Genomic DNA, 57,195 nt, shown 5'->3' with positions numbered 1-57,195 from the left:
AAGAGAGAGATCATCGCGCATCGGCGCATTCTAGGGTGCCGCGCGATGACGGGCAAACCATGCTTTGCGTCGGGCAGCAAAAAACGAGCGGTGCAGACGACCGGTCATCGCCTGCGATGTGGATCTAAGGTGTGCAGGCTACCTTTACTCGACAGGCACAGGCTGCACGGGCTCGAGATGACCCCTGATGTAGGATTATTCCCACATTTTTTTCCGAATTGTCTTTTTAGAGCCTGTGAAATACGTCTCGGCGTCGTTTAACTGGGCGGCTTGCAGGTCATGTAGTATAACTACAAGAAAGCTACAGCCAGCCCACCATCCTCTTGCCGAGTCTGCCTCTTGAATCTGCTGCAACACATCGCCCAGTCACGTCATCTGCTTCGCAAATCGGAGCTCAAGGTAGCCGACCATGTGCTGCTTGACCCTGCGGCCGTGATGCACAGCTCTATGGCTGATCTGGCGCACAGCGTCGGGATCAGCGAGCCGACCATCGTGCGCTTTTGCCGCGCCATCGGTTGCACCGGGTTTCAAGACCTCAAGCTCAAGCTGGCGCAAAGCCTGGCGGCGGGCGCCAGTTTCGGGCAGTTCGCTATTCATGAAGACGATTCGGTCGCCGATTACAGCCTGAAGATTTTCGACACCACGCTGCACACACTCATGGAAGTGCGCGAGAACCTTGACCCGCATGCCTTGCAACTGGCGGTGACGGCGATGGCCGGCGCTAACCGGGTCGAGTTCTACGGGTTCGGTGCGTCGGGTGCGGTGGCTGCCGATGCGCAGCACAAGTTCTTCCGGCTGCTGCTGACGGCGGCGGCGTATTCTGATCCGCACATGCAGGCGATGTCGGCGGTCACCCTCAAGCCGACAGATGTCGCGGTGTGCATTTCCCAGTCCGGACGCTCCAAGGATCTGCTGATCACGGCCAATCTGGTCCGCGAGAGCGGCGCTACCCTGATCACCCTGTGCCCGAGCCAGACGCCGCTGGCCGAGCTGTCATCGGTCAATCTGGCCATCGACGTGCATGAAGACACGGAAATCTACACGCCGCTGACCTCGCGCATCGCGCATCTGGTGGTCATCGATGTGCTGGCAATGGGCGTCGCGATGGCGCGCGGCCCGAGTCTGGTCAACCACCTCAAGAGCGTCAAACGCAGCCTGCGCGGCTTGCGCCTGTCGCCTAAGTCGATCAAGACCCACGAAGACTGAATCAAGTTACAGCAGCGAAGAAAGCCCTCTCCGGAAACCCTGAGGCGTCTGGAGAGAGCTGTCTCTGAATCTGTTGTGTGCCGATCAATGTATGACGGTTATGTCATCGATGCTGACCAGCAGCTTATCGTCCTGATAAATCCAGACAGAGGTAATGGTCGGGTCGCTTGGCTGGGTGTATATGACGGGTGCCTCGCTCAGGACTTGCAGACCGAAATCTTCTGTTTTGTAGGTCAGGTTCAGAACCAGTTGGCCGGCACCACCCAGTGTGTTGCTGACGGACAGGATGGGGAACGTGTTGCTGGCGGTTGTAGGTACGAGGCCTGCTACTGTCAGGGTGTTCACGTGCGCCGTTCTGTCATCGCGCACAGTCCAGTTTTTGTTTTTGCTAGTCATTGGTTAGCTCCTTGCTAATAAATTGTTGGATTCGTGAATTGCGTCCTGCAGGGCTAGTTTGCGTTTGGCGGACCGGCCAAAGGCAATACATATGTATTTTTTGAGATATTTTGACGAGTGCTCAGCGAAAGTTCATTGATCTGTCACCTGCGTGCCGCCGGGCTGTCATCGTTGCGCTCCATTCTGGTGCTCCCGTAAAACGTATTGGGAGACAGGACATGGCTCGGCACTACGATGATTTGCCCAACAGCACCGTGAAAACCCGCCGTCAGCAGGAAGATCAGCGTCGCATGGAGTTTCGTCGGGCGATTGAAAGCTACAGCGAGGCGCGTCAGCTCAACCAGGAGCTTTGCGACTACATGGACGGGGTCACGAATTCTGTCTGGCAGACTGTCACACCGCCCGCGGTCGACCGTCGAAGCGCTCGACAAGCTGGCTGATCTGCGCGCGTTCGGTGCGGATGAACGCCAGAAAGGCATGTGCCACGGGTGACAGGCGTTTGTCCCTGGCCTGAACCACGCACCAGCTTCGGTATAACGGCAGCTCCGCCACAGGCAGCTCGACGAGTGCGCCAGTGGCGAGTTCCTGACAGACCGCGTGCCGCGTCAGCAAGGCGAGGCCCAGCCCGGCAACCACGCATTCGCGTTGCGCCTCACTGGAAGACACCTCAAGCGTTTGCGCGAAATGCACGCGTTTTTCTTTGAAGTATTCCTCGCAGGCCCGACGGGTGCCTGAACCCGTTTCCCGGGTCAGCAGCGGCCAGGGCTCCAGATCCCTCAGGCTCAATGTTTCACGACTGCTCAATGGATGATCCGGCGGCGCTATGGCGACAATCGGATTATTGAGGAAGGGCAGAAACTCCAGCCCCATGTCCTGTGGCACTGCCGACATCACCACCAGATCGTCGCGGTTATCCGACAATCGCCTGATGATCTGCGCACGGTTGACCACCATCAGGCTCAGACTGACTTCCGGGTAACGGCGTTTGAACGCGGCGAACAGGTGCGGAATGAAATACTTGCAGCTCGACTCCACCGCCAGCTTCAACTGTCCCTGCAGCGAACCCTGCATGTCCGAGAGCTGCATATCCAGATTTTCCAGGCGCCCGAAAATATCCCGACTGGCCAATTGCAGCGCTTCGGCGGCCTCCGTCATGTAGAGCTTTTTGCCAACATACTCGAACAGCGGCTGGCCGATCAGCTCTTCAAGCTGCCGGATCTGCAGACTGACAGCGGGCTGGGTCAGGGACATTTCTTCCGCTGCGCGGCTGTATGAACGCAGATCACACACTTCATTGAAAATGCGCAACTGACGCAATGTCATGCGCATCAATGACTTACGCATTTATAAATACCTTTCGGACGTTGCCGGGAAATCGACTATAAGCTTTTGCTTATGCATCACCCAACTTTTACTCATTTTTGTTAATCCCTGATCCGGAATAGGGTGTGCCTGCGACATTGAGTCACATGCCCGGTTACAAAAAAGCGCAAGTGCAACGCTTACCAGGATGTGCTGACCGGTTTGGTCTTTAGGGTCGAGGAATCATCAGTGATAACAAAAATTCTGATCGCCAACCGCGGAGAGATTGCCGTCCGCATCGTGCGTGCATGTGCCGAAATGGGCATTCGCTCGGTGGCGATATTCTCCGACGCGGACCGGCATGCCTTGCACGTGAAACGTGCTGACGAAGCCTACAGTATTGGTGCCGAACCGCTGGCGGGTTACCTGAACCCGCGCAAGCTGGTGAATCTGGCGGTGGAAACCGGTTGCGATGCGCTGCACCCCGGTTACGGTTTTCTCTCGGAAAACGCCGAGCTTGCTGATATCTGCGCCGAACGTGGCATCAAGTTCATCGGCCCTTCGGCAGAAGTGATTCGCCGCATGGGCGACAAGACTGAAGCGCGGCGCAGCATGATCAAGGCCGGGGTGCCGGTGACTCCCGGTACGGAAGGCAATGTGGCCGATATCCAGGAGGCACTGGTCGAAGGCGAGCGCATTGGCTACCCGGTCATGCTCAAGGCCACTTCCGGTGGTGGCGGGCGCGGTATTCGGCGGTGCAACAGTCGTGAAGAACTGGAGCAGGCGTTCCCTCGGGTGATTTCCGAGGCGACCAAAGCCTTTGGTTCGGCGGAAGTCTTTCTGGAAAAGTGCATCGTCAATCCCAAGCACATCGAAGCGCAGATTCTCGGCGACAGCTTCGGCAATGTTGTGCATCTGTTCGAGCGCGACTGTTCGATTCAACGGCGTAACCAGAAGCTGATCGAGATCGCGCCCAGTCCGCAACTGACGCCTGAACAGCGCGCCTACATCGGCGATCTGTCAGTGCGTGCCGCCAAAGCGGTCGGTTACGAAAATGCGGGCACTGTGGAGTTTCTGCTCGCCGAGGGCGAGGTGTACTTCATGGAGATGAACACCCGGGTGCAGGTCGAGCACACCATCACCGAAGAAATCACCGGTATCGACATTGTTCGTGAGCAGATCCGCATCGCCTCCGGGCTGCCGCTGTCGGTCAAGCAGGAGGACATCATCCATCGCGGTTTTGCGCTGCAGTTCCGGATCAACGCCGAAGACCCGAAGAACAACTTCCTGCCCAGCTTCGGCAAGATCACTCGTTACTACGCACCCGGCGGGCCTGGCGTGCGTACCGACACGGCCATTTATACCGGCTACACGATTCCGCCGTTCTACGACTCGATGTGCCTGAAGCTGATCGTCTGGGCACTGACTTGGGAAGAAGCGATGGACCGTGGCCTGCGTGCGCTGGATGACATGCGCCTGCAAGGGGTGAAGACCACCGCTGCCTATTACCAGGAAATTCTGCGCAACCCGGAATTCCGCAGCGGTGAGTTCAACACCAGCTTTGTCGAAAGCCACCCTGAACTGACCAATTACTCGATCAAGCGCAAACCCGAAGAGCTGGCTTTGGCCATCGCTGCCGCCATCGCCGCACACGCCGGTCTGTAAGGAATATTGAGATGTCCAAAAAGATTTTCGTCACCGACACCATCCTGCGTGATGCTCACCAATCGCTTCTGGCGACCCGCATGCGTACCGAAGACATGCTGCCGATCTGCGGCAAGCTCGACAAGGTCGGCTACTGGTCGCTGGAAGTCTGGGGCGGGGCGACGTTCGACGCGTGTGTGCGTTTTCTCAAGGAAGACCCGTGGGAGCGTTTGCGTCAGTTGCGTGCGGCGTTGCCGAACACACGTCTGCAAATGCTCCTGCGCGGTCAGAACCTGCTGGGCTATCGGCATTACAGCGATGACGTGGTCAAAGCATTCGTGGCCAAGGCGGCAGTCAACGGCATCGACGTGTTCCGCATTTTCGATGCGATGAACGACGTGCGTAACCTGCGCGTTGCCATTGAAGCGGTGAAAGCCGCAGGCAAACATGCGCAGGGCACCATCGCGTACACCACCAGCCCGGTCCATACAATTGAAGCGTTCGTTGCGCAGGCCCGGCAAATGGAAGCGATGGGGTGCGATTCGGTGGCAATCAAGGACATGGCCGGCCTGCTGACGCCCTTTGCCACCGGTGAGCTGGTCAAGGCGCTGAAAGCCGAGCAATCGCTGCCGGTCTTCATTCACTCCCATGACACGGCCGGCCTGGCCGCGATGTGCCAGCTCAAGGCGATCGAGAGTGGCGCGGACCACATTGACACGGCGATCTCCAGCTTCGCTTGGGGCACGAGCCATCCGGGCACCGAATCGATGGTCGCGGCGCTCAAGGGCAGCGAGTTCGATACCCGGCTGGACCTGGAACTGCTGCAGGAAATCGGCCTGTATTTCTACGCGGTGCGTAAGAAATATCACCAGTTCGAGAGCGAATTCACTGCGGTCGATACCCGCGTGCAGGTCAATCAGGTGCCCGGTGGAATGATTTCCAACCTGGCCAACCAGCTCAAGGAGCAAGGCGCGCTCAACCGCATGGGCGAAGTGCTGGCGGAAATCCCTCGGGTGCGCAAAGACCTGGGTTATCCACCGCTGGTGACACCGACCTCTCAAATCGTCGGCACCCAGGCGTTCTTCAACGTGCTGGCGGGCGAGCGTTACAAGACCATCACCAATGAAGTGAAGCTCTATTTGCAAGGCGGCTACGGCAAGGCGCCGGGTCAGGTGGATGAGAAGCTGCGTCGTCAGGCGATTGGCAATGAGGAGCTGATCGATGTGCGTCCCGCCGACCTGCTTCGGCCGGAGATGACCAAACTGCGCGCCGACATTGGCGCACTGGCCGCGTCCGAAGAGGACGTGCTGACGTTCGCCATGTTCCCGGACATTGGCCGCAAGTTTCTTGAAGAGCGCGCAGCCGGGACGCTGACGCCGGAAGCGTTGTTGCCGATTCCCGAGGCGGGAAGCGTGGCCAGGGCGGGCGGTGAGGGCGTGCCGACCGAGTTCGTCATCGATGTACACGGCGAGACCTACCGGGTTGATATCACCGGTGTGGGCGTCAAGGCCGAGGGCAAGCGCCACTTCTATCTGTCCATCGACGGCATGCCGGAAGAGGTCGTGTTCGAACCGCTCAACGAGTTTGTCGGCGGCGGCGCCAGCAAGCGCAAGCAGGCCCACGCACCGGGCCACGTCAGCACCACCATGCCGGGCAACATCGTCGATGTGCTGGTCAAGGAAGGCGATGTGGTCAAAGCCGGTCAGGCCGTACTGATTACCGAAGCCATGAAGATGGAAACCGAAGTCCAGGCATCCGTCGCCGGCAAGGTGGTGGCGATCCACGTCGCCAAAGGCGACCGCGTCAATCCGGGCGAGATACTGGTCGAGATCGAAGGCTGATCACGCGCCTCACAGCATTCAACTGTTTACCTCAGGGAAGCACTCGTGGCTTCCCTTTTTTTATTCTGTGCATGTGCAGCCTGACCCAGCGTTTATCGTGCCAACGCGGAGCGTGGGAACGAGAATCGGTGGCGGCTGCGCAGTTCACTGCCGAAACGCTTCAAGCCCCTTGATCTGCTGTCCGCCCGTGAAGTTATCCACAGCCAGCCAGCGTTCGAACGCTTTTTGCCGTTCTGGCCATTCATGGTCGAGCATCGAATACCAATCCGTGTCTCTGCTCTGGCCCTTCACCACCATGTGCTGGCGGAAGGTGCCTTCGTAGCTGAAGCCGAATCGATCAGCCGCGCGTTTGGAGCGTGCGTTGTGGGCGTTGCATTTCCATTCCAGGCGTCGATTGCCCAGCGCAAAGGCTTCTTTGGCCAGCAGGTAAATGGCTTCGGTGCCTTTTGGGGTGCGTTGCATGGCCGCGCTGAAGGTCACGTGGCCTATTTCGATCCGGCCATGTGCGGCAATGATCGACATCAGGCTGATGACCCCTTCTGCCTTGTCGGTCTGTTGATCGATGATCGTATAAAACCACGGGTCGGAAGCGGTCTGGTGCCCGGTCAGCCACGCATCGAACGCATTGCGTTCGTTAAACGGGCCGTAAGGCAGATAGTCCCACAGCTTCGGGTCGGCATCCGGGCCTTGAAGCGCGGCCCACACGTCATCACCGTGACGCACGGCATCAAGCTTTTCCAGACGAACGAAGTGGCCTGTCAGGGTTCGGGTTGTCGGCAATGTGGCGGCTTGCCAGTCGAGCGGCGTGTCAGACATGAATCACTTCCTGTTTCAGAGCGCTTTGCGAAATTGAATAAGCCCGGGTCGTTCGGCAATCCGCTCGTACAGCTGAATGGCCGTGGCGTTGGTTTCATGGGTGAGCCAGTACACTTTGTCGCAGCCATCGGCCTGGGCGGTGGCGTAGACACATTCGATCAGTTGTCTGCCAATGCCTGTGCCACGCTGCTCGGGCGCCACAATGAGGTCTTGCAGGTAGCACACATTGTTGAGGCTCCAGTTGGAGCGATGGTAGATGAAGTTCACCATGCCCACCGCCTTGCCATCCCGCCACGCCAGCGCTGAATGAGTCGGTTCGTCTGGGTCGATCAGGCGCCGCCAGGTCTCTTGGCTCACGCTATCAGCCAGTTGTGTCTTGTAAAAGCTCAGGTAAGCCTGCCACAGCGGCAGCCAGGCGTGATGATCGTCAGCAGTGACGGGGCGGATGCGAACATCAGTCATGAGATTCTCCCTTTAACTCATCCAGCGAGCGATTTGCCGGTCGTTTGCGTCCGGGCTTGCGGCGAGGCCATCTCGCACGCCTGCGATGTCCCGGGCCGTGCGGTTCTGGCTGAGTTTGCGTTTGCCCTGCAGACGCTGCACGGGAATGGCAAAGCCGACAATCGCCCCCAGCATTTTTTCAATGTAGTCCGCAGGCGCATCATGGATTGACCACGGCTGTGCGCGTCCGGACTCGTGCCGATGGGTCAGGCTGCTCAGCAACTGATGCAGTTGCGCCGGGTCGGTGAAGCCGGTGGCCTGACCGTAGGCGTGTACGGCCAGATAATTCCAGGTGGGCACGACCTTGCCATGTTCGGCTTTGCTCGGGTAGAACGACGGGCTCACATAAGCATCGTCGCCCGGGAATATCACCATCACATCGGCACCGGCATTCAACTGCTGCGATTGCGGGTTGGCTTTGGCCAGGTGCCCGTAAAGCGTGCCATAAAGGCCCTCGTCCCGGCGTAACAGCAACGGCAGATGAGTCGCCTGCAAACCGTCCTCACCGTGAGTCACCAGAATCGCAAGGCGGGTCTGATCCATTTGCTCGTGCAGGTTGAGCGTGTCGTTTTCCTGGAACGCATCAGGTCTGTACATGGCAGTTTTCCTTGGCCGATGAAGAAATCCTAGGCAAGGCATTGGTTCATTGTAAGATCCATTTTCGACAGATTTCATGAGGCCAATCGAATGCCTGCAGACCGCGTTGCATTCCCGTCCACGCTGACCGGCATTGAGCTGGACCCGCGCCAAGGCTTGAGCAAGCAACTTTATGCGGTTATGCGTGAGCAGATTCTCGACGGGCGCTTGAGCAGCGGAACACGGTTACCGGCCAGCCGCGACCTGGCCAGGTCTTTGGCGATCTCCCGTAACAGCGTCATGCGCGCTTACGATCAACTCCACGCCGAGGGTTTTCTTGAGGGGCGGGTGGGCGATGGCACGTATGTAGCGCAGTTTTCCGAAGGTCGCGGTGCGCTTCACCGCAGCCCTCACAGAAAACTATCCACCAACTTGTCCACAGGTTTGCGCACAGGGTTATGCACAGCTTTGTCCACAGAATCGCCTGAAAATCTGCCTGAACCCGCTAATCAAGTTATCCACAGCAACGCGATCCATTTGATCGAAAACCATCATTTGAGCGAACCCTCAGGCGAGGTGCCCGGAGCGTTCAGGGTCGGCGTTCCAGCGTTCGATCTGTTCCCGTTCGCGTTGTGGGGCAAGCTCTATGCGGCTTTCTGGCGCAAACCTGATCTCGGCCAACTGGGTTACGGCGCTGCGGCGGGAGAGTGGCGTTTACGAGAGCTGATCGCCGTGTACCTGCGGTCTTCGCGAGGCCTGCAATGCACCGCTGAGCAAATTGTGATCACCAGCGGCGCGCAACACGCAATCAGCCTTTGTTCACAATTGCTGTTGGCACCGGGCGAGGGGGTTGCCGTGGAGAATCCGGGCTACCGCGCTGCCGGCCATGCATTTGCCGTGGCCGGTGCCCGGTTGCAAGGGGTGGCGGTTGATGGCGAGGGCATGCGTTGCGCCGATCTTGATCAGTCGGATTGCAGGTTGGCGTACGTCACGCCGTCGCATCAATACCCCACGGGCGTGGTCATGAGCCTGGCGCGACGTCTGGAACTGCTGGCCTGGGCCGAGAAGAACCAGAGCTGGATCATCGAAGATGATTACGACGGAGAGTACCGATACAGCGGCGCACCGCTGGCGCCCCTGGCAGCGCTCGATCAGGGCGGGCGGGTGCTGTATGTCGGGACGTTTGGCAAGATTGCCTTTCCGGCGTTGCGTCTGGGGTATCTGGTTCTCCCGCCAGCCTTGGTCAAGCCGTTCAGCCAGCGTAAAGCGGTCGACATGCGCCACACCGAAATCAGTGTGCAGGCGGTCATGGCGCAGTTCATCGCGGCAGGGCATTTTCAGCGACACATTCGCCGTATGCGCCGTGCGGCGCTGAGTCGTCGTGACGCGTTGCTGGCCGGTTGGCCGGAGGGTATATCTGGCTGCGCCGCGATGCCCAAAGTGGTGGCGGGCCTGCATGTGATGGTCAAAGTGGACAGCGTTGCCCGTGAGCAAGCGTTGATTGCCAAGGCCAGAAGCGTCGGCGTCGAAATGAACGCGTTGAGTGAGTACTGGTTGCCCGACTCCAGCGAACCTGTGGATAACCGCGCCGGGCTGGTGCTGGGCTTCGCCGCCGTGCCGGAGCCGGCGATTGAAGATGCGTTGAACAGGCTGCGCGCGGTCTGGTCGGAGTAGGCCGACAGTACCCGTATACTCTGCACTTTCTGCTACCTGTCTTTGAGATACCCATGAACAACTCTCTTTCTGCAACACCCGGACGCAAGTTCGGCGCGCCACTGGCTGCGCTGTTCCTGCTGCTGATGGGCGCCCAGTTCCTGCTACTCAGCGTGGGCACACGCCAGGTCATGCTGTGGATCGTAGGCGCCGCGCTGGGCGTCACGCTCTACCACGCCGCCTTCGGTTTCACGTCGGCATGGCGGGTTTTTATCCGTGAACGACGGGGCGCCGGCTTACGGGCGCAAATGGTGATGCTGGCTGTGGCGGTGGTGCTGTTTTTCCCGGCGCTGGGAGCAGGCACGCTCTTTGGTCAGCCGGTCACCGGGCTGGTCGCGCCGGTCGGCATTTCAGTCGTGGTCGGTGCATTCATTTTTGGCATCGGCATGCAGCTGGGAGGCGGTTGTGCGTCTGGCACGCTGTTCACCGCAGGCGGCGGTAATGCGCGGATGCTGGTGACGCTGCTGTTCTTCATCCTGGGCTCTCTGATCGCCACGCATCACGTGGACTGGTGGTTTGCCTTGCCTTCGTTGCCACCGATTTCAGTGGTCAAGACGTTCGGCGTAGTGCCTGCGCTGATCGTCAATCTGGCGCTGTTTGCGTTGATCGCCCTGGTAACCGTCACGCTGGAAAAGCGCCGTCATGGTCAGCTGGAAGCGCCTGTCAGCACTGAGCATCGCGGCTTTTCTCGTGTGCTTCGCGGGCCGTGGATTCTGGTCTGGGGCGCTGTAGCGCTGGCGATTCTGAATTACGCAACGCTGGCGCTGGCGGGTCGTCCGTGGGGCATCACCTCGGCGTTTGCACTGTGGGGGGCGAAAGTGGCCAGCGGTCTGGGAGTCGATGTCGGCAGTTGGGTGTTCTGGCAGAGCGCCGCGAATGCCAAGGCGCTGGCCGCGCCGGTCTGGGAAGACATCACCAGCGTGATGGACATCGGCATCATGCTGGGTGCCTTGCTGGCTGCCGGTCTGGCCGGTCGTTTTGCGCCCAGCCTGGATATCCCGACGCGTTCGCTGGTTGCGGCGGTCATCGGCGGTCTGCTGCTGGGTTACGGCTCGCGGCTGGCCTACGGCTGCAACATCGGCGCTTACTTCAGCGGCATTGCCTCAGGCAGTCTGCACGGCTGGCTGTGGCTGGTCGCGGCTTACGCCGGTAACGTAGTGGGCGTCAGGCTGCGGCCGGTTTTCTTCACTGGCGAACGGCAGCCAGTGGCATTGACTGGCTGCTGAGAACGCCAGAAACCCCGAGGTAAAGCGGCCGTTTGCGAACCATCTGCCGGATTGGCATTCAAAGCCAGTGCAGTAGCGTCCGCATGCGGTTTCGCTTATTCATCCGAGGGGTATTCTTTTGCAGCAGACGATCATTTCGAAAATCCGTTTTCTCGGCAAGACCATCGGGTATGTAGGGTGGTCGCTGTTCTGGCTGCTGATCTGGGACGTTATCGTCACGGTCGATTTCATGCTGTTTCTCGATCGCAAGATCAGCTTGCCGTCCTTACCGTTGACCCTGCTGGGCTCGGCACTGGTGGTGCTGACCAGCTTTCGTAATTCCAGTGCCTACAACCGCTGGTGGGAAGCCCGGACGCTGTGGGGCGCGATGGTCAACAGCTCGCGCAGCTTTGCTCGTCAGGTCCTGACGCTGGTCGAGGACGATGACGGCATCAACCCGGTCAAGGCCATCCTGCTGCGCCGTCACGTGGCCTACGTGAAGTGCCTGTCCGCGCATTTGAAAGGCGTTGAATGCGGTGACGAGATTCAGATGCTGATCCCTCGTGAAGAATTTGAACGCCGTCGCGATACCAACAACTTCCCCAATGATCTGCTCAACACATCGGCTGCGCTGCTGGCGAAGGAATATCAGAGCGGACGGCTGGACAGTATCCGGCTGGCGCGTCTGGAGTCGACGATGGTGGACATTTCCAATTGCCAGGGCGGCATGGAGCGTATCGCCAACACGCCGTTGCCTTATCCGTACGTGGCGTTTCCGAGGCTGTTCATCACGCTGTTCTGCCTGATCGTACCGATTGGTCTGGTGGAAACCCTGGGCTGGTTCACGCCGCTGGCGTCCACGGTGGTGGGCTTCATGCTGTTGGCCATCGAAAAAATCGGCACCGACCTGCAAAGCCCGTTTCGGGCCAGCGAACACGTGATTCAGATGAATGCGCTGTGCGAAAACATCGAGCGCAATCTGGATTCGATGCTCAGGGGCGCACAAGAAGAATGCAAGGCGTCGTAAAAAAAAGGGGGAGAGGCGTCCCGCGTGTGCGGAACGCCTCGGGTAGAGCAGAAAGTCAGATGGGCTTAACGCAGCTCGCCACACAGGTCCAGTTCGACCAACCGCCGAACTTCTTCGGTCGTCAGGCCAGCACCGAGCAGTGCATGCAACTTGCCGAGTGCCGCTTCACGGGTCATGCCACCGCCGGACAGCACACCCGCACCGCGCAGACGGCTGCCTGCTTCGTAGACGTCCAGTTCAACACCGCCTTCGTGGCATTGAGTGATCGCGACCACACAGACACCGCGCGCGCGGGCGTTTTCCAGGCTGGCGATGAATGGCGAATCGTCGCTGGGGCCGGTGCCGCTGCCGAAGCATTCGAGTACCAGACCCTGAATGCCGCTGTTGACCAGTCCGTCCAGCTGGGCAGCGCCTACACCTGGAAACAATGGCAATACGGCGACATTGGCCTGTGCCTTGGTTTGCCGATAATCCAGCGCATCAGGCAGCGAAACGACAGCATGACCGCCACGCGAGCGTTGCAGCGGCGCGAACGGTTGACGACCGAAGCTGCGAATTTTCGCGCAGCGAACAGGCGTCATCAGTTGCCCGTGGAAATACAGCTGCACACCCGACACCAGGCCTGAACCCAAGGCGAGCAACGCGCCGTTGACGTTCTCCCAGGCGTCGCTGTCCTGCACGCCGGCAGGCAGCATCGAGCCAGTGAACACCACCGGTGCGCTGAAACCCAGTAACTGGAAACACATGGCCGCCGCGCTGTACGCCAGGGTATCCGTGCCGTGCAGCACCAGCACCGCGTCGCAGCCATCGACATCGACCGCTTCGATGACCGCCTCGCGCAGGCGCAGCCAGTAGGCGGGCGTCATGTTGGCGCTGTCGATCAGCGGTGACATCTCGCGAAAACGCCACTCGGGCACCACCAGTTCAGGGTGCTCGGCCAGTTGCCCGGCCATTCGCGCCTCGAAACCCGATGCAGGTGCCAGGCCGTTGGCGCTGGCCTGCATGCCGATGGTGCCGCCGGTGTAAAGAACCATCACGCGTCGAGCAGGTTGATGTGCATCATGAGTCATGGTTCTTCTCCGGCGTAACGTCGCGTTTATCGTGCTTCTGCCGCATGCTTGGCGGCCAGTTCGGCGTCCTGCGTCGACTGACGGGACGGGTTGGCCGGCCATGCGTTGCGGTCCAGGTCCAGGTCAGGGAACTGGCTGGAATCGAACACTGGCGTCTTGATGCCGGCCCGACGCTGCGCATCGTAGTCGTTCAGAATGCGCTTCACTACTTTGAACAGCATGGCCAGTGCGATCAGGTTGACGAACGCCAGCATGGTCATGGTGATGTCTGCGAAGGCCAGCACGTCTTTCAGGTCGACCACGGCACCCCACAGGATCAGGGCCAGAACCGCGATGCGATAGAGCACGATGGCCTTGAGCTTCTCGCCAAACAGGAACCGCAGGCTGTTCTCGCCCAGGTAGTAGTTGTAGAGAATCGAAGTAAAGACGAACAGGGCCAGCGCCACGCTGATGAAGATGCGACCCCAGTCACCGACCACTGCCGCCAGCGAGTTCTGCGCCAGCACGATGCCGTTGCCGTCATACCCGATGTCGTAGATGCCGGACAGCAGGATCAGCAGGGCGGTGCAGGTGCAGATGACGAAAGTGTCGAGGAACACGCTGAATGCCTGAACCACGCCTTGTGCCACCGGGTGCTCTACATGAGCCACTGCAGCCACGTTTGGCGCACTGCCCAGGCCGGCTTCGTTGGCGAAGACGCCACGCTTGACGCCCATCACGATTGCGCTGCCGATCAGGCCGCCGAACACTGGATCGATGCCGAAGGCGCTTCTGACGATGGTCATCAGCATGCCTGGAACGTGGTCGATCTGCAGAACGATGACGTAGATGGTGACGGCGATGTAGATCAGGGTCTTGACCGGCACCAGCAGGTCGGAGATGGCCGCGATGCGCTTGATGCCGCCGATGAACGCCAGACCGAGCAGCACAACCAGGCAAAGGCCGGTGGTGGTGGTGTCGATGTTGAACGCGCTTTTCAGCGAGTCGGTCACGGCGTGGGATTGCAGGCCGTTGAAGGCAAAGCCGAAGGTCACCAGCAGCAATACGGCCATGACCATACCCAGCCAGCGTTTACCCAGACCGTGCTGGATGTAATACGCCGGACCGCCGCGGAACTGGCCTTCGGAGTCCTTGCGCTTGTAAAGCTGAGCGAGCGAACACTCGATGAAGCTGCTGGACATGCCGACCAGTGCGGTGACCCACATCCAGAACACGGCACCCGGGCCACCCAGCGTTACGGCAATGCCGACGCCTGCGATGTTGCCCGCACCGACGCGGCCTGCAAGGCTGAGCATCAGTGCCTGAAACGAACTCAGTTGACCGGCGCTGCTGCGCAAGCTGTCACGAAACACCGAGAACATGTGGAAAAAGTGTCGAAACTGAACGAAACGCGAGCGGATCGTGAAGTAACTGCCCAGGCCAACGATAAGTACGATCAGTACTTTACCGGAGAGAAAGTCGTTAATCATTTCCAGCATTTTTGTTATTCCTCGCTACTTTTGAGGGGGCGCACTATACCGGTGCAAAGTTTTTACGTCTGTAGTCGCGTTCTTGTGAGGCTGATTCTTCATTCGCGACACTGAATGAATACTCCTGCGGATTATGCCGCAGAAATGGGGGACCTGAGGCTTTGGATCCAGTGTCGGAGTCCTTTGCCGCGGGCAAAAAAAAGGGTCTGGAGAATCACTCCCAGACCCTCAAAAAATTGAGGGGTGTCTAGGCCCTCAATCTGGTGAGCAGGTTGCGCAGGTCATTCCTGTCAGGCCTTCAATGGGGCCAGACGTGGAGCGATCATGTTTTCCGGGCGCAGGATGTCGTCGAGCATGGCATCGTCGAGCAGACCTTCCTCACGCACCAGTTCCAGTACGCCACGACCGCTTTCCAGTGCGATCCGGGCAATACGGGTGGAGTTTTCGTAACCGATGTACGGGTTCAGCGCGGTGACCAGACCAATCGAGTGCTCGACCAGTTCGCGGCAACGCTGTTCGTTGGCGGTAATACCGACGATGCAATGCTCGCGCAGCATGTCCATCGCACGCTGCAACAGGCGGATCGAGTCGAAAATCTTGTAGGCGATCAGCGGCTCCATGACGTTGAGCTGCAACTGCCCGCCTTCGGCTGCCATGGTCAGCGACAGGTCGTTGCCGATGATTTCAAAGGCCACTTGATTGACCGCTTCCGGAATCACCGGGTTGACCTTGCCGGGCATGATCGAGCTGCCGGGCTGGCGCGCAGGCAAGTTGATTTCATTGATGCCGGTGCGCGGTCCGCTAGACAGCAAGCGCAGGTCGTTGCAGATTTTCGACAGCTTGACCGCAGTACGCTTGAGCATGCCGGAGAACAGCACGAACGCGCCCATGTCGGATGTCGCTTCGATCAGGTCGGCTGCCGGCACCAGCGGCTGACCGCTGATCAGCGCCAGACGGTCGACGGCGAGTTTCTGGTAGCCAGGGTCGGCGTTGATGCCGGTGCCGATGGCGGTGCCGCCCAGGTTCACTTCGGTCAGCAGTTCGGGTGCCAGGCTGCGCAGACGATTGAGGTCTTCAGTCAGGGTGGTCGCGAACGCACGGAATTCCTGACCCAGGGTCATCGGAACCGCGTCCTGCAACTGGGTGCGGCCCATTTTCAGGACATGATTGAATTCTTCGCCCTTGGCGGCGAATGCCTGGATAAGGCTGGAAAGGCTGGCAAGCAGCGCATCGTGGCCCAGCAGCAGACCCAGACGGATCGCGGTCGGGTAGGCGTCGTTGGTCGATTGCGCCATGTTCACGTCGTTGTTCGGGTGCAGGTGCTTGTATTCACCCTTCTCGAAGCCCATGGTTTCCAGCGCGATGTTGGCGATGACTTCATTGGCGTTCATGTTGGTGGACGTGCCCGCACCGCCTTGAATCATGTCGACCACGAACTGATCGTGGAAGTCGCCGCGAATCAAGCGTGCGCACGCCTCGCTGATGGCCGCATGCTTGGCCTCGTTGAGGTGCCCCAACTGGTGGTTTGCATCGGCCGCCGCCTGTTTGACCATGGCCAGTGCCACAACCAGTTTCGGGTAGTGCGAAAGCGGCACGCCCGACAGGTGAAAGTTATTCACGGCGCGCAGCGTCTGAATGCCGTAATAAGCGTTGGCAGGTACTTCGAGAACACCAAGCAGGTCTTTTTCGATGCGCGATGATGCAGGCGAGGACATGATAAAAAGAGTCTCAAAAAAGGCACGGACAATGCCGGAACGCCGCGAATAGTGGGCTTGCCGTCCCGTCTTGACCAATGCTGTTAAACGCTGGGCTATGCAATAACGGCATAACGGCGGTGTGACCTGGATTCCTCTCAGTGCGTAAAGAGGGCAAAATGTCGCACCCGGTTTGCTGCCTGGTCTGTTCGGGTGGCAGCCAGGTCATGTATCGGCGGCGCGTTGTCGGACGTCCCACGGGGGTCGCCTGAAACCGGTGCTTGCAGGGCATGCGCAGTCGCCAGTCGAGGCAGTTATCCATTGTCCGGGAGGACCTGATGAATCTGGAAAGCAAATGGCTGGAGGATTTCAGCGCCCTGGCGGCCACTCGCAGCTTTTCCCAGGCGGCCGATCGCCGCTTTGTGACCCAGCCGGCGTTCAGTCGGCGTATTCGCAGCCTTGAAGCTGCGTTGGGGCTCACCCTGGTCAATCGCACGCGCACGCCTATCGAACTGACGGCTGCCGGCCAGCTGTTTCTGGTCACGGCACGCACGGTGGTCGAGCAGTTGGGAGAAGTGGTGCGCCACCTGCACCATCTCGAGGGCGGTCAGGGTGAGGTCATGCAGGTGGCGGCAGCCCATTCCCTGGCTCTCGGGTTCTTTCCACGCTGGATCGCCCAGTTGCGCAATGAAGGCCTGAACATTGCGACCCGACTGGTCGCCACCAACGTTGGCGACGCCGTGCATGCCTTGCGCGAGGGCGGTTGCGACCTGATGCTGGCGTTCTACGACCCCGACGCGGCGTTACAGATGGACGCCGAAATATTCCCTTCTCTGCATCTGGGGCATACCGAAATGTTGCCGGTGTGTGCGGCGGATGCCGATGGCCGGCCTTTGTTTGATATGGAAGGCGAAGCAAGTGTGCCGTTGCTCGCGTACAGCGCAGGCGCCTTTCTGGGGCGCTCGGTGAACCTGCTGCTGCGCCAGCGCAATCTGCGTTTCACGACGGTGTACGAAACGGCGATGGCTGACAGCCTGAAAAGTATGGCGCTTGAAGGGTTGGGCATCGCCTGGGTGCCGCACCTGAGTGTGCGCGCCGAGTTGGCGCGCGGAGAGCTGGTGGTGTGCGGCGGGCCGCAATGGCACGTTCCGCTGGAGATTCGCCTGTACCGTTGCGCACTGGTGCGCAAGGCCAACGTTCGCCTGCTGTGGCGCAAGCTTGAAAGCGCTGCTTCGTCTGAGTCGTCATGACAAGGGCCGCCCTTGGCAATGCCGCAGAGAGGCCCTGGCCTGTTCAGGGAAATCTGCTCAGATGGTCGGCGATGATTTGCTTGTTCGCATCGCTGTAGACGTAGCAGTTGGAGCGCACGCTTTGGTGGACTTCGACGATATTCGTCTGACACCACCAACCGCCTTTGTAGATCACTTCGGCAGCTTCGTGAGTGCCACCGAGCATATGGCCCAGCTCGTGTGCGGGAATGGTGAATGTTTCCAGTGAGGCTATGCCGGTGTAGCTTTTGTCGGTGCTGGCGCCCAAGTCATTCGCGTTGATCTTGTTCTGAGTCAACAGCAGGTACTTGCTGGTCGCGCTGCGCTCCATGTCATTGGCGATCACGTACTGATCCATTTTGTTTTTCCAGGCGAAATAGGTCTCGTCCACATCGTCATTCTGGTAAGCGAAATCCGTGAGGTCCGGGACGTCGCGAATGAATATCAGCCGGACATAGCGATCGGTGAAGCTTTCGAGGTCCTTGATAAGCCAGGCGAAGTAATCCTGACGCAGTTCGTGGGTGTTGTGATGCGAAAGGTCGTCGTGGAGAACCAGGTACAGCGTCAACGGGCGCTTGGAGGCGGTCTGATCTGCCCATGCCCCGTGGCTTAGCGTCAGTGCGCAGAACAGCAGCAGGTGGTTTGCGTATTTTTTCAGCATTGTACTCATCCTTGAGTTGTTGGATTAATGGTCGGTCCGTCCGTGACCGGCCCCTGTTATCTAATAGCAGTCGGCTTCGGCAGGAAATCAGAATGGGCATCTGTGGATGTAGTCCTTACCTGTCCTGAAGTGCAGGACGGATGCCTGCTTTTCATTGGGGCCGGTCAGGCCTGTGCTCTTGCGATGCGCGCGCCCAACAGACGCGCGGTGAGTCGAGGGTGTGTGGCGGGCCGATGACTCAGTTGATGGAGGGTATGTTGTCAACGTAGTTGCGAATCAGGTCCCTGTTGGCTTCGCTGAAGTAATAGCAGGGGATGATCGATGTCGAGAAGTCCTCCCACATCGTCGTCTGGCACGGGAAGCCGGTTGCGGCCTCGTGTGTAGCGCCAAAAAGGTGGCCTATTTCGTGCGCCAGTGTGTTGTAGTTTTTGAGGGATGCGATAGCGACGTTGTAGTGTTTTGCCGCGAAGCCATGTGTGGTCGGGCGGATTTTATTAGAGGTCAGAAATACGTATTTATGTCGTGCTGACGGGCGCGGCAGGTTTTTCTCATCTGCATAATTTCTGCTTGCCAGAAACAATTTCAGTGACAGGCCATCCATGTCATCTCCGCGATAAGCGAAATCTGTCAAGCCAGGTACATCTTTGACACGTATGACGGTTGTCCTGCGCCCCGTGATTTCTTCCATTTGGGCGAGCAGGTGATTCAGGTAACCATCACCCAGCTCTGCTTCTTCCTGCGGTGTCAGTTGATCATGCATGATCAGGAACAATCCCAGATTGGGTCGATCTGCACTGGCAAAAGGCAGGTAAAAAAAGACGGCCAGACACAGCCATGTTTTCAGTAGGTTTTTCATAAGTACGTTCTCATCCTTGAGAGTCGATTCAATTGTTAAGCCAATGTTGCAGCGCCAGTTAATCAAATGCTGATCGGCTACAACAGTTGTACCTTGCGCTTCAATCGGTAGGGGCGCTGCTCTTGTGGTGTAGGAAGCCCTCGATGAGGGCGACGAAATCCCGACCGCTACCGGCGTAGCCATCCAGTTGCTTCGAGACTGCAATCACGGCCTGCAGGGATGCCCGGCACCGTCGATGACGGAAGGTGATCGCGGGTGCTTTAAACGCACAACTTTGCGGTATACTGCGCGGCCTTTGGCCGGTTAAATCGGTCATTATTCGTACAACAAGCCACGCCGGTCCTCCCGCGTGGCTTGTTGTTTTAAGCTGCGCCTGCGGGCGCCCGATGAGAGGCACGACGATGAGCGCACTGGTTGGCGTGATCATGGGCTCCAAGTCCGATTGGTCCACCCTTAGCCACACCGCCGACATGCTGGAAAAGCTCGGCATCCCTTTTGAAGTCAAAGTGGTGTCAGCCCACCGCACGCCGGACCTGCTGTTCCAGTACGCAGACGAAGCGGAAGGCCGAGGCATTGAAGTGATCATCGCCGGTGCCGGTGGTGCCGCTCACTTGCCGGGCATGTGCGCTGCCAAGACCCATCTGCCTGTGCTGGGTGTACCGGTGCAGTCCTCGATGCTGTCGGGTGTCGACTCGCTGCTGTCGATCGTGCAGATGCCCGCCGGTATCCCGGTGGCGACGCTGGCCATCGGCAAAGCCGGTGCGATCAACGCCGCGCTGCTGTCGGCCAGCATCCTTGGCGCCAAGCACCCGCAATTCCACGCAGCGCTGAAGAAATTCCGCACTGAGCAGACAGACAGCGTCCTGGACAATCCAGACCCACGCCACGCCTGAGGTTTTTCCATGAAGATCGGTGTAATCGGTGGCGGCCAGCTGGGCCGCATGTTGGCCCTGGCAGGTACGCCGCTGGGCATGAACTTCGCCTTTCTCGATCCTGCGCCGGATGCCTGTGCAGCCGCGCTGGGCGAGCATCTGCGTGCCGATTACGGCGATCTGGACCATCTGCGCCAACTGGCTGATGAAGTCGACCTGGTGACGTTCGAGTTTGAAAGCGTCCCGGCTGAAACCGTCGCGTTCCTGTCGCAGTTCGTCCCGGTCTACCCAAGTGCCGAAGCCTTGCGCATCGCGCGTGACCGCTGGTTCGAGAAAAGCATGTTCAAGGACCTGGGCATTCCGACGCCGGCATTCGCTGACATCCAGTCGCAGGCCGACCTGGACGCTGCCGTGGCCAGCATCGGGCTGCCTGCCGTTCTGAAAACACGCACCCTGGGTTATGACGGCAAAGGCCAGAAGGTTCTGCGCTCGGCGGCCGATGTGGTGGGTACGTTCGCCGAGCTGGGCAGCGTGCCTTGTCTGCTGGAAGGTTTCGTCCCTTTCACCGGCGAAGTCTCGTTGATTGCGGTGCGTGCGCGTGATGGTGAAACCCGCTTCTATCCGCTGGTTCACAACACGCATGACAGCGGCATTCTGCGGCTGTCCATTGCCAGTACCGATCACCCGTTGCAGGCGCTGGCTGAAGATTACGCCGGTCGCGTTTTGCAGCAACTGGATTACGTCGGTGTGCTGGCGTTCGAGTTCTTCGAAGTCGACGGCGGCCTGAAAGCCAACGAGATCGCCCCTCGCGTACACAACTCCGGGCACTGGACCACCGAAGGTGCAGAGTGCAGCCAGTTCGAAAACCACCTGCGGGCGGTTGCCGGCTTGCCGCTGGGGTCCACCGCCAAAGTGGGCGAAAGCGCCATGCTCAACTTCATTGGTGAAGTGCCACCGGTGGACAAGGTCGCTGCCATCGAAGACTGCCACCTGCATCACTATGGCAAGGCTTTCAAGGCTGGCCGCAAAGTGGGCCACGCCACTGTCCGCAGCGCTGACCGCGCCACGCTGGATCGTCAGGTGAAGCAGGTCGAAGCGCTGATAGGCTGACGCTGGCGGTTTTACTGACTGTCGTGCCGAGGCTCCGCGCTGGCATTCCGACGTTGAAGCGTTCGGAATGCCGTTTTTAAAGGCCGTGCCGATCTCCGACGTTCAGCTTCGGACCGGCTCAGCCCCGCCATTCATGAAGAATTTTCCACCTCGCCTCAAACTCGTTATTTCGCCGGAACCATTCCCTGTCACTGTTCTCAGATAGCAGTAGGTCAGGGCTGCTAGTGGCTCAGGCATATTCACTTAATACAGAGGGAAATGGCATGGGTATCATTGGAACCATCTTTATCGGTCTGATCGTCGGTCTGTTGGCTCGCTTCCTGAAGCCGGGCGATGACAGCATGGGCTGGATCATGACCATCGTGCTGGGTATCGCCGGTTCGCTTGCCGCTACCTACGGTGGCCAGGCGTTGGGCATCTACCATGCAGGCGAGGGTGCAGGTTTCCTGGGCGCACTGGTCGGCGCAATCATCCTGCTGGTCATCTACGGCATGATCAAAAAGAAATAACGTTTAATGTTCAGCCCTCTGTTCTGAACGGCGCAGAGGGCTAGAATGCGCGGCAACTCTTCTCCCCATTGCCGAGCTTTATCATGCGTCGCTATCTGTTGATGACTCTTCTGCTGGTGTCCGGGCTTGCTCACGCGCAATTGCCGGAAACCGACTGGCTTGAGCTGATGCCCAAGTCCGATCAAAAAGCCCTCGAAGCCATGCCCGAGATTGACCACAATTCCCCGGAAGCGATGGGCACGTTCGACAGCAAGGGTGGGTTGAAGCAGAGCAAGGGGTTGCCTGCGGTCATGTATTCGACCAAGACAGTCCCTGCAATGAATGGCAAGGCCATTCGTCTCGGCGGTTATCCCGTCCCCCTCGAAACCGATGCCAAAGGCCACAGCACGCTGTTCTTCCTCGTGCCGTACCCCGGCGCCTGCATCCACGTCCCGCCACCGCCCCCCAACCAATTGGTGCTGGTGCGTTACCCCAAGGGGCTGAAGCTGGATGACATCTACACACCGCTGTGGGTTGAAGGCACCCTGAAGATCGAAAAGGTCAACAACGACCTGGCCGACGCGGCGTACGCGATGGATGCGTCAAAGGTCCGCGTGGTGGTTGAGTCGGACCTTTGATCGACTGACGTTAAGCAACGCGCTATCAGAGCGCCTCGCTCCAGATACTCACGCCCAGTACATGCATCTGGTCCGGCGCCAGCGTAACCACGTCGTCCAGCACGTTGGCGGTTTCGACGCAGACCATGCGCTGCCAGCCGTCGGCTGCCATGTCGGTGAATTTGCCGGTTTTTTCGATCCACGGGTTCCACAGAATGGCCGATTTCGAACCGAGGCTGCGGATGTGGATGCGTCGTTGCCACTCCGGATCGACGATGCTGAGCACGCCCGGCGTGTCCTTGTAGATGCGGTCGGTTTCGCCGGCGAAGGTCAGGTCGCCTGCCTGTTCGCGCTCTTCCCAGTTTTCCAGGGTTTCAACGTAGGTCAGGCCGTCGAGCCCTTCGACGCTGACCTGGCGTGCATCGCTGACGGCGAAGTAGGTGTGCAGCGCCTGGCTTAGCGTGACGGGTGCTGTGCCGCAGTTATAGCTGACCAGGCTGACATTCAGAGCGTGGTCCAGGCGGATGCTCAGTTTGAGGGCAACGTTGTGAGGCCAGCCTGGCAAATGGCCTTCGGCTTCCGGAAGGACGAACTCGACCAGCAGAGCATCGCCGTCTTCGCCGATACCGAGCAATTGCCAGTCCAGCGCCCGCACCTCGCCGTGGGCCTTGGCCGGTTCGCTGCTGTTGCGCATGGCTTGCACGCTTTGCGGGTTGCGTTCCAGGTTGCCGAACCACGGCCAGCAGATCGGCATGCCCGCACGAATAGGTTTGCCTTTCTTGAAGACGGCTTCTTCATTCAGCCACACCAGCGGCTGCTGTCCGGCCACTTGATAGCTGAGAATGTGTGCGCCTTGCTGGGCGACCAGCAGTTCTGCCTCGCCGTGGCGGATACGCCAGCAATTCAGCTCGTCGTACTGGACGGATTCAACAGTGGGTTCAACCGGGGATGTTGGCATGCAAAGTTCTCACTCAAGGACCGTGACGAAAATAGACCGCTTCACGCTCGGCGAGTTTACCCGTGCAGCCAATCTGTAGCCGAGCGACAATTTACCGCCGCGCGGGAACCGAGCGTGTCCGGCCGCTGGAATCGATGGCCACGAACACGAATGCGGCCTCTGTTACCTTGCGCCACTCACTGGTGACCGGGTCGTCGCTCCACACTTCGACCATCATCTTGATTGAGGTGCGTCCCACTTCCAGGGTGCGGGTGTAAAAGGACAACTGCTCGCCGACAGCCACCGGCACCAGAAACGCCATGCGATCAATCGCCACGGTCGCCACACGGCCACCTGCCACTTTGCTGGCCATTGCCGTGCCGGCCAGGTCCATCTGAGAGACCAGCCAGCCGCCGAAGATATCGCCAAAGCCATTGGTTTCACGGGGAAGGGCGGTGATTTGCAGTGCAAGGTCGCCTTGCGGAGTTGGATCTTCTTGTTCGAGCTCGATCATGCCTAGGGTGCCTCTGACCCATGACTCTCATTATTGTGTGCTGCGGTTAACAGGGGCCATTCAAAACCATGCGCATGAACATTGTGTGTTCAGCTCCGGTGTGGCCTTAAGGGAAACTCTGCGAAACCCGCTGATTCAGACGTTTTCGCACAATTTCCCAAAACTGTTGACGACCCGGGAGTATATCGGGCGTTGCGTCACAGAACGACCGTCGGGTTTTCATTTTGTATTGATGCGGTTCTTGACATGTGTTTTTTGAAAGCAATTTGCTATCTTGCTGGACCTCTACAGGTAACAAGACTGCCTGTACACGCAATTTTGGTGCCTATCTGCACAATTGCCCCGGACAATCGCTTCTGCACGCCACCCCGCAGCAGCCAGCGTAGCTGTCGCTCGCCCTATTCAAAGAACAAGCAAAGAGAAGCCTTGTCATGTCATCTGTTCCTTCCGGTTCCACGCAGCCTGCGCGGCCTTTGACCCGCAGCGATTACAAAACCCTGTCGCTGTCTGCTCTGGGTGGCGCGCTGGAGTTTTACGACTTCATCATTTTCGTGTTTTTCGCGGCGGTGGTCGGGAAGCTGTTTTTCCCGGTGGACATGCCCGACTGGCTGCGCATGATGCAGACGTTCGGTATTTTTGCCGCCGGTTATCTGGCAAGGCCGCTGGGCGGCATTATCATGGCGCACTTCGGCGATCTGCTGGGGCGCAAGAAGATGTTCACCCTGAGCATTTTCATGATGGCCGTGCCGACCCTGATCATGGGCCTGCTGCCGACGTACGCGCAGATCGGCATGTGGGCACCGATCCTGCTGCTGTTGATGCGCGTCATTCAAGGGGCTGCCATCGGCGGTGAAGTGCCGGGCGCCTGGGTGTTTGTGTCGGAGCACGTACCTGCACGTCGCGTCGGTTATGCCTGCGGTACGCTGACCGCCGGCCTGACAGCAGGCATCTTGCTGGGCTCGCTGGTGGCCACGGCAATCAATAGCATTTACACCCCGGTCGAAGTGTCCGACTACGCCTGGCGTATTCCTTTCCTGTTGGGCGGTGTGTTCGGCCTGATGTCGGTATACCTGCGTCGCCTGCTACACGAGACTCCGGTGTTTGCCGAGCTTCAACTGCGCAAGGCGCTGGCTGAAGAGGTGCCGCTCAAGGCGGTGCTGCGTGATCATCGCGGTGCCGTTGCGCTGTCGATGTTGATGACCTGGCTGCTGTCGGCCGGCATCATCGTTGTGATCCTGATGACGCCGACCATTCTGCAAACCATTTACGGCTTCCCTGCAGCCACGGCCTTGAAAGCCAACAGCCTGGCCATCGTCTTCCTCAGTGCCGGCTGTATCGCGGCGGGTGCGCTGGCGGATCGTTTTGGGGCGGGCTGGGTGTTTCTGCTGGGCAGTGCAGGTCTGCTGGTCAGTTCCTGGACGTTTTATCACGTCCTCGGCAGCCACCCGGACGTGCTGTTTCCGTTGTACGCCGTAACAGGCCTGTTTGTCGGCACCATCGGTGCGGTGCCGTATGTCATGGTCAAGGCCTTCCCGCCGGTGGTGCGTTTTTCCGGACTGTCGTTCTCCTACAACCTGGCGTACGCCATTTTCGGTGGCCTGACACCGATGGTCGTCACGTTCATGCTCAAGAGCAGCCCGATGGGGCCTGCCTGGTATGTCGCGATTCTGTGTGGCCTGGGCATGGCCATCGGTGTGTTCCTGCTGACCAGAAAGCGTTGATCTTCGCTGCCTGAAATAACGGCTTACGTGTCGACACTGCAAAAGGCTGTCCCCCGGCTCCGGGGGGCGGCCTTTTCATCTTATTGTCATAATCAGTTCATAGAGTGTTCACACGCTGGCCGACCAGGCTCGTGAACACCGACACACCCTGCCAGGAGCGCAAGGCATGACACTCAAGCGTTTGATGACCGCACTGACATTTGTTGCCGCCGGAGTCGCGGCCGCCAATACGCTCGCTGCCGTCGACCCCGCCATCAAGGGCTATACCAAGACCTCTGGTGTGTCGGGCAATCTTTCCAGTGTCGGTTCCGATACCCTGGCCAACCTCATGACCTTGTGGGCCGAGGCTTACAAGAAAGAATACCCGAGCGTGAATATCCAGATTCAGGCAGCCGGCTCCTCCACCGCACCGCCTGCCCTGACCGAAGGCACCGCCAATCTGGGGCCGATGAGCCGCAAGATGAAAGACGGCGAGTTGTCGGCCTTCGAGCAGAAACACGGTTACAAACCGACGGCCATCCCGGTAGCGGTCGATGCACTGGCGGTGTTTGTCCACAAGGACAACCCGATCAAGGGCCTGACCCTGCAACAAGTGGACGCGATTTTCTCCGCAACACGCTTGTGCGGTGCCAAGGCTGATGCGAAAACCTGGGGCGATGTGGGTGTGACGGGTGATCTGGCGGGTAAGCCGATCCAGCTGTTTGGTCGCAACTCGGTGTCGGGCACTTACGGTTATTTCAAGGAAGAGGCCCTGTGCAAGGGCGACTTCAAAGCCAACGTCAACGAACAGCCCGGCTCGGCGTCGGTGGTCAGCTCCATCAGCAACTCGCTCAACAGCATTGGCTACTCGGGCATCGGCTACAAGACCTCCAACGTCAGAACCGTTCCGCTGGCCAGGAAAGAGGGCGGTGAGTTTGTCGAAGACAACGAAGCCAATACCCTGAACGGTACTTATCCACTGTCGCGCTTTCTGTATGTGTACGTGAACAAGGCACCCAATCAGCCACTGGCACCGCTGGAAGCCGAGTTCGTGAAGCTGGTGCTGTCGAGGCAGGGCCAGGAAGTGGTGATGAAAGACGGCTACATCCCGCTGCCCGCCCGCGTGGTGGAGAAGACCCTGACCGATCTTGGCCTGTTGCAAGGGGCAAATAGTGTAGTGGCGAAGTAATCCTGATTCAGCGAGGCTCAATGGATTGGCCTGCGCACCATTTGAACAGTCCGCTGCCGGTTTTCATGGCAGTGGGCTTTCTTGCGTCATCTTGCTGTAATGTTTTTGTCATACAAGGCGGTTACGGTGTGTGCGCATGAATGAGCTGGTCAAACCTTCGATGAATCAGAGTTCGCCTCCAGAGCGGATCGACTTCAACACGCCTGCGATGCTGCGCAAGCGTCGGGTTCGTGCATTCAAGGATCGCCTGACTCACTGGTACGTCGCCATCGGCGGCCTGGCCGTGCTCGCCGCCATCACCCTGATTTTTTTCTACCTGGCCTATGTCGTTGCGCCGCTGTTCAAGGGGGCGAGCCTGACCACCGCGCCTGCGCTGAGTGCCGGCTGGATGCAGGAAGCCGGCAAGCCGCTGCTGATCACGATCGAAGAGCAGAACCTGATCGGGATGCGCATCTCCGACAAGGGCGAGGTGATTTTCTTCAATATTCAGGACGGCACAGAACTGCACCGGGTTGCCTTGCCGCTGCCCCCCGGTGTGTCCGTGGCTTCCATCGGCAAAGACCAGCCCGGTGCGCCGCTGATCGCGTTGGGCCTGTCCAACGGGGAGGTGCTGATTTTCAGGCATTCCTACCTGACGACGTACCCGGACAATCAGAAAACCATCACCCCGAGCATTGCCTGGCCCTACGGCGAAGCGCCGCTGGTGCTGGATGAGGCAGGGCGTGCGGTCGAGCATGTGACCGTCAGCGCAGACGCCGACAGCGTGAAGGTGGCGGGTTCTACCGGCACTCAGTTGCACGTCATGTCGCTTGAGCAAAAAGAAAACCTGATGACTGGCGAAATGACCCGTGAGCAGACTCGCATCGAGTTGCCGCAGACGTCTGCGGCCGTCAAGGCGATCTACATCGATCCGCGCCAGCAATGGTTGTATGTCATCAATGGCCGGGCGCAGGCCGACGTCTTCAGCCTGCGGGACCACGCCCTTAATGGCCGCTATAAATTGCTGGAAGACGGCAATGCCGAGATCACGGCCAGCGCTCAGTTGGTCGGCGGCATTTCGCTGATCATCGGCGACTCCAGGGGCCGCATGGCTCAGTGGTTCATGGCCCGTGACACCGACGGCGAACAGCGCTTGATGCGCATCCGTGATTTCAAGATGGGCAGCGCCCCGATTGATCAGATCAAGGCCGAACAGCGTCGCAAGGGTTTCATCGCGCTGGACACCGCCGGAAAGCTGGGCGTTTTCCACAGCACGGCACACCGTACACTGCTGGTCGAGAAGGTCGCAGAAGGGCCGGGCATTCTGGCGTTGTCGCCCCGCGCGAATCACATTCTGATCGAAAGTGAGGGCCGGTTGCTGCCGCTGGTTCTGGACAATCCGCACCCGGAAGTCTCCTGGAGTTCGCTGTGGGGCAAGGTCTGGTACGAAAACTACGACGAGCCCAAATACGTCTGGCAGTCCACTGCGTCCAACTCCGATTTCGAGCCCAAGCTGAGCCTGGCGCCTTTGACTTACGGCACCCTGAAAGCCGCTTTCTATGCCATGTTGCTGGCCGCGCCGCTGGCGGTGGCCGCAGCGATCTACACCGCCTATTTCATGGCACCGGGCATGCGCCGCAAGGTCAAGCCGGTGATCGAATTGATGGAAGCGATGCCGACCGTGATTCTCGGCTTCTTCGCCGGGCTGTTTCTGGCGCCTTATCTGGAAGGGCACCTGCCGGGTATTTTCAGCCTGATGCTGCTCACGCCTATCGGTATTTTGCTGGCAGGTTTTTTCTGGACCCGTTTGCCTGATTCGATTCGCCTGCGAGTGCCCGACGGTTGGGAAGGCGCGATTCTGATCCCGGTGGTGCTGCTGGTGGGCTGGTTTTCACTGAGCATGAGCCCGCACCTGGAAAGCTGGTTCTTCGGTGGCAACATGAGCATGTGGATTCGCGAGGAGCTGGGCATTACCTATGATCAGCGCAATGCCCTGGTGGTGGGGATTGCGATGGGCTTTGCGGTGATCCCGAACATCTATTCGATTGCCGAAGACGCTGTGTTCAGTGTGCCGCGCAGCCTGACCCTCGGCTCTCTGGCGCTGGGCGCGACACCTTGGCAGACGCTCACGCGGGTTGTCATCCTGACCGCCAGCCCGGGTATTTTCTCGGCGTTGATGATCGGCATGGGCCGGGCGGTGGGCGAAACCATGATTGTGCTGATGGCCACCGGCAATACGCCGATCATGGACATGAACCTGTTTGAAGGCATGCGTACCCTGGCCGCCAACGTCGCCGTGGAGATGCCGGAGTCGGAAGTCGGCGGCAGTCATTATCGGGTGCTGTTTCTGGCGGCGTTGGTGCTGCTGATGTTCACCTTTGTGATGAACACCCTCGCGGAGCTGATTCGTCAGCGTCTGCGCAAGCAATACTCGTCGCTGTAAGGAAGGTAGAAGTTCGTGAAACGGAACTCCCTCAAGAGCTGGTTCAAAAGCGGCGCCCCTGGCGTCTGGATGAGTGCGGGTGCCGTATCCATTGCTGTCATCATGACCATCGGCCTGTTGGCGGTGATCGCCGTGCGCGGTCTGGGCCACTTCTGGCCCTCCGATCTGATTTCCGCGCAGTACGCGGTGCCCGATCAGGAAGCGCATGTTCTGGTCGGTGAGCGGGTCGAGCAGGAGCAAGTGCCCCGTGCGCGATTGAAAAGCGCAGGCTTGCCCGTGCCCGCTCAAGGACCGGAGTTCATGACCCGCCAGTTGTTCAAGGTGGGCAACCGTGACCTCAACCCCAGTGATTTCACCTGGGTCATCGGCGAGTGGCTGACCGGGCAAAGCCGCCCCGCAGCGTTGATGACGCTGGAGCGTCGTGAATGGGGCAACTTCTATGGCTACCTGGTCAACGTCAAGGAAAACGGCCGGGTCGTGGCCGAAGGCGAAGCGGCCTGGCCGGCTTTGCAAGAGCGGATCAAACGCGTCGAGAAGCTGGCAGACGAGCTGTACAGCCTGGAGAAAAAAGACATAGGCGCCATCAACCACGGCATCGAACGTCTGCGCTTGCGCGCCCGCAAACTGGAACTGGCCGGCAGCCTTGATGCCGCTGCCCAGGCTGACATGGCGACCGAGCGTGCCGAACTGGACGCGCGCTACAGCGTCATTGAAGAGCGTCTTGAGGGGCTGCATCGGGACTTTGATCGCGACAGCCTGACCGCGCGCGATGCCAACGGCAAAGAGATTGAAATCAGTCTGGGCAAAGTGGTGCATGCCTATCAGCCCAATGCGATGAGCACCGTGACCAAACTGGGTTTCTACTTCCAGAAACTCTGGGAATTCCTCAGCGACGACCCCCGGGAAGCCAATACCGAAGGCGGTATCTTCCCCGCGATTTTCGGCACGGTGATGATGACCCTGATCATGGCTGTGATCGTGACGCCCTTCGGCGTGCTGGCGGCGGTGTACCTGCGTGAGTACGCGCGGCAGGGTCCGGTCACCCGGCTGATCCGCATCGCGGTGAACAACCTCGCCGGGGTGCCTGCGATTGTGTATGGCGTGTTCGGTCTCGGTTTTTTTGTCTACGTGCTGGGCGGCTCGGTGGATCGTCTGTTCTTCCCCGAAGCACTGCCCGCGCCGACCTTTGGCACGCCGGGCCTGCTGTGGGCATCGCTGACCCTGGCGCTGCTTGCTGTGCCGGTGGTGATCGTCGCGACTGAAGAGGGGCTGGCGCGGATCCCGCTGTCACTGCGCGAAGGCTCGCTGGCGCTGGGCGCGACCAAGGCCGAAACGCTGTGGAAAATTGTGTTGCCGATGGCCAGCCCGGCGATGATGACCGGCCTGATACTGGCAGTGGCCCGTGCCGCTGGCGAAGTCGCGCCGTTGATGCTGGTCGGCGTGGTCAAACTGGCGCCGTCGCTGCCGATGGATGGCAACTACCCTTATCTGCACCTGGATCAGAAAATCATGCATCTGGGGTTTCATATTTACGACGTGGGCTTTCAAAGCCCCAATGTCGAGGCGGCGCGTCCGCTGGTTTATGCCACCGCATTGCTGCTGGTGCTGGTCATCGCCTTGCTCAACCTGTCGGCGGTCAGCATTCGCAATCACTTGCGGGAAAAGTACAAGGCGCTGGATAACTGATCCGTGTGCCGCCCCCTGAGCAAGGAGGGTGGCCCGATGAAACGAATGGTTCGCACAGGAGCAATCCATGCAACACGAAAGCCCGACCCGCGGCATGAGCATGTCGGCCCTGAGACGTCACAAGCAAGGCCTGGACCTGGCCGACGAAACCGTGGCCATCGAAGTGCCGGGTCTGAATCTGTTTTACGGCGACAAGCAGGCGCTGTTCGATATCGCCCTGAACATCCCGAAACAGAAAGTGACCTCGTTCATCGGCCCGTCTGGTTGCGGCAAATCGACGTTGCTGCGCAGCTTCAATCGCATGAACGATCTGGTCGACGGCTGCCGCGTTGAAGGGGCGATCAACCTGTACGGGCATAACATCTACACCAAGGGCGAGGAGGTCGCAGAATTGCGCCGCCGCGTCGGCATGGTGTTCCAGAAGCCGAACCCGTTCCCCAAGACGATTTACGAAAACGTGGTTTACGGGCTGCGTATTCAGGGGATCAACAAGAAGCGCGTACTCGACGAAGCTGTCGAGTGGGCGTTGAAGGCCGCTGCGTTGTGGGATGAAGTCAAAGACCGGCTGCATGAGTCGGCACTGGGCTTGTCCGGCGGTCAGCAACAGCGTCTGGTCATTGCCCGAACCATCGCCGTGGAGCCGGAAGTTCTGCTTCTCGACGAGCCTTGTTCGGCACTCGACCCGATTTCGACCCTGAAAGTCGAAGAACTGATCTACGAACTGAAATCCAAATACACCATTGTGATCGTTACCCACAACATGCAGCAGGCGGCTCGGGTGTCGGATTACACCGCATTTATGTACATGGGCAAGCTCGTCGAGTTCGGTGATACAGATACGCTGTTCACCAACCCGGCAAAAAAACAGACTGAAGACTACATCACCGGTCGTTACGGCTAGGACGTGCTTCGTCAGACCTGAACCACCGCTGCGTTTTCGCAATTAAACCGGACGTTCCAAGGACACCCAGCATGATCCACAAAGACAGCCATACGCATCACATATCCCAACAGTTCAACGCTGAACTCGAAGACGTTCGCAGCCATTTGCTCGAAATGGGTGGCCTGGTCGAGAAGCAGGTCAACGATTCGGTCACCGCGCTGATCGAGGCCGACTCCGGCCTGGCGCAGCGCGTTCGTGAGGTGGACGACCGCATCAATCAGATGGAGCGCAACATCGACGAAGAATGCCTGCGCATTCTGGCGCGTCGTCAGCCTGCCGCTTCCGACCTGCGTCTGATCATCAGCATTTCCAAGTCGGTGATCGACCTGGAACGCATCGGTGACGAGGCCACCAAGATTGCCCGACGTGCGATCCAGCTTTGCGAAGAGGGTGAAGCGCCACGCGGTTACGTCGAAGTGCGTCACATCGGCGATCAGGTGCGCAACATGGTGCGCGATGCGCTGGACTCGTTTGCACGCTTCGACGCCGAACTGGCCTTGTCGGTCGCTCAGTACGACAAGATCATCGACCGTGAATACAAAACGGCCCTGCGCGAGCTGGCGACCTACATGATGGAAGATCCACGCTCGATCTCCCGCGTGCTGAATGTGATCTGGGTGCTACGCTCTCTGGAGCGCATCGGTGATCACGCACGTAATATTTCCGAGCTGGTGATCTATCTGGTGCGCGGTACCGACGTGCGGCACATGGGCCTCAAACGCATGAAGGAAGAAGTGCAGGGTATCTCGAGCGAAACCGCTAATGTTCCGGGCGCCGCTGACGATAAGTAAGATTGCCTGCAAGAAAAACGCCCAGCATGCGCTGGGCGTTTTTCATTGTGCAGCGCAGTATTTCAGTCGCCTGCGGATTAAATGTCGCGGCGCAGTCAATCAATATGGCTGTTGGCTACTAGTCAACGCTATGCTTGCCGAAACAAAGGGCGTGTTGGCATATCGCAGTTCGCCTCCAGGTGAACACGTCCGCAGGAGCGTCGATGAGTAAGGTCAGTGTATTGGTGGTGGATGACGCGACTTTCATTCGCGACTTGGTCAAGAAAGGGCTGCGCAATTATTTCCCCGGGATTCATACCGAGGACGCAGTCAACGGCCGCAAGGCTCAGGTGTTGCTGAACAAAGAAGAGTTCGACCTGATTCTATGCGACTGGGAAATGCCTGAGATGTCCGGTCTTGAGCTGTTGGCATGGTGCCGTGAGCAAGACAATTACCTGAAGACGGTTCCGTTCATCATGGTGACCAGCCGTGGCGACAAGGAAAACGTCGTGCAGGCGATTCAGGCCGGCGTCACCGATTTTGTCGGCAAACCGTTCACCAACGAGCAGTTGCTGACCAAGGTCAAGAAAGCGCTGGCCAAGGTCGGCAAGCTGGATGCGGTCATGTCCACGGCGCCGGCGCGCATGAGTTCGCCACTTAATGACTCCCTGAGTGCATTGACCGGCGGCAAGGCCGAAGTGCTTCGCTCCGCGCCTGCTTCAGCGCCTGCGAGCATTCCCAAAGCTGCACCTGCGGCGCCGAAGTCAGCACCGCCTGCCGGTCGCGGACAAGGTCAGTTGCGCCTGCCCAATGGCACACAGCCCTGCGTGATCAAGGCGCTGACGCTCAAGGAAGCAACGCTGGTGGTGCGCCACAGCGAGAACCTGCCACAGGTTCTCGACAGCGCCGTGCTTGACCTCGAACAGGGCGAGAGCAATGAAGTTGCGCGCCTGAACGGCTACCTGCATTCAGTGGCCGCCTTCGAGCAAAAGCCTGACAGCGAGTGGCTGCAAGTGTCCTTCCGCTTTGTCGATCAGGATGCGCAGAAGCTCGACTACCTGTCGCGTCTGATCGCGCGCGGTACGGCTCAGAAGCACTTCATTCCCGGCGCCTGATAGCCAACGCCGGATACGCGTGCCTGTCGCTGCCTGCGCTCAACAGCGCGGCTGCTATGTGCGCAGGCCCCACTCCGTGGAGTGGAGCAGCCTACGGCTTGCAGTGGCGCTTCCTGCGTGACGCATACGTTTCTGCGTATTTCGCGCTGAAGCGGTTTTCTATTTAGTTTTTCCAGTCGCATGACTCATGCACACACCTACTGGAAAACACTTCAATGCCTTCACCTTCGCTTCAACCGCACACTGCCCATACGATCAGCCCCACGGCTCGCTCCGCGACGCTCGTCACGAAGCGTCCTGATCTTGACCTGTTCTGCCAGGCCCTGATCGGCCTGACGCCGGATGCCGAATACCACGACGACGCATTACTGAATTCGCTTAACCGGCAACTGACCGTTTTCGCGACAAAAACAGCGCTCGTCCTCAAGCTGGCCGCTTTGCCGAACGGCGGGTGGCCTGACGAAGCGTCGCAGGTCGAATGGTCTGCAGACATGTCATTTGAGGCGCTGGTAGACGCCTTGCCCAGGCTGGCCGCGCACGTCGTCAATCCTGATAACGAGCCCTGGCTGGACGCGGCCCTTCATGCCGCCATCGATACGCCGGGCATGCGCGCACTGTCGCTGGCAGACGGGATCAGGGTCGCATACCCGGCTCTTTCGCCGCAGTCGCTGATCGCACTGGCCACCGTGTTGCTCATGCCGTCGCTGCAGTCGAGCCGGAAGCTGAGCGAGTCGCTGCCCGGCACGCAGCGTCTCCAGGTGAACATCCCGCCTCTGGAAACCTGGAGTGCAGTCCGGAACGCTGACGAGCTGTTCACCCAATCGGGTATCGAGCTGCTCTGTGTTGCCAGCGGGCCAGACATCACATTGCGCTTCAAGCCTCGTGAGGTCTGGCATGCGCTGATACAGACTGCACAGTTTCAATCCGTATTTGCACCGATGCTCGCCAGCATGGGCTGGTACGGGGGCTGGCCTGGCGAGCGTGCCTCGCCGGCGATTACCCAGGCGTTGGCAGGGCGCGCAGTGATCGATCACTTTGTGGGCACGATGAAGGGTGCCAGCGAGTCTCTTGAAAGCGCCCTGCGACGTGGATGGGTTTGCGAACACAGCCATGTCGGTCTTCGTGACCGGATTCGTGAATTGATCCGGACCCACTGCAAGGAGTACAGAACAAGTACCGTTGACCTGCTGCATTACCTGTTTCTGCGCGAAACGATGCCAGAACTGTTGATCGAAGGTGTTCCGGACCACCTTCAATACGGGCGCTCACTGGAAAGTGTGGCCTTGCTGCATGGCGTCGCGCTGGTCGAAGCGCTGACACCCGGCCTCTCCGAGGCAACACCTTATGACGCGTTGATCAAGGTCAGTGCGGACCTGGCGCACTCCAGTGACCCCGGTGTCCATGCCTTATGGGCGCAGACGCTGATTATTCCTGCGCTGCGCTATGCCATCGCGCACGGCGCTATCGAATGGTCAGCGCATGACAACGTTCGTCAAGCCACCGCCGGCCAGATCACCCAGGCACTGACCTATCTGAAAGACCAGCAGGGCCTGCACGCTGATGAGTTGAACCGCCTGTTGAGTCTACAGCCTCCGGATCGACGACAGCTCGCGCAGCAGATGCTGAAAGACCGGGGTATTCCCCACTGGTTATGGGATCAGGGCATCCATGTCGACCGCTGGCCGGTATTGCAGAATGCGGGTTTTACCGTCGCCGCGTCCTACACGGTTGATCGACTGATGGCTGCGGGTCGACCTCACGCCTCGGTTGTGGAGCTGGTGATGATGGGCGAGGTGTACATCGACGGCTGGCCTACCGTTCCTGAAGCCTATGCGAGTGCGTTCGATCTGTTCCAGACGACATTGATGAGCGCACAGGCCAGTATCATCAGACGGCTGTTGTCCGAAATGTCGACGATTGACCGGCAGACGCTGCTCAACGCCACGTGTGAACTGAGTCGCGTACGATTCGACTCCCAGCAAGGGACGCAGGGGATTTTTATCCGCTGCCAGCCAGGCAACCACCTCGCTGACTTTCATGGTCACTCCGTCATCGAGCGTTTTTTCGAGCTGATTCCTGCATCAGGCGTCGTCAGGGAAATCCCTCAGGCGTTCACCTATGAAGTCGAGGATGTCACGTGGTCAGGCACTGTTTCGATCGCCGAGGCGTTTCACCGAAGGGATGAGCACCTGCGGCGTATCGAGCACGCCAGGGTCACGCCCTTGAGGCCGATGGACAGCGATGCTTATCTCACGGGGGCTGCCTCGCGCTCTTCGTCGGTTTACCACCAGCCGCAGCAGGGCACACTGATTCCTTCTGCCGAGTTGATCTATCTCGCCGAGGCTGACCCGTCGCGCCACCTGGACATTCTGGCGGCCAAGGCCGCGGCGCACGTGCTCGCCGACTTTCTTGAGCACAGCAAGACGTTGCATCGACACGACACCCAATGGGAAAAAATCTGGGCCAGAGAGCGCGAGTATGCCGATATCGCTGCGCGCCTGATCATTCCGTTCTACGGCTGCATCAAGGACCTGGCGTCCGGTGATCATTCAGCCGGCACGGTTGCCGGCTGTGCGATAGATACGGCGTTTGCGCTCATTCCCTTGGGGCAGTTCGCAGGGTCGACGGCCCGAATCGTCATGCGTGCGGGCGAAATGAGCGTCGAATCGCTTGCAACGCTGACGGGCGGGGCGTTGAGCACATTGGTGTCGGGCCTGGCGAAGCAGAGTGCTGTATTGGCGGTGCGTGACCTCGGCCGGTTTGCGCTCAAGACAGGTGTGTCTGGCTGGGCCGGGCTGTTGAATGAGGTGTCATCGCTGCGCACTGTTTTTTCGTCACCAAGCCTGCTTGAAAGCGGCGCTGGCCTCGACCGAGGCATGTATCGACTTGCCGGCAGCCTTGCAAGCCCGCTGGAGTCGAGTGGGGCGTCTCTGGACAGGCTGGCGAGGGTCGAGGGTCGAACGGATGTCTATGTGCGCAATGTCGGGACACCGGAACACCTGGATTTCAGGTTGCTTGATCCGCAATCCGACAGCGCATTCGGGAAAAGGCTGACGTCGGTTTCAGCCGGTCAAGCGATGGAGTTTTCGGTTTTATCGGTTGAAGAGCACGTCGGCCCCGAACACTACCCGCGCATTGCACCTGTAGCGTCGATAGAGAGCGGCATTCATGAAGTGCGTGTCGCTGAAAGCAGCCGTGTGCAGGCCATCGAAAGGGAGGAAGGCGTATTCGATATTCTGATCGATGATGACATTTACCACTTGGACGCCAATGCACCTGATGCAGCACTGCGCAAGCTGATGGTGGAAAAGCTGTCTTCACGTTCGGCGAGGTTGCAGGAGGTAGAAAATCGCTGCCGGATTCGCCGTGACCTGATACAGATCCCTTGCACCAGCGGCGTGAAACTGGCGACGCCAGCGCCCGAACCCTTTACCGAAGGCTCCGGCTCGCCCACCCGAACCGGCAAATACCCCAGTCGTGCAATGGCCGCCCGTGAGTTCGGCCTCTCCAGGCTGTCGTCCGGTAACGATGCCATCGACGTGTTTGTCGACGAGGGCAAGATCTGCAAGTGGGTAACGCCTTCCGAAGGCGCGTCTTCGAGCGTTGCCGCGCAGGTCGTGCCGCTCTCCGAGTCGGAGCGTGCGCTCTTTGCCCTGCCTGAAGCGCCGAATTACCTCACGGAGTTCCCGGGTGTGCTTTCTGCCGATGCACAGTTAGGCCTGCCGGAGCATTTTCCGCTGCAAGATGCCCAGTGGATTTATGAGCATGCCCCTGTGGTTCAACTGGGTGCCATTGCCTCTGGTGTACAAGACGCACGCGCCCTGCGCGGTATCCGGATGATTCTCGATGGCGGTGACTGGATTTTCATCGAGGCGGACACCGGGATGTTCTACAGGGCACGTACCCCGGCTGATGGCGCCCTGAGCCTGGCGTTTACTCGTGTCACGCATGCCGCCGACATAAATGAGTACATCAGGCTTTCCGAGCAATACCGCGTATTTCGTGAGCGTCCGGGGGCTTTGGCAGATCAGCAAAATATTGCACGGCTGCTGTTTGATTTGCTGGACGAAGAAGACAAGGTCGCGTGGGGTGTCAGGTGGAGCGAGGAAATCACGACGTATGACGAGTATGTGAGCGGGTGCCGTGCCCATCAGCAGAAAAACGAGCTTCTGGAATATGCCGCGAACATCCTGGCGGGCGAGGCCAGCCAGAAGAAATTCGTGGAACTGGCCAAGAACAGTATTGCTGATTTTCTTCGGATCACTGAGCGAACGGCAGAGGAAAAGGAAAGCGTCGTAGAAATCCTGAACACGCTGCTGCCGGTTCAGGAAAGCTCCGTGCCCGCACCTTCCGCAGCCTGGAACGCACTGACGGTCGAAAAGATAGGCACCTCAAAGGCTGCGAAATCGATTGCCAGGCAGATCAACGGAGCGAATCTTTCTTACATTGAAGTCGTGACCGAGGAGGAGCAGCGAATCGTCTACTACGCGCTGTCCGCCGGAGAGAAGGCTAGTGCTGTCAAACTACGTATTGATGTTGTCGGTGAGGCCGAGCAAGTGATCAATGGCGTGATCTATCGCGACGCGCGGGCGCTCATGAAGAACCTGCCACCTGATCCCGGGTTTACCAGTCTTCCGGTGATAAGGGACGCTGACACGGTCAGGATCAGAGAGTTTGGCCGCTATCATGACTCCGAGCGACTGATCGCGACCGTCATAAAACGCGACATGCAAGGGCGGTCGTTGCGGTCCATGAAGGTCTTCACCTTGATGGACACCTGCCGATCCTGTGGGGGCTTCGTGCTGCCCAGACTGAAGCTCGACTTTCCTGACGCCCGGTTCTCGGTCACGTTTCTGAGGAACTATGGGGCATCCTGAGCCTATTGTTTTGCGCAGTGTGACCGCCACACTGCGCAGTCTGACGACGGTGTGCTGACGCATTATCCATGTCTGATTGATACCGACCGGTCCTCTTCTACGTGCAACGCTGCTAGGCTTGGCACCCAGTGCCCTTGAACCCGATCCTTTCCGATGCTTGAACGCCTGCTCGTCCTGTTTGCCCTGACGTTGACCGTCCCGTCAGCGGGTGCCGTCACGATCTATAAATTCACCGATGCGGATGGCGTGGTGTCGTTCTCGGACCGGCCAACGCCCGGCGCGTCGGTCATGGTGTTCAGGGACCGCATGGTCGAGCGCATTGATCAGCAGGTTCACTTGAGTGTCAGGCGCGAACGAGGCGTACACAGCCTGTACGTACGCAATGATCTGTACGCCCCGGTCGAAGTCGAACTCAAGCTGTCCAGCGTGACCAACGTGCTGGGCGTGGCAGGTGCGTCAACCACGTTGCGCCGCACGATTCCGGCACGCAGCAACCAGCGGGTCGTGGTGTTGAGTCCCAAGGTTGCGAGCAAACCGATGAATTACGCATCGGTGCTGACGTCCACGCTGGGCGATCCGAAAGGCACCGTGCAGGCCTACAAGTATCCGTTGCCCTGGATCGGTGGCCCGTTTCGTCTCACTCAAGGGCCGAATGGCAAATACAGTCATTTCGGTATCAAAGGGCGTTACGCAATGGACATCGCCATGCCCGAGGGCACACCGATCATTGCGGCGCGTGGCGGTACGGTGGTGAAGATCGAAAACAACCAGTCGGGCCGTGGCTCGAATGCATCCGGCAACTTTGTGCGGATTCTGCATCAGGACGGCACGATGGGCGTTTATCTGCACCTGATGCAGGGTTCGGTGAGCGTCAGGGAAGGCCAGCGAGTCAATGTGGGCACTGCGTTGGCGCGCTCAGGCAATACCGGCAACAGCACCGGCCCGCATTTGCACTTCGTCGTGCAGCGCAACATTGGCAATGAACTGGTATCGATCCCCTACGAATTCGCCAGACCGGTACAGAGCCTGCCCAACTTTGCGGTGGGCGGGAATTAGCGCTGTTGATTGGCAGGCGGCGATTCTGAATGCCCTGCATCCGATCTTGAGTGTGCAGTGCTGCGCGGTGCGCGCGCGCAGCGTCACGGGGTGCATGCCAACGCAGAGCATTGGCACGATAACCCTCTAAGGCTCAATCCAGCTTCAGCACTTTGGCCAGGACGATTTTCGGGCCTTTCATCTTTTTGATGATGATGCGCAGGCCTTCGACTTCCATCTGCTCCTCTTCTTCCGGCACCCGTTTGAGGGTTTCGTAGATCAGGCCTGCCAGTGTCTCGGCTTCGATATGGTCCAGATCGATGCCCAACAGGCGCTCGATCTTGAACAGCGGTGTGTCACCACGCACTAGCAGCTTGCCCGGCTGATACGCCAGAATGCCGCGTTCTACCTTGCGGTGTTCGTCCTGGATATCGCCCACCAGCACTTCGAGCACGTCCTCCATTGTCAGGTAGCCGACGATCTTGCCATCAGCCTCTTCGACCACTGCGAAGTGTGCGCCGCCTTTGCGGAATTGCTCCAGCAACTGAGACAGCGGCATGTGCCGCGACACGCGTTCCAGCGGACGGGTCAGTTCGGCCAGGTTGAACGACTCTGGAATGTGATCCAGCGCCGCCAGCTCCAGCAGCAGGTCCTTGATGTGCAACAGCCCGACGAACTCGCCACGTTCGGCGTCGTACAGTGGATAACGGCTGAATTTGTGACGACGGAACAGGGCGAGGATTTCCTTGAGCGGCGCGTTGAAATCCAGAGAGACCATGTCTTCGCGGGAGTTGGCCCAGTCGACCACTTCCAGTTCGCCCATTTCGACCGCAGAGGCCAGCACACGCATGCCTTGATCGCTGGGATCCTGGCCACGGCTGGAGTGCAGAATCAGTTTCAGCTCGTCGCGGCTGTAGCTGTGTTCGTGGTGCGGACCGGGCTCACCCTGACCCGCGATGCGCAGAATGGCGTTGGCGCTGGCGTTGAGCAGGTAGATGGCCGGGTACATGAGCCAGTAGAAGAAGTACAACGGGGCGGCTGTCCACAGCGAGAGCAGCTCCGGTTTGCGGATGGCCCAGGATTTGGGGGCCAGTTCGCCGATGACGATGTGCAGATAGGAAATGATGAAGAAGGCGGTAAAGAACGACACGCCTTTGATCAGTTCTGGCGTGTCCACGCCCAATGCGGCGAGCAACGGCTCCAGCAGGTGCGCAAAGGCCGGTTCACCGACCCAGCCCAGTCCGAGCGAGGCGAGGGTGATACCCAGCTGGCAGGCTGACAGGTAGGCATCCAGCTGGCCGTGTACCTTGCGCAGAATGTGCCCGCGCCAGCCGTTCTTGTCGGCAATGGCCTCGACCTTGGTCGAGCGCAGTTTGACCATCGCGAATTCGGCCGCCACGAAAAAACCGTTGAGCAGAACCAGGAACAGCGCAAAAAGAATCATGCCGAAGTCGGCGAAGAGTGAAGACAGGTTGAAACTAGGGGAAGGGTCCATGATTGGGTTTTGCAGGGTCCGTATTGACAGGAAGAGGGTAATGTCGCGTCACAAGACGTCATGAACCCGGCAATGTAGCCGCTGAAAGCACGATTGCCTAGTCGTCGTTCGAGGGTTTGGACAATTGGCCGCTGGCAAAGTGGCAAGTAAATACGCTGCCCTTGCCCGGAACGCTGTTGATCTCGAGATTGCCGCGGTGGCGCAGCAGCACATGCTTGACGATTGCCAGGCCAAGCCCCGTACCGCCGGTATTGGATGCGCGACTGGTGTCGACCCGATAGAAACGCTCGGTGAGGCGCGGCAAATGCTTGGTTTCGATGCCGATCCCCGAATCCTGCACACTCAAGTGCGCGCCTCGTTCGTCAGCCCACCAGCGGACACGGATAACACCCTCGGCCGGCGTGTATTTGACGGCGTTGAAGATCAGGTTGGAGAACGCGCTGCGCAACTCGCTTTCGCTGCCTTTGAGGCGCATGTCGCTTTCGAGGCTGAGGTGGATCTGCTGGTTCTTGCTGCCTGACAAGGCATTGGCGTCCGCCGTGATGGTCTTGAGCAAGGTAGTGATGATGACCGGGTTGTTGTCTGAGGGGTAATCCGTGGCTTCCAGCTTGGCCAGCAACAGCAGGTCGTTGAGCAGCGTCTGCATGCGCCCGCCTTGCTGATGCATCTGTTGCAGGGCCCGGACCCAGCGCGGGTTCACGTCTTCCACGTTATCCAGGAGTGTTTCCAGGTAGCCGAAGATAACGGTCAGGGGCGTGCGCAACTCGTGGGAGACGTTGGCGACGAAATCTTTGCGCATCTGCTCCAGTTGATGGATACGGGTGACATCGCGTACCAGCATCAGATGTTCGTTATTGCCATAGCGGGTGACCAGCAACTGGATACGCAAGCGGTCGTTGGTCGGCGAGGGTATTTCCAGCGGTTCACTGTAATCGCCCAGCGCAAAATATTCCTTGAAACGCGGGTGCCGCACCAGATTGGTGACGGGTTGACCGCTGTCCTGCGGCGTCTTGAGGCCCAACAAGGTTTCGGCTGCGCGGTTCCACCATTCCAGGTTGCCCTCGCTGTCGAGCATGATGACTGCGTCGCGCAACGCTGCAGTGGATTCCTGAACCCGGTCGATGACTGCCTGCAGGCGACCGCGAACACGCTGGTCGCGGCGTTGCAGGTGATAGATGCTGTCGAAGACCTCACCCCACAGTCCATAGCCGTCCGGGGGCGGTTCGTCCGACTTGTGGCTGCTTAGCCAGTCATGCAGGCGCAGTAGCTGCTTCAGGGTCCAGGCCAGATACAGCCCCAGGCCGATGGCCAGGCTCCAGCCGTATTGTCCGCTGATCAGACCGACTATCAGGCAGGCAGTGACCAGCAACAACATGTGGCGTATCAGAGTGCCGTGCCAATTCTGATTCAATTAAAGGTAAATCCTTGTCTGATCCGCACTGCCCGCGTGTCTGCGCCGACGAAGCAGCTGTCAGCTTTTTGTGGAAAAGCGATAGCCTGTGCCGCGCACGGTTTGTACCAGATTTTCATACGCATCACCCAAGGCCTTGCGCAGGCGACGGATGTGAACGTCGACAGTACGTTCTTCGACATACACGTTGCCGCCCCAGACCTGATCCAGCAACTGGCCACGGGTGTAGGCGCGCTCCTGATGGGTCATGAAAAATTGCAGCAAGCGGTATTCGGTCGGCCCCATCTCTGCCGGCTTGCCGTCGATGGTCACACGGTGGCTGATCGGGTCCAGCAGCAGACCGCCAACTTCGATAGGGGCTTCGCCATCCGTCGGCCCGGCGCGGCGCAATACGGCCTTGAGGCGCGCGACCAGTTCGCGGGGCGAGAACGGCTTGGTGATGTAATCGTCAGCGCCCACTTCCAGGCCCTGGATCTTGTTGTCCTCTTCGCCCTTGGCGGTGAGCATGATGATCGGGATATCCCCGGTCAATTCGTCACGCTTGAGGCGGCGCGCCAGTTCGATGCCGGATGTGCCGGGCAGCATCCAGTCGAGCAGGATCAGGTCCGGCTTGCGGTCCACGATGATCGCATGGGCCTGCTGAGAGTTTTCGGCTTCAATACAGTCGTAGCCGGCCATTTCCAACGCAACGGCGATCATTTCGCGAATAGGCGCTTCGTCGTCAACGATCAGAATGCTCCTGCCAACCATGCTTGAACCTCTTGTCATTTAACTGTCTTGGGGCGCATTAGATAACGGAATTATTGCAGTCGTGTGACAGGTTTGAATGAGGCTAGCACGCTGGCCGTCTATTGAGGCCAGGATGGCTTTTTATTCAGGTTGGCAGAAGATGGCCCGCGCTGGCCTCAGCGCACGGCGTAGTCGGCCACAATACCGAGAAATATGGCCAGTCCGGCCCAGTGGTTGTGCAGAAAAGCCTTGAAGCAGGCGTCTCGATCACGTGAGCGGGTACTCCAGAACTCCCAGGCGAAGCATCCGGCGGCAACCAGCAAGCCCGCGTAAAAGCAGGCGCCCAGCTCGAAACGGGCACCGGCCAGTATCAGGCAGCCGAGCGCCAGGCCCTGTAGCGTCGCGATGATGACCCGGTCAGCGTCACCGAACAGCACGGCAGTGGATTTGACGCCGATCTTCACATCATCGTCGCGGTCCACCATCGCGTAGTAGGTGTCGTAGCCCACCGTCCACAGCACGTTGGCGATGTACAGCAGCCAGGCCGCGGCAGGCAGGTCGCCGGTCTCTGCCGTAAAGGCCATCGGCATCCCCCAGGAAAACGCGGCACCCAGTACCACCTGCGGGTAATAGGTGTAGCGCTTCATGAACGGGTAACTGGCCGCCAGGGCAAGGCCGCCGAACGACAGCCAGATCGTCGTCGAATTGGTGAACAGCACCAGCACGAAACTCAGGCCGACCAGCACCGCGAACAGCACCAGTGCCTCGCGTGAGCTGATTTTGCCGCTCACCAGAGGGCGTTGCTCCGTGCGTTTGACGTGGCCATCGACCTTGCGATCAGCGAAGTCATTGATCACGCAACCTGCTGCCCGCATCAGGAACGCGCCGATCACGAATATCAACACGGTCTTCAGTGAGGGCGAACCTTTGCCTGCAATCCAGACGGCCCACAGGGTGGGCCATAGCAACAGGTAAAAACCGATGGGCCTGTCGATCCGCGTCAGCTGAATGAAGTCCCAGGCCCGCGGGCTCAGACGGTTGAGCGATTTAAGCAGTGACAGGTACATCAGACGTGGTCCTTATGGTGAATCGCATTGCACAGGGCAGGCAGAAAGACTTCGGCGACCAGCACGCTCAAGGCGCCGCGGCTGAAACGCGAGCGGCGCGCCCAAAGAGGTGATGCCTGTGCTGACGACAGCGTCGAGGCAGCTTTGGCGTTGGGCAGCCAGCTTGTCGGGTAATGACACACCTGGAGTGTGCCGCGCGTGAAGGCGGGGTCGCTGAACAGCAATTCACCCAGCGAGCGCGTGCCCAGCCGGTCCATATGCAACCCGCCATCCTGCAAAGCGCTGCGGGCGGCTACGCTGCGAGCGAACACCCAGTGACAGCCGTTGCCCTGCAAGTACACTTCGCGAACCCAGCCCTCGCTGTCCGGTGGCAGTTCCAGCGCTACACATTCATCGAGTCGTAGCGGCTGCCAGCCTTCGAACAACGGGAGGACGCTGAAACCGCCGTCAGACAGACGGTCAAGCCGGCGCGTGAGCGATTCCTGATGGAACAGCCAGTCGAGAATCGCAGGCTCGGGCGCATCGATCAATTGCTCTCGCAGAAGCCAGATCGGACTAACGAATACGGGAGGATGCTGGGTCACGGTAAGTCATTTTCGACAGCCAACGAGGCCGCGAGCTTAACATGATTGAAGCCCCCCACCGACGGCCGGCAAAACAGCTCGTTATGGATTCAGGCTTGCATCCGGCACTGCCGATCAGTACAACGCCCCTTCAGACGGCAAACGACCGTTATACAACTTCAGCCTGATAGTCGAGAGAACCTGATATGAAGAAGTGGCAGTGCATAGTGTGTGGCTTGATCTATAACGAAGCTGACGGCTGGCCTGATGACGGGATCGCGCCCGGTACGCTCTGGCAGGATGTGCCGGAAGACTGGATGTGCCCGGATTGCGGTGTTGGCAAGATGGACTTTGAAATGATTGAAATCGGCTGATCGTGCCTGAAGGTCAGGCGTATCCATGAATAGGAAAGAACAATGAGCGCACCTGTCGTCATCATCGGCACCGGCCTTGCGGGCTATAACCTGGCTCGGGAGTTTCGCAAGCTGGACGGTGACACCCCGTTGTTATTGATCACCGCCGATGACGGCCGCTCCTATTCCAAGCCGATGCTGTCCACCGGCTTCGGCAAAAACAAGGAAGCCGACGCATTGAGCATGGCCGAACCTGGCGCTATGGCTGATCAGCTCAAGGCCGAAATCCGTACGCATACGCGGATCAGCGGCATTGATCCGGGTCACAAACGCCTGTGGATCGGTGAGGAAGCGGTGCATTACCGTGACCTGATACTGGCCTGGGGCGCCGAGGCCATTCGCGTGCCGGTGGAAGGTGACGCAGACGATGCGATTTTCCCCATCAACGACCTTCAGGATTACGCCCGTTTCCGAGCTGCTGCGGCCGGTAAACGTCGGGTTCTGATTCTGGGGGCGAGGCTGATCGGCTGCGAGTTCGCCAATGACTTGATGCTGGGCGGCTACGAAGTCGACCTGGTGGCGCCATGCGAGCAGGTCATGCCGACCTTGCTGCCTCTCGCCGCTGCGACCGCGGTCCAGAGCGGTCTTGAAAGCCTGGGCGCACGTTTCCATCTAGGCCCGGTGCTGACACGTCTGAATCGCGACAGCGAAGGTTTGCAAGCGCATTTGTCTGACGGACAGGTCATCGATTGCGATCTGGTGGTGTCCGCTATCGGTCTGCGTCCGCGCATCGATCTGGCGGCGGCTGCGGGTTTGCAGACGGGGCGCGGCATTCTGGTTGATCGTCAGTTGCAGACGTCTCACGCCAATATCCATGCGCTGGGCGATTGCGCCGAAGTCGACGGCCTCAACCTGTTGTACGTGATGCCGCTGATGAGCTGCGCCCGCGCGTTGGCCCAAACGCTGGCCGGCACTCCAACGGCGGTGAAATACGGGCCGATGCCTGTCACAGTAAAAACGCCAGCCTGCCCGCTGGTGGTTTCGACGCCACCGCGCGGGACTGCTGGCCAATGGCATATCGAAGGGCAGGGGAGTGACATCAAGGCGCTCTGCCGCGACGCCGATGGCAATCTGCTGGGCTATGCGTTGACAGGAGCGGCCGTTATGGAAAAACTCGCACTGAACAAGGTTTTACCTGCGTTATTGGCATGATTTCGACGCATTTTGTCGGATAGTCGCTATATTTCCGTTCAGAAACCTCGTTCATGTACTGGCGCGGGCCAGTCCGGCATGACATTCTCATTACTGTCTGCCGCGACGTAGAGCCGTCGCAGCGCCTTGTAGCCGTTTGTTATAGCGGCGCGGGACATAAAAACAAAAACCGTAAAAGAGGCTTCATATGCGTAAACCAGATCTTGCAGCCGCTATTGTTGAAAAAGCGGATCTCACCAAGGAACAGGCCAAGAAAGTCCTGGATGCCATTCTCGAAGAAATCACTGGCGCACTGCACCGTAAGGACAGTGTCACGCTTGTGGGCTTTGGAACGTTTCTGCAACGCCATCGCGGCGCGCGTACTGGCAAAAACCCACAAACCGGGGAGCCGGTAAAAATCAAGGCAAGCAACACCGTTGCCTTCAAACCGGGGAAATTCCTGAAAGACAGCGTCAACCCTTGATACGTTGGTGCGCGCCTTCGCAGGAGGCGCGCACCTGACAAGCGGGCACACTCATCAGATGGGGTGCCCGTTTTGATGTGTGTCATGTGGTACGGATAACATACCTGTGTCATCTGTGAGAATTGTCCTACTCGATTTCGTACAACTGCCTTCCTGAAACCCAGCCCTGCCTGACTTCTTCTTATTGTCCGATCCCCTAGAGTGCCGCCCTTGCTGTACCCCTCAACATTACTCTTGGGAAATCTCGAATGAAAAAGCTATGGAAGTGCGCTGCCGTTGCAGCTCTGATCGCTGCAACCAGCGGTTGTGTCAGCTACAACGTCAGCCAGCCAAGTGCTCCGCTGGAAGGCACGGTCAAGACTGACCTGAAAGCGGACATCAAGGTCGGTGGCGCCATCAGCGGTGAATCCTCTACCAACGTGCTGTTCAACGTCCTGAGTTTTGGCGGCGATACCCGGTTTGCCGATGGTGTGGCCTACGGTGGCTCGAGCGGCGGTGGCCTGGGCCTGGCGTTGCCCGATCCGGTATCGACAGCCAAGGCCGCTGCTGCTTACAAAGCGGTCAAATCTTCGGGAGCCGACCTGATTGTGGCGCCGCGCTACGAAGTCAGCGTTCAGGACTACTTCATCTTCAAGAAGGTCAACGTGAAAGTGACCGGCAGCAAAGGCAGCATCAACAGCATCCGCTGATGTAACCGTGATGCTGCTTCCCGCGCGAAGCAGCATTGTGGTGTCGAAGGAGGCTTCGTGTGTCGATCTCCTTCGATATGTATCTTTCCATACAGGTTTTTGTAGGTAAACCGCTACACTGTCATGAACACCACGATCCCGACGACGGGGTCGGGTTCGAGCCGAGGCCTGTATGAAATTTCGTTTTCTTTTGTGGATGTTGGGTCGGCTCATGGCTCGCGCCAGTCGAGACAATCCTGATTTCCAGCAGCAGTTGGCTGGCAAGAACCTGACGTTCCAGTTGCAGACTAAAGACGGTAAAGTTGCACGCCACTTCGTTGTGGAGGAACAGCGTATTCGCAGTGCGACCGGTACGGTTGCCGAGCCTGCCTTTGCCATCGCGTTTCGTGATGCAGCGTTTGGCTTTGACACCTTGCAGGCGAAAAACAAACAGTTGGCCTTCATGAGGGGCATTCAGGACAAGGACATCGAGATCAAGGGCAACCCGGCCCTGGTGATCTGGTTCCAGGGCCTGACCAAATACCTTAAACCCAGGAAGAAAAAGGCCTGATCACGGCAGTTGCAAGCCGCCTGCCGCCTTGTGCAAGGCACGAAGGTGTTCGCCCATCTGTTTGAGATTGGCTTCGTTGGCCGCGATTTCTTTGGCTCGGTCAGGCTCCAGCAGTGCGCGCACTTCCTTGTCGAGATCGCCTGTCAGCCGCTTGAGCTGCTTCTGGCGCTGGCTGCTTTCCGCTTCAAGGCGCTGCCATTCGCTCGCCTGCGGCAAACCGTAACCGCCACTGCCCAGCAGTTCGGCAGGGCGACTCAGGAACCCGCTGCCGGCAAGTATCTCCTGCAACGTAGTCGTGGCCTTTGAGACCCTGCCGTCTTTCAGTTCCCGCGCTCCGAGGTAGCGTTGCTTCACTTCATCCTGTGCCAGCAGCAACTGTCGACGCAGACTGGCTTGTTCCAGCAGAAGGATGGCCGCACTGGTCTGCAGGTCGGCCTTCTCGAACCATTGGCTGCGTTCGCTCGCCGGTAGTGCCATCCATTCTTCTACGGTGTTCTGCTTGATGGGCAGATGCTTCTTCAATACCTCAAACATTGCCTGGTAGCGGTCACGGTACGAATCGAATCGATAACCCAGACGCAAGGCTTCCTTGGGGTCGTCCAGTACGCTGGTATCTGCCAGGCCCCGGCCTTTCAGAACCTCCAGCAAACCGTTGGGCAGAATGCTGTCCAGACCAACCAGCTTGGGGTTGTGCGTGCCGCTGCGCAGCAGCTTGAGGTTTTCAACTGCGCAATTGTTCGAGAGGAAATAGTAGTTGCCGTCGTAGCTCCAATGCATCTCGGCGGCATGCTGGACCAACCCTTCGATTTCCGGGCGGGACAGTTTGATCGGCACGGACGCGAGGCTTCGCAGTTCGGTCTTGGTGTACTCGTCGATCACCTGGGCCAGCGGCAGCACAAAAAGCCGTGACGGATAGGCGCCCATCAGGCCGTCCCAGCTTGAAAGCTGAACGTCGCCGACAAACGCCCGGTAAGACAGCACCAGATGCTGATCCAGGTCCAGGCGGCAATCCGGCCCTCGCGGACGACCCGGTTTGCAGATCACCAGGCGCAACATGCTGTGGCCCCAACGGCTGGCCCAGTTCTGATTGGCCTCGGCCAGCAGATAATCAACCGCATAGACCCGCTCCGGGTCCAGCTTGCCGAGCGGTTCTCGACCGAAGTCGCTGCCGGCGTTCAGGTACGGGTAAAACGTCGGGCATTGCGCCTGTGCTGCGGGTGCCCAGCCAAAGCGCTCTTTGTAGTAGGCATAGAGCGCCGGGCGACGACAGGCATAGGCCGGGTCGAGCAGAAAGTACTCCATGTTGACCGCCACGAACTCCAGCGGGCTGGTGGTCTCGTAAATATCCGGGCTGCGGGCAACCTGACCGTTATGTTCCTCGCGCTCGCCGCGACGTCCTACATATTGCTGCCAGCCTGCCAGGTCCAGCAGGCGCGGGTCATCGCTCAAGGTAAAACGTCGGTCGGTCTGACCGCGACAGTTGTCCGGAAGGCCGACCTTGCCCAGTGAGCTGCCACGCGATGCGCAGCGGAATATCAGGGTCCGCTCGCTCGGCGACCACAGACGTGAGCGGTCATACACATGAGTCAGCTCATGCAGAACGGTAGCGAGCAGTTCCCGGCGAACCGTGCCGTGTGGACGGCCTGTCTGGGCGGTGGCGGCGGAGCCATCGGTCAACGAAGGCAGCAAATGACTGTTGAGGTATAGCTGATAAGGGCCGGCGGCCTGGCCGTAGGCATTTTGCGGCATGTCGCCGGACCAAGTGACCTCGACGGTTCTGTCCAGCGCCTCGACGAAGCTGGGCGGTAGCGCCCGCATGGCTTCGTCGAGCAGCGTCTGACTGGCTTGCTGTTGGGCGGCATCAAGACCGTCGGTATGCAGTTCCAGCTTCAGGCTGGCAAAGGCATGCGTTCCGGCCAGCGACAGCGCGCCAGCAAGCAGCCAGGCGCACAGTCGCCTCACAATGCGAGGATTGCTTCGGCCAGGGTCTGGTCGCTGGCATCCCGTGCTTCCGGCACACGGGTGCGGAGCGTATCGAATGCAGCGTCGAGCTGCGCGCCGTGGATATCGCCACCGCTGGCGACGTAGCTTGCGGCATCGTCCTTGGCCTGAATCACGACCTTGGAGTCACGGATCGAGGTGGTGGTGTCAGAGGTGAAGTCGATGGTACGGCCGAACGCACGAACAATGATGTTGCTTGTGGCTACAACGGTCTGGGCCTGAGCAAGGTCGGCCAGCAGTAGCAGGCCAAGGGAAGCAGCAATCAGCGGGGTACGCATGTAGTGACGTCTCCAGTTACGCAAAGAGGGGAAAGTGGCTATTGGACGAGGATTGCCTGCGCCAGTTCAAGGTCGCTGGCGTGAAGTTTTGCATCCGACTGGCGTAGCGCGCGCAATGCCGACTCGAGTCTGGCGCCTAGCATGTGCCCGTCGCTGGCAACGAACGCAGCGGCATCATCCCGAGCAGCCACGATCAGCTTGTTGTCGAACGGGGCCGTCGTGACCTGACTGGTGACATAGCCGGTTTTTACCAGGCCTTGTGTGGTCGTATCGAACGCTTGGGCCTGGCCGGCAAACGCCAGGCTGGCTAAAGGTGCGATAAACAGAAGGTGCAGTAAACGCATGACTTTCACGAAGCGGCAAAACAGGCGTCAAGGCTAGCGTAATGCTCCGGCCAGAGCTACCCCGGCCGGATCACCGATGACGGTGACAGTGTGTCAGATGGTCAGAATGGCCTGAGCCAGTTGGCCATCGGTGGCTTGCAGTTCAGGCAGTTGCTGGCGGATGTGCTGCAGTGCGCTTTCCAGTCGGGCGCCACGGATTTCGCCGGAGCTCGCCACGAAGCTGGCGGCATCTTCACGTGCCGCCTGAACGATCTTGTCGTCCTTCAGGGAGGAGGACAAATTGGAGGTGGCACGGGTCGATGCGTTGAATGCGTCAACCAAAGCATCAGTGGTCACAATAAAGCTGGAAGCGTTTGCGCCGGCTGCGGCGGTCAACAGGAAGGCAGCGCCAAGGTTACGTAGCAGAGACATGATCGAATTCCATTGTGGACAAAAGGGCACAGGCTGCTTGCGAAGCCAAAGGGCTGAGATAGACCGCTAGACTATCCCACCGACGCCACGCTTGTCATGGCAGTCGATAGCTGGACATCGCGTGGTGCGCAGCATGGGTGACTGTATCTGCTTTTTTTGAAATCTTAAAAACTGTACTGCTGCGCCTTAAGGTCCGCTAATAAATGGCGGCCCGAAAACGACAAGACCCGCCTCAGTTGCCTGAGTCGGGCCTTGTGTGAAGCAATTCGGAGTGCTGGTGGGAGACCTTGAAGGCCTGGGACCAGCAAGCGCTAACTTAGCGCCAGAACGGCTTGCTCAGCTCTTCGTAACGCTGGGATTCGCTGATACCGGCGTCAGCCAGCAGGCGTGCATCCAGACGAGCCAGTTGATGACGGCTGGACAGGCGACGCTGCCAGAGCATCAGGTTGGCGAATACGCGCAGAGGCAAAGAAGCTTTTGCAGTGTTGACGGTGCTTTCGCTGAACAGATCGGAACTGAGTGTACGTTCCATGGTGTGACTTCCTTCCGCTTGTGGCGGGATAAGTGAGTTGCTTGACTGGTGCCCATTTTCCTCGCACACGTCCAGATTCCATAGGCACAGTTCACTTGTATTGTGCTGGTTCAGTTAACTGTGATTGGGCACTGTTTTGTTCATAAATGGGGCAACTGTACCGGTCAGCACTCTTGTGGTGCGTTTTGTGCTCGATTGTGGTGAATATCGCCTTCTTTGGCAGTTTTATGACCGGTACAGAAGTACAGTTTTTTGAAAAGAGCAGCAGGTCAATCGGCACGTGATACAGAAAACCGTTTGCTCGCTTGAAACTGTCCTGCTCAGGCCGGCAGCATGCGTCCGGTCTCTTCCAGGTTGATGTGCCAACTCAGTGCTTCGCGCAGGATGTGTGGCGTGTGTCCGCCCAGCGCGCAAGCGGCGCTGAAGTAAGTCTCAAGCGCGTCTCGATAGTCCGGATGCACACAGTTGTCGATGATCACTCTGGCGCGTTCGCGTGGCGCAAGGCCTCGCAGGTCTGCCAGGCCCTGCTCGGTGACGAGGATGTCGACGTCGTGTTCGGTATGGTCAACGTGACTGACCATTGGCACCACGCTGGAAATCGCACCGCCCTTGGCAATCGACTTGGTGACGAATATCGCCAGGTGCGCGTTGCGAGAGAAATCGCCGGAGCCGCCGATCCCGTTCATCATGCGCGTCCCGCAAACGTGAGTGGAGTTGACGTTGCCGTACAGGTCGAACTCCAGCGCGGTGTTGATTCCGATGATCCCCAGGCGACGTATAACTTCCGGGTGATTGGAAATTTCCTGTGGGCGCAACACCAGCCTCGACTTGTAACGGTTGAAGTCGGCAAAAACTTCAGCGTGCTTGGCGGCGGACAAGGTCATGGAGCTGCCTGAAGCGAAGGTCAGTTTGCCGGCGTCGAACAGGTCGAAGGTCGAGTCCTGCAGAACCTCCGAATACATGGTCAGGTCGTTGAACGGCGATTCCAGCAGCCCGTGCATCACGGCGTTGGCGATGTTTCCGATACCTGCCTGCAGGGGCATCAGCTTGTCAGTCAGTCGTTCTTCGCGCACTTCCTTCTTGAAGAACTCGACCAGGTGATTGGCGATCGCCTGAGTGTCGACGTCCGGTGGCGTGACAGTGGAGGGCGAATCGGGCTGGTTGCTGATGACAATGCCGACGATTTTTGCCGGGTCGATCTTGACGGCATGGCTGCCGATACGCGAGTCAGCCTCCAGCACCGGAATGGGCAGACGGGTAGGTCGATAGCTGGGAATGTAGATATCGTGCAACCCTTCGAGCTCCAGCGGCTGAGCCAGGTTGATTTCCACAATGACCTGTTTGGCGAGGATGGCAAAACTGGCCGAGTTGCCGACTGAGGTGCTGAGCACCAGATGTCCGTCTTCGGTGATCGCGACGCATTCGATGACAGCAAGGTCCACCGCTTTGATCTGTCGATTGCGCAACAGCTCAACCGTGTCGGACAAGTGCTGGTCAATGAACATCACGGTGCCGTTGTTGATGGCCTTGCGCAGTGTGCTGTCGACCTGAAAAGGCATGCGGCGGGAGAGCACGCCGGACTCGGTCAATTGCTTGTCCAGGTCATTGCCCAGGCTGGCGCCGGTCATCAGGCTGATTTTCAGCGGTGTCACTTTGGCGCGCTCGGCCAGCGCATGGGGCACAGCCTTGGCTTCGCCTGCGCGAGTGAAGCCGCTCATACCGACGGTCATGCCGTCTTCAATCAACGCGGCAGCATCGGCTGCGCTCATAACCTTGCTCATCAGGGAAGGCAGGCGGATACGGTCAGGGTACATGGGGTTCTGTCTCTGGGGTGGCAGCAAAGCGACAAGTCTAGTGCGTTGAGCCAGGTTCGTCCTGCTACCAAGGTCGCATTGGAGGGCTCTAATTGGGGGCTTTCAACACAAAACACTGTTACTCGAAATGTAAAAAGCCTGCGCGTCCGTGTTACCGGGGTGCCTGACTCTTTTCCTGAGGCAACTGATACTCCCGAGCCTGATCGACCAGCCAGTCTCTAAACGCAGTGAGGGAGGCTGACTCGACTTTACGCTCGGGAATCATGAGGTGATAAGCCTTGTTGCTGGGCAGTGATTGAGGGTTTGCGATCACCAGGCGCTGTTCGCGCAATTCGCGCTGGATGAGAAAGGGCGGGATCAGTGCCACGCCCATGTCGTGCATCGCCGCCTGTGCCAACATCGAAAACAGCTCGTAACGAGGCCCTGTCATGTCGCGTGCGACGTCCTGGCTTTGCGCGTTGAACCATTGGCGCCATGCGTAGGGTCGAGTGGTTTGTTGAAGCAGCGGCAGCTCGGCCAGATCGCCTGCGGTCAGGCTATCCCGACCCTCCAGGAATGACGGGCTGCACACGGGCATGGAGTTCTCGCCCATCAGCCGGTGTGATTCTGTGCCGGACCAGTCGGCGTCGCCAAAATAGATGGCGGCATCGAAATCGGTGTCGGCGAACAGGAACGGGCGAGTGCGGTTGGTCAGGTGAACGGTGACATCCGGATGCTTGTGCTGGAAGTCTTTCAGGCGCGGCAACAGCCATTGGGTGCCGAACGTGGGAACCACCGCCAGCTCGATCGCGTTGGCACCTTGCTGGCCCATGACCGAGAGCGTATCGCGCTCAACGGCGTCCAGTTGCTGGGCAACGCGTCTACTGTAAGACAGCCCGGCCTCGGTCAGCTTTACGCCGCGTCGAGAGCGTCGGAACAGTTCGATGCCCAGAAACGCTTCCAGCCCGCCGATTTGCCGGCACACGGCGCCTTGGGTCAGGGAAAGCTCGTGAGCCGCTTTGGTAAAGCTTTCATGCCGTGCAGCTGCCTCGAAACTCACCAGTGCGGTCGTGCTGGGTATCTTGCGTCTCATGTACTTTCTTCTCACTGGTTTTTTCAGTGTGGCGCGGTAATCGGCACTCCGGAGTGAGAAATTAGCACAAGGGATTGATAAAACCTCGTTTGTCGCGGGGTTGAACCGGGGCTAGGATCGTTACAGGATTTTTCAGCTGAATATGAGGAACGGGCATGAGCGGCAAGGCAAGCTTCAACTGGATCGATCCACTGCTGTTGGACCAACAGCTCACCGAAGAAGAGCGCATGGTTCGCGACACGGCAGAACAGTTCGCCCAGAGCAAGCTAGCCCCGCGCGTGCTGGAGGCGTTTCGACACGAGAAAACCGACCCGGCCATCTTCCGTGAAATGGGTGAGGTGGGGCTGCTGGGTGCGACGATCCCCGAGGAATTCGGCGGCAGTGGTTTGAATTACGTCTGTTACGGGCTGATCGCTCGTGAAGTGGAGCGCATCGATTCGGGCTACCGGTCAATGATGAGTGTGCAGTCCTCGCTGGTCATGGTGCCGATCAATGAGTTCGGTACGCAGGCCCAGAAAGAGAAATACCTGCCCAAGCTGGCATCGGGCGAATGGATTGGCTGCTTTGGCCTGACCGAGCCCGATCACGGCTCTGACCCCGGCGCGATGATCACCCGTGCGCGGAGTGTCGAGGGTGGCTATCGTTTGAGTGGCAGCAAGATGTGGATCACCAACAGCCCGATTGCAGACGTGTTTGTGGTGTGGGCCAAAGATGATGCGGGCGACATTCGCGGTTTCATTCTTGAAAAGGGCTGGGCCGGGCTGAGCGCTCCGGCCATTCATGGCAAAGTCGGTTTGCGTGCGTCGATCACTGGCGAGATCGTCATGGATAACGTGTTCGTGCCCGAGGAGAACATCTTCCCGGACGTGCGCGGTCTCAAAGGCCCTTTTACCTGCCTCAACTCGGCACGCTACGGTATCTCCTGGGGTGCTTTGGGGGCGGCGGAGTTCTGCTGGCACACCGCGCGGCAATACACGCTCGATCGGCAGCAATTCGGGCGTCCGCTGGCGGCCAATCAGCTTATACAAAAAAAGCTCGCGGACATGCAGACCGAGATCACGCTGGCGCTGCAAGGTTGCCTGCGCCTGGGTCGCATGAAAGACGAAGGCACAGCTGCGGTAGAGATTACCTCGATCATGAAGCGCAACTCCTGCGGCAAATCGCTGGATATCGCGCGCATGGCTCGCGACATGCTGGGCGGTAATGGCATCTCGGACGAGTTCGGTATTGCAAGGCACCTGGTCAATCTTGAAGTGGTGAACACCTATGAGGGGACGCATGACGTGCATGCGTTGATTCTGGGACGTGCGCAGACCGGTATTCAGGCTTTCTATTAAGGAGGGCTGATCATGGGGGCGCTTTCACATATCCGAGTGCTCGACTTGTCGCGCGTTCTGGCCGGACCTTGGGCCGGGCAGATCCTTGCCGACCTTGGGGCTGATGTCATCAAGGTCGAGCGTCCAGGCAGTGGCGATGACACCCGCGCATGGGGGCCACCGTTTCTTAAAGACACGGCCGGGCAGAACACGAGTGAGGCGGCGTATTACCTGTCCGCCAACCGTAACAAGCAATCAGTCACCATCGATTTCACACGTCCCGAAGGGCAGAAGCTGGTGCGGGCGCTGGCGGCGAAGTCCGATATCGTGATCGAAAACTTTAAGGTCGGTGGGCTGGCGGCTTATGGGCTGGATTACGAGTCGCTCAAGGTCGTCAACCCGCGACTGATCTATTGCTCCATTACCGGGTTCGGGCAAAGCGGTCCTTATGCAACGCGTCCGGGGTACGACTTCATGATTCAGGCACTTGGCGGCCTGATGAGCCTTACCGGTTTGCCGGAGGGTGAAGAAGGTGCAGGCCCGGTGAAAGTCGGCGTCGCGCTGACCGATATTCTGACCGGCCTGTATTCGACGACGGCCATTCTTGCTGCTTTGGCTCACCGCGATCAGAGCGGTGCCGGCCAATGCATTGATATGGCATTGCTGGATGTGCAGGTGGCCTGCCTGGCCAATCAGGCGATGAACTACCTGACGACGGGGGTAGCGCCGGGGCGTCTGGGCAATGCCCATCCCAATATCGTCCCCTATCAGAGCTTTCCGACTGCGGATGGTGATCTGATCCTTACGGTCGGCAATGACAGCCAGTTCAGAAAGTTCGCCGAGGTGGCGGGGCAGTCGCAGTGGGCAGATGATCCGCGCTTTCTGACGAATAAGCTGCGAGTGGCCCATCGCGCCGAACTGATTCCGTTGATTCGACAGGTCACGGTGTTCAGGCCGACGGGGTGGTGGGTGACAGCGCTGGAGGCGGCGGGCGTACCCTGCGGGCCGGTCAATGATCTGGCCCAGGTGTTTGCTGATCCGCAGGTCGTGGCTCGCGGGTTGGCGATTGAGCTTCCCCATTTGCTGGGTGGCAGCGTTCCGCAGGTCGCCAGCCCGATTCGCCTGTCCGAAACACCCGTTGAGTATCGCAGGGCGCCTCCCTTGCTGGGGGAGCATACCGACCAGGTATTGCATGACCTTCTTGGGTTGCGCAATGAAGAGGTTGCGTCGCTGCGAGCAAGCGGGGTGTTGTAGCTATATAGAAGAAGGCACTTTAAGACGCTTCTCTATATAGCTACGGGCCGTGACTGGCTAATTTTCGGGTTTTTGAAATTAACGGTTGACGCCCTCTGTGATCTGTCTATAATTCGCCCCA

53 protein-coding genes (1 of these 53 only partly in view) are annotated in these 57,195 nt (G+C 59.1%); 28 read left to right on the top strand and 25 right to left on the bottom strand.

Annotation, left to right across the window (positions count from 1 at the left end; genetic code table 11):
• A protein-coding gene (uvrD, locus tag BW686_RS08970; protein ID WP_084915979.1) for a DNA helicase II crosses the window boundary here: on the bottom strand, positions 1-21 show its start. It extends 2,163 nt beyond the left edge of the window; 21 of the gene's 2,184 nt are visible here — the first part of the coding sequence; the start codon lies at positions 19-21; the stop codon falls past the left edge of the window.
• A gap of 318 nt (positions 22-339) precedes the next feature.
• Between uvrD and hexR the strand changes: the two genes are divergently transcribed.
• Positions 340-1,206 (top strand): transcriptional regulator HexR, encoded by an 867-nt coding sequence (gene hexR, locus BW686_RS08965; protein WP_054086090.1) that lies wholly within the window; start codon positions 340-342, stop codon positions 1,204-1,206.
• A gap of 84 nt (positions 1,207-1,290) precedes the next feature.
• Here the strand turns inward: hexR and BW686_RS08960 are convergent, their stop codons facing one another.
• On the bottom strand, positions 1,291-1,602 hold the full coding sequence (locus tag BW686_RS08960) for a hypothetical protein (RefSeq protein ID WP_084915978.1): 312 nt from the start codon (positions 1,600-1,602) through the stop codon (positions 1,291-1,293).
• A 254-nt stretch (positions 1,603-1,856) separates the two neighbouring features.
• On the opposite strand from BW686_RS08960, the gene BW686_RS08955 reads away from it, so the two are divergent.
• The gene (locus BW686_RS08955; RefSeq protein ID WP_179149226.1) at positions 1,857-2,042 is read left to right on the top strand and encodes a PA3496 family putative envelope integrity protein; all 186 of its coding nucleotides are present in this window, start codon (positions 1,857-1,859) and stop codon (positions 2,040-2,042) included.
• On the opposite strand, the gene BW686_RS08950 is transcribed toward BW686_RS08955, so the two are convergent.
• On the bottom strand, positions 1,996-2,946 hold the full coding sequence (locus tag BW686_RS08950; protein ID WP_084915976.1) for a LysR family transcriptional regulator: 951 nt from the start codon (positions 2,944-2,946) through the stop codon (positions 1,996-1,998). The genes BW686_RS08955 and BW686_RS08950 overlap by 47 nt on opposite strands.
• 207 nt (positions 2,947-3,153) lie before the next feature.
• Here BW686_RS08950 and BW686_RS08945 point away from each other — a divergent pair, with 207 nt between their 5' ends.
• Together BW686_RS08945 and oadA are read left to right on the top strand one after the other, a co-directional pair.
• Positions 3,154-4,569: an acetyl-CoA carboxylase biotin carboxylase subunit gene (locus BW686_RS08945; protein WP_005895054.1), complete on the top strand. Its 1,416-nt coding sequence runs from the start codon at positions 3,154-3,156 to the stop codon at positions 4,567-4,569.
• A gap of 11 nt (positions 4,570-4,580) precedes the next feature.
• Entirely contained in the window at positions 4,581-6,389 is a 1,809-nt protein-coding gene (gene oadA, locus BW686_RS08940; protein WP_084915975.1) for a sodium-extruding oxaloacetate decarboxylase subunit alpha, read from the top strand.
• 144 nt (positions 6,390-6,533) lie between these two features.
• On the opposite strand, the gene BW686_RS08935 is transcribed toward oadA, so the two are convergent.
• From BW686_RS08935 to BW686_RS08925, 3 genes are read right to left on the bottom strand one after another with little or no spacing between them, the layout of a single operon-like run.
• A complete protein-coding gene (locus BW686_RS08935) occupies positions 6,534-7,205 on the bottom strand; it encodes a GNAT family N-acetyltransferase (protein ID WP_084915974.1) in 672 nt (223 codons plus the stop codon).
• Between the two features lie 15 nt (positions 7,206-7,220).
• Positions 7,221-7,667 carry a GNAT family N-acetyltransferase gene (locus BW686_RS08930; RefSeq protein ID WP_084915973.1) on the bottom strand — a complete coding sequence of 149 codons (447 nt, stop codon included), beginning with the start codon at positions 7,665-7,667 and terminating at the stop codon, positions 7,221-7,223.
• 12 nt (positions 7,668-7,679) lie between these two features.
• The gene (locus tag BW686_RS08925) at positions 7,680-8,303 is read right to left on the bottom strand and encodes an FMN-binding negative transcriptional regulator (protein ID WP_084915972.1); all 624 of its coding nucleotides are present in this window, start codon (positions 8,301-8,303) and stop codon (positions 7,680-7,682) included.
• A gap of 90 nt (positions 8,304-8,393) precedes the next feature.
• Between BW686_RS08925 and pdxR the strand changes: the two genes are divergently transcribed.
• From pdxR to BW686_RS08910, 3 genes are all read left to right on the top strand, one after another.
• Entirely contained in the window at positions 8,394-9,956 is a 1,563-nt protein-coding gene (gene pdxR, locus BW686_RS08920) for a MocR-like pyridoxine biosynthesis transcription factor PdxR (RefSeq protein WP_084915971.1), read from the top strand.
• A 53-nt stretch (positions 9,957-10,009) separates the two neighbouring features.
• The gene (locus tag BW686_RS08915) at positions 10,010-11,221 is read left to right on the top strand and encodes a YeeE/YedE family protein (protein ID WP_084915970.1); all 1,212 of its coding nucleotides are present in this window, start codon (positions 10,010-10,012) and stop codon (positions 11,219-11,221) included.
• Between the two features lie 118 nt (positions 11,222-11,339).
• Positions 11,340-12,227: a bestrophin family protein gene (locus BW686_RS08910; protein WP_084915969.1), complete on the top strand. Its 888-nt coding sequence runs from the start codon at positions 11,340-11,342 to the stop codon at positions 12,225-12,227.
• Positions 12,228-12,292: 65 nt separating this feature from the next.
• Here the strand turns inward: BW686_RS08910 and BW686_RS08905 are convergent, their stop codons facing one another.
• From BW686_RS08905 to aspA, 3 genes are all read right to left on the bottom strand, one after another.
• On the bottom strand, positions 12,293-13,297 hold the full coding sequence (locus BW686_RS08905; protein WP_084915968.1) for an asparaginase: 1,005 nt from the start codon (positions 13,295-13,297) through the stop codon (positions 12,293-12,295).
• Between the two features lie 26 nt (positions 13,298-13,323).
• Entirely contained in the window at positions 13,324-14,775 is a 1,452-nt protein-coding gene (locus tag BW686_RS08900; protein WP_084915967.1) for an alanine/glycine:cation symporter family protein, read from the bottom strand.
• 281 nt (positions 14,776-15,056) lie between these two features.
• The gene (aspA, locus tag BW686_RS08895) at positions 15,057-16,481 is read right to left on the bottom strand and encodes an aspartate ammonia-lyase (protein WP_084915966.1); all 1,425 of its coding nucleotides are present in this window, start codon (positions 16,479-16,481) and stop codon (positions 15,057-15,059) included.
• A 317-nt stretch (positions 16,482-16,798) separates the two neighbouring features.
• Between aspA and BW686_RS08890 the strand changes: the two genes are divergently transcribed.
• Positions 16,799-17,710: a LysR substrate-binding domain-containing protein gene (locus tag BW686_RS08890; protein WP_084915965.1), complete on the top strand. Its 912-nt coding sequence runs from the start codon at positions 16,799-16,801 to the stop codon at positions 17,708-17,710.
• Positions 17,711-17,753: 43 nt separating this feature from the next.
• On the opposite strand, the gene BW686_RS08885 is transcribed toward BW686_RS08890, so the two are convergent.
• On the bottom strand, positions 17,754-18,389 hold the full coding sequence (locus BW686_RS08885) for a hypothetical protein (RefSeq protein WP_084915964.1): 636 nt from the start codon (positions 18,387-18,389) through the stop codon (positions 17,754-17,756).
• Between the two features lie 238 nt (positions 18,390-18,627).
• The gene (locus tag BW686_RS08880) at positions 18,628-19,245 is read right to left on the bottom strand and encodes a reprolysin-like metallopeptidase (RefSeq protein ID WP_084915963.1); all 618 of its coding nucleotides are present in this window, start codon (positions 19,243-19,245) and stop codon (positions 18,628-18,630) included.
• Positions 19,246-19,646: 401 nt separating this feature from the next.
• On the opposite strand from BW686_RS08880, the gene purE reads away from it, so the two are divergent.
• From purE to BW686_RS08860, 4 genes are all read left to right on the top strand, one after another.
• Positions 19,647-20,138: a 5-(carboxyamino)imidazole ribonucleotide mutase gene (gene purE, locus BW686_RS08875; protein ID WP_003340324.1), complete on the top strand. Its 492-nt coding sequence runs from the start codon at positions 19,647-19,649 to the stop codon at positions 20,136-20,138.
• Positions 20,139-20,147: 9 nt separating this feature from the next.
• The gene (locus BW686_RS08870; RefSeq protein WP_084915962.1) at positions 20,148-21,227 is read left to right on the top strand and encodes a 5-(carboxyamino)imidazole ribonucleotide synthase; all 1,080 of its coding nucleotides are present in this window, start codon (positions 20,148-20,150) and stop codon (positions 21,225-21,227) included.
• A 263-nt stretch (positions 21,228-21,490) separates the two neighbouring features.
• Positions 21,491-21,736, top strand: coding sequence for a GlsB/YeaQ/YmgE family stress response membrane protein (locus tag BW686_RS08865; protein WP_003378385.1), 246 nt, complete (start codon positions 21,491-21,493; stop codon positions 21,734-21,736).
• Positions 21,737-21,819: 83 nt separating this feature from the next.
• Positions 21,820-22,353 carry a DUF3299 domain-containing protein gene (locus BW686_RS08860; RefSeq protein WP_084915961.1) on the top strand — a complete coding sequence of 178 codons (534 nt, stop codon included), beginning with the start codon at positions 21,820-21,822 and terminating at the stop codon, positions 22,351-22,353.
• A gap of 25 nt (positions 22,354-22,378) precedes the next feature.
• Here the strand turns inward: BW686_RS08860 and BW686_RS08855 are convergent, their stop codons facing one another.
• Both BW686_RS08855 and BW686_RS08850 read right to left on the bottom strand, forming a co-directional pair.
• A complete protein-coding gene (locus BW686_RS08855) occupies positions 22,379-23,290 on the bottom strand; it encodes a D-hexose-6-phosphate mutarotase (protein ID WP_084915960.1) in 912 nt (303 codons plus the stop codon).
• Between the two features lie 91 nt (positions 23,291-23,381).
• Entirely contained in the window at positions 23,382-23,783 is a 402-nt protein-coding gene (locus BW686_RS08850; protein WP_003378389.1) for an acyl-CoA thioesterase, read from the bottom strand.
• Between the two features lie 431 nt (positions 23,784-24,214).
• Here BW686_RS08850 and BW686_RS08845 point away from each other — a divergent pair, with 431 nt between their 5' ends.
• The 9 genes from BW686_RS08845 to BW686_RS08805 all read left to right on the top strand — a co-directional run bounded on the left by BW686_RS08845 (position 24,215) and on the right by BW686_RS08805 (position 39,541).
• Positions 24,215-25,504: an MFS transporter gene (locus BW686_RS08845; protein ID WP_084915959.1), complete on the top strand. Its 1,290-nt coding sequence runs from the start codon at positions 24,215-24,217 to the stop codon at positions 25,502-25,504.
• Between the two features lie 166 nt (positions 25,505-25,670).
• Positions 25,671-26,672, top strand: coding sequence for a phosphate ABC transporter substrate-binding protein PstS family protein (locus BW686_RS08840; RefSeq protein ID WP_084915958.1), 1,002 nt, complete (start codon positions 25,671-25,673; stop codon positions 26,670-26,672).
• A 136-nt stretch (positions 26,673-26,808) separates the two neighbouring features.
• Positions 26,809-29,094: an ABC transporter permease subunit gene (locus tag BW686_RS08835; protein ID WP_179149214.1), complete on the top strand. Its 2,286-nt coding sequence runs from the start codon at positions 26,809-26,811 to the stop codon at positions 29,092-29,094.
• A gap of 69 nt (positions 29,095-29,163) precedes the next feature.
• On the top strand, positions 29,164-30,780 hold the full coding sequence (gene pstA, locus BW686_RS08830; protein ID WP_179149225.1) for a phosphate ABC transporter permease PstA: 1,617 nt from the start codon (positions 29,164-29,166) through the stop codon (positions 30,778-30,780).
• A 67-nt stretch (positions 30,781-30,847) separates the two neighbouring features.
• The gene (pstB, locus tag BW686_RS08825; protein WP_005895112.1) at positions 30,848-31,681 is read left to right on the top strand and encodes a phosphate ABC transporter ATP-binding protein PstB; all 834 of its coding nucleotides are present in this window, start codon (positions 30,848-30,850) and stop codon (positions 31,679-31,681) included.
• Positions 31,682-31,752: 71 nt separating this feature from the next.
• Positions 31,753-32,514 carry a phosphate signaling complex protein PhoU gene (phoU, locus tag BW686_RS08820; RefSeq protein ID WP_005895114.1) on the top strand — a complete coding sequence of 254 codons (762 nt, stop codon included), beginning with the start codon at positions 31,753-31,755 and terminating at the stop codon, positions 32,512-32,514.
• 203 nt (positions 32,515-32,717) lie between these two features.
• Entirely contained in the window at positions 32,718-33,608 is an 891-nt protein-coding gene (locus BW686_RS08815) for a response regulator (RefSeq protein ID WP_084915956.1), read from the top strand.
• A 215-nt stretch (positions 33,609-33,823) separates the two neighbouring features.
• The gene (locus tag BW686_RS08810) at positions 33,824-38,485 is read left to right on the top strand and encodes a deaminase domain-containing protein (RefSeq protein WP_084915955.1); all 4,662 of its coding nucleotides are present in this window, start codon (positions 33,824-33,826) and stop codon (positions 38,483-38,485) included.
• Between the two features lie 153 nt (positions 38,486-38,638).
• On the top strand, positions 38,639-39,541 hold the full coding sequence (locus BW686_RS08805) for a peptidoglycan DD-metalloendopeptidase family protein (RefSeq protein WP_084915954.1): 903 nt from the start codon (positions 38,639-38,641) through the stop codon (positions 39,539-39,541).
• Between the two features lie 133 nt (positions 39,542-39,674).
• Here BW686_RS08805 and BW686_RS08800 read toward each other — a convergent pair whose 3' ends face one another.
• The 5 genes from BW686_RS08800 to BW686_RS08780 all read right to left on the bottom strand — a co-directional run bounded on the left by BW686_RS08800 (position 39,675) and on the right by BW686_RS08780 (position 44,806).
• On the bottom strand, positions 39,675-41,015 hold the full coding sequence (locus BW686_RS08800) for a hemolysin family protein (protein WP_084915953.1): 1,341 nt from the start codon (positions 41,013-41,015) through the stop codon (positions 39,675-39,677).
• Positions 41,016-41,112: 97 nt separating this feature from the next.
• On the bottom strand, positions 41,113-42,390 hold the full coding sequence (gene phoR / locus BW686_RS08795) for a phosphate regulon sensor histidine kinase PhoR (protein WP_256898364.1): 1,278 nt from the start codon (positions 42,388-42,390) through the stop codon (positions 41,113-41,115).
• Between the two features lie 96 nt (positions 42,391-42,486).
• Positions 42,487-43,176, bottom strand: coding sequence for a phosphate regulon transcriptional regulator PhoB (gene phoB, locus BW686_RS08790; protein WP_004881608.1), 690 nt, complete (start codon positions 43,174-43,176; stop codon positions 42,487-42,489).
• 155 nt (positions 43,177-43,331) lie between these two features.
• Entirely contained in the window at positions 43,332-44,222 is an 891-nt protein-coding gene (gene ubiA, locus BW686_RS08785) for a 4-hydroxybenzoate octaprenyltransferase (RefSeq protein ID WP_084915951.1), read from the bottom strand.
• Positions 44,222-44,806, bottom strand: coding sequence for a chorismate--pyruvate lyase family protein (locus BW686_RS08780; RefSeq protein WP_084915950.1), 585 nt, complete (start codon positions 44,804-44,806; stop codon positions 44,222-44,224). The genes ubiA and BW686_RS08780 overlap by 1 nt, the downstream gene beginning before the upstream one ends.
• Before the next feature lie 185 nt (positions 44,807-44,991).
• Here BW686_RS08780 and BW686_RS08775 point away from each other — a divergent pair, with 185 nt between their 5' ends.
• The 5 genes from BW686_RS08775 (at position 44,992) to BW686_RS08755 (ending at position 48,052) form a co-directional block, all read left to right on the top strand.
• The gene (locus tag BW686_RS08775) at positions 44,992-45,159 is read left to right on the top strand and encodes a rubredoxin (RefSeq protein WP_003316106.1); all 168 of its coding nucleotides are present in this window, start codon (positions 44,992-44,994) and stop codon (positions 45,157-45,159) included.
• A 42-nt stretch (positions 45,160-45,201) separates the two neighbouring features.
• On the top strand, positions 45,202-46,350 hold the full coding sequence (locus tag BW686_RS08770; RefSeq protein ID WP_084915949.1) for an NAD(P)/FAD-dependent oxidoreductase: 1,149 nt from the start codon (positions 45,202-45,204) through the stop codon (positions 46,348-46,350).
• A gap of 187 nt (positions 46,351-46,537) precedes the next feature.
• Positions 46,538-46,813 carry an HU family DNA-binding protein gene (locus BW686_RS08765; RefSeq protein ID WP_084915948.1) on the top strand — a complete coding sequence of 92 codons (276 nt, stop codon included), beginning with the start codon at positions 46,538-46,540 and terminating at the stop codon, positions 46,811-46,813.
• Between the two features lie 248 nt (positions 46,814-47,061).
• Complete coding sequence (locus tag BW686_RS08760) at positions 47,062-47,502, top strand: hypothetical protein (protein ID WP_084915947.1); 441 nt, start codon at positions 47,062-47,064, stop codon at positions 47,500-47,502.
• A gap of 172 nt (positions 47,503-47,674) precedes the next feature.
• Entirely contained in the window at positions 47,675-48,052 is a 378-nt protein-coding gene (locus BW686_RS08755) for an SCP2 sterol-binding domain-containing protein (protein WP_084915946.1), read from the top strand.
• Here the strand turns inward: BW686_RS08755 and BW686_RS08750 are convergent, their stop codons facing one another.
• The 7 genes from BW686_RS08750 to BW686_RS08720 form a co-directional block, all read right to left on the bottom strand.
• Complete coding sequence (locus tag BW686_RS08750; protein WP_084915945.1) at positions 48,053-50,014, bottom strand: DUF7844 domain-containing protein; 1,962 nt, start codon at positions 50,012-50,014, stop codon at positions 48,053-48,055.
• Positions 50,011-50,331, bottom strand: coding sequence for a DUF2388 domain-containing protein (locus tag BW686_RS08745; protein WP_084915944.1), 321 nt, complete (start codon positions 50,329-50,331; stop codon positions 50,011-50,013). Before BW686_RS08745 ends, BW686_RS08750 begins: the two co-directional genes overlap by 4 nt.
• Positions 50,332-50,369: 38 nt before the next feature.
• Positions 50,370-50,675, bottom strand: a complete 306-nt coding sequence (locus BW686_RS08740) for a DUF2388 domain-containing protein (protein WP_084915943.1) — start codon at positions 50,673-50,675, stop codon at positions 50,370-50,372.
• A 93-nt stretch (positions 50,676-50,768) separates the two neighbouring features.
• Positions 50,769-51,086 (bottom strand): DUF2388 domain-containing protein, encoded by a 318-nt coding sequence (locus BW686_RS08735; protein ID WP_084915942.1) that lies wholly within the window; start codon positions 51,084-51,086, stop codon positions 50,769-50,771.
• A gap of 316 nt (positions 51,087-51,402) precedes the next feature.
• Positions 51,403-51,618, bottom strand: a complete 216-nt coding sequence (locus tag BW686_RS08730) for a DUF1127 domain-containing protein (RefSeq protein ID WP_024675714.1) — start codon at positions 51,616-51,618, stop codon at positions 51,403-51,405.
• A gap of 320 nt (positions 51,619-51,938) precedes the next feature.
• Positions 51,939-53,432 carry an acetyl-CoA hydrolase/transferase family protein gene (locus BW686_RS08725; protein WP_084915941.1) on the bottom strand — a complete coding sequence of 498 codons (1,494 nt, stop codon included), beginning with the start codon at positions 53,430-53,432 and terminating at the stop codon, positions 51,939-51,941.
• A 151-nt stretch (positions 53,433-53,583) separates the two neighbouring features.
• Positions 53,584-54,504 (bottom strand): LysR family transcriptional regulator, encoded by a 921-nt coding sequence (locus BW686_RS08720; protein WP_084915940.1) that lies wholly within the window; start codon positions 54,502-54,504, stop codon positions 53,584-53,586.
• Positions 54,505-54,659: 155 nt separating this feature from the next.
• Here BW686_RS08720 and BW686_RS08715 point away from each other — a divergent pair, with 155 nt between their 5' ends.
• A complete protein-coding gene (locus BW686_RS08715) occupies positions 54,660-55,841 on the top strand; it encodes an acyl-CoA dehydrogenase (protein WP_084915939.1) in 1,182 nt (393 codons plus the stop codon).
• 9 nt (positions 55,842-55,850) lie between these two features.
• The gene (locus BW686_RS08710) at positions 55,851-57,074 is read left to right on the top strand and encodes a CaiB/BaiF CoA transferase family protein (RefSeq protein WP_179149224.1); all 1,224 of its coding nucleotides are present in this window, start codon (positions 55,851-55,853) and stop codon (positions 57,072-57,074) included.
• The last annotated feature ends 121 nt before the right edge of the window (positions 57,075-57,195 follow it).

The sequence above is a fragment of the Pseudomonas syringae genome, assembly GCF_002157375.1.
GTDB classification, from domain to species: domain Bacteria; phylum Pseudomonadota; class Gammaproteobacteria; order Pseudomonadales; family Pseudomonadaceae; genus Aquipseudomonas; species Aquipseudomonas syringae_T.
Note: the sequence above shows the minus strand (reverse complement) of the source record. Positions and strands in the feature narration are given on the sequence as shown.

Excerpts from the sequence above, each read along its gene's own strand:
- BW686_RS08960 (WP_084915978.1), bottom strand. The coding sequence starts at position 1,602 with ATGACTAGCAAAAACAAAAACTGGACTGTGCGCGATGACAGAACGGCG.
- BW686_RS08950 (WP_084915976.1), bottom strand. The coding sequence starts at position 2,946 with ATGCGTAAGTCATTGATGCGCATGACATTGCGTCAGTTGCGCATTTTC.
- oadA (WP_084915975.1), top strand. The coding sequence starts at position 4,581 with ATGTCCAAAAAGATTTTCGTCACCGACACCATCCTGCGTGATGCTCAC.
- BW686_RS08935 (WP_084915974.1), bottom strand. The coding sequence starts at position 7,205 with ATGTCTGACACGCCGCTCGACTGGCAAGCCGCCACATTGCCGACAACC.
- BW686_RS08930 (WP_084915973.1), bottom strand. The coding sequence starts at position 7,667 with ATGACTGATGTTCGCATCCGCCCCGTCACTGCTGACGATCATCACGCC.
- BW686_RS08925 (WP_084915972.1), bottom strand. The coding sequence starts at position 8,303 with ATGTACAGACCTGATGCGTTCCAGGAAAACGACACGCTCAACCTGCAC.
- pdxR (WP_084915971.1), top strand. The coding sequence starts at position 8,394 with ATGCCTGCAGACCGCGTTGCATTCCCGTCCACGCTGACCGGCATTGAG.
- BW686_RS08915 (WP_084915970.1), top strand. The coding sequence starts at position 10,010 with ATGAACAACTCTCTTTCTGCAACACCCGGACGCAAGTTCGGCGCGCCA.
- BW686_RS08905 (WP_084915968.1), bottom strand. The coding sequence starts at position 13,297 with ATGACTCATGATGCACATCAACCTGCTCGACGCGTGATGGTTCTTTAC.
- BW686_RS08900 (WP_084915967.1), bottom strand. The coding sequence starts at position 14,775 with ATGCTGGAAATGATTAACGACTTTCTCTCCGGTAAAGTACTGATCGTA.
- aspA (WP_084915966.1), bottom strand. The coding sequence starts at position 16,481 with ATGTCCTCGCCTGCATCATCGCGCATCGAAAAAGACCTGCTTGGTGTT.
- BW686_RS08890 (WP_084915965.1), top strand. The coding sequence starts at position 16,799 with ATGAATCTGGAAAGCAAATGGCTGGAGGATTTCAGCGCCCTGGCGGCC.
- BW686_RS08885 (WP_084915964.1), bottom strand. The coding sequence starts at position 18,389 with ATGCTGAAAAAATACGCAAACCACCTGCTGCTGTTCTGCGCACTGACG.
- BW686_RS08880 (WP_084915963.1), bottom strand. The coding sequence starts at position 19,245 with ATGAAAAACCTACTGAAAACATGGCTGTGTCTGGCCGTCTTTTTTTAC.
- purE (WP_003340324.1), top strand. The coding sequence starts at position 19,647 with ATGAGCGCACTGGTTGGCGTGATCATGGGCTCCAAGTCCGATTGGTCC.
- BW686_RS08870 (WP_084915962.1), top strand. The coding sequence starts at position 20,148 with ATGAAGATCGGTGTAATCGGTGGCGGCCAGCTGGGCCGCATGTTGGCC.
- BW686_RS08865 (WP_003378385.1), top strand. The coding sequence starts at position 21,491 with ATGGGTATCATTGGAACCATCTTTATCGGTCTGATCGTCGGTCTGTTG.
- BW686_RS08860 (WP_084915961.1), top strand. The coding sequence starts at position 21,820 with ATGCGTCGCTATCTGTTGATGACTCTTCTGCTGGTGTCCGGGCTTGCT.
- BW686_RS08855 (WP_084915960.1), bottom strand. The coding sequence starts at position 23,290 with ATGCCAACATCCCCGGTTGAACCCACTGTTGAATCCGTCCAGTACGAC.
- BW686_RS08850 (WP_003378389.1), bottom strand. The coding sequence starts at position 23,783 with ATGATCGAGCTCGAACAAGAAGATCCAACTCCGCAAGGCGACCTTGCA.
- BW686_RS08845 (WP_084915959.1), top strand. The coding sequence starts at position 24,215 with ATGTCATCTGTTCCTTCCGGTTCCACGCAGCCTGCGCGGCCTTTGACC.
- BW686_RS08840 (WP_084915958.1), top strand. The coding sequence starts at position 25,671 with ATGACACTCAAGCGTTTGATGACCGCACTGACATTTGTTGCCGCCGGA.
- BW686_RS08835 (WP_179149214.1), top strand. The coding sequence starts at position 26,809 with ATGAATGAGCTGGTCAAACCTTCGATGAATCAGAGTTCGCCTCCAGAG.
- pstA (WP_179149225.1), top strand. The coding sequence starts at position 29,164 with ATGAGTGCGGGTGCCGTATCCATTGCTGTCATCATGACCATCGGCCTG.
- pstB (WP_005895112.1), top strand. The coding sequence starts at position 30,848 with ATGCAACACGAAAGCCCGACCCGCGGCATGAGCATGTCGGCCCTGAGA.
- phoU (WP_005895114.1), top strand. The coding sequence starts at position 31,753 with ATGATCCACAAAGACAGCCATACGCATCACATATCCCAACAGTTCAAC.
- BW686_RS08815 (WP_084915956.1), top strand. The coding sequence starts at position 32,718 with ATGAGTAAGGTCAGTGTATTGGTGGTGGATGACGCGACTTTCATTCGC.
- BW686_RS08810 (WP_084915955.1), top strand. The coding sequence starts at position 33,824 with ATGCCTTCACCTTCGCTTCAACCGCACACTGCCCATACGATCAGCCCC.
- BW686_RS08805 (WP_084915954.1), top strand. The coding sequence starts at position 38,639 with ATGCTTGAACGCCTGCTCGTCCTGTTTGCCCTGACGTTGACCGTCCCG.
- BW686_RS08800 (WP_084915953.1), bottom strand. The coding sequence starts at position 41,015 with ATGGACCCTTCCCCTAGTTTCAACCTGTCTTCACTCTTCGCCGACTTC.
- phoR (WP_256898364.1), bottom strand. The coding sequence starts at position 42,390 with ATGTTGTTGCTGGTCACTGCCTGCCTGATAGTCGGTCTGATCAGCGGA.
- phoB (WP_004881608.1), bottom strand. The coding sequence starts at position 43,176 with ATGGTTGGCAGGAGCATTCTGATCGTTGACGACGAAGCGCCTATTCGC.
- ubiA (WP_084915951.1), bottom strand. The coding sequence starts at position 44,222 with ATGTACCTGTCACTGCTTAAATCGCTCAACCGTCTGAGCCCGCGGGCC.
- BW686_RS08775 (WP_003316106.1), top strand. The coding sequence starts at position 44,992 with ATGAAGAAGTGGCAGTGCATAGTGTGTGGCTTGATCTATAACGAAGCT.
- BW686_RS08770 (WP_084915949.1), top strand. The coding sequence starts at position 45,202 with ATGAGCGCACCTGTCGTCATCATCGGCACCGGCCTTGCGGGCTATAAC.
- BW686_RS08765 (WP_084915948.1), top strand. The coding sequence starts at position 46,538 with ATGCGTAAACCAGATCTTGCAGCCGCTATTGTTGAAAAAGCGGATCTC.
- BW686_RS08760 (WP_084915947.1), top strand. The coding sequence starts at position 47,062 with ATGAAAAAGCTATGGAAGTGCGCTGCCGTTGCAGCTCTGATCGCTGCA.
- BW686_RS08755 (WP_084915946.1), top strand. The coding sequence starts at position 47,675 with ATGAAATTTCGTTTTCTTTTGTGGATGTTGGGTCGGCTCATGGCTCGC.
- BW686_RS08745 (WP_084915944.1), bottom strand. The coding sequence starts at position 50,331 with ATGCGTACCCCGCTGATTGCTGCTTCCCTTGGCCTGCTACTGCTGGCC.
- BW686_RS08740 (WP_084915943.1), bottom strand. The coding sequence starts at position 50,675 with ATGCGTTTACTGCACCTTCTGTTTATCGCACCTTTAGCCAGCCTGGCG.
- BW686_RS08735 (WP_084915942.1), bottom strand. The coding sequence starts at position 51,086 with ATGTCTCTGCTACGTAACCTTGGCGCTGCCTTCCTGTTGACCGCCGCA.
- BW686_RS08730 (WP_024675714.1), bottom strand. The coding sequence starts at position 51,618 with ATGGAACGTACACTCAGTTCCGATCTGTTCAGCGAAAGCACCGTCAAC.
- BW686_RS08725 (WP_084915941.1), bottom strand. The coding sequence starts at position 53,432 with ATGTACCCTGACCGTATCCGCCTGCCTTCCCTGATGAGCAAGGTTATG.
- BW686_RS08720 (WP_084915940.1), bottom strand. The coding sequence starts at position 54,504 with ATGAGACGCAAGATACCCAGCACGACCGCACTGGTGAGTTTCGAGGCA.
- BW686_RS08715 (WP_084915939.1), top strand. The coding sequence starts at position 54,660 with ATGAGCGGCAAGGCAAGCTTCAACTGGATCGATCCACTGCTGTTGGAC.